The organism is Mycobacterium sp. NGS27 (assembly GCF_059813005.1).
In genome coordinates this window covers 224920-276876 of record NZ_JCALDT010000005.1, presented here as the reverse complement: position 1 = coordinate 276876, position 51957 = coordinate 224920, and the positions used below count along the sequence as shown (strand labels likewise).

General features: G+C 66.3%; 69 protein-coding genes and 4 tRNA genes (2 of these 73 cut by a window edge). 36 read left to right on the top strand and 37 right to left on the bottom strand.

The annotated features are described in order from the left end of the window. The 5 genes from AC5Y30_RS15830 to fdxA form a co-directional block, all read right to left on the bottom strand. Nucleotides 1-523, bottom strand: partial view of an NAD(P)H-dependent flavin oxidoreductase gene (locus AC5Y30_RS15830; protein WP_499919557.1) — the 5' portion only. Its footprint begins 434 nt before the window's first position; 523 of the gene's 957 nt are visible here — the first part of the coding sequence; its start codon is at nt 521-523; its stop codon lies beyond the left edge, outside the window. A gap of 6 nt (nt 524-529) precedes the next feature. Beyond that, a complete protein-coding gene (locus AC5Y30_RS15825) occupies nt 530-874 on the bottom strand; it encodes a cupin domain-containing protein (protein WP_499919556.1) in 345 nt (114 codons plus the stop codon). A gap of 41 nt (nt 875-915) precedes the next feature. Further along, a complete protein-coding gene (locus AC5Y30_RS15820; RefSeq protein ID WP_499919555.1) occupies nt 916-1341 on the bottom strand; it encodes a hypothetical protein in 426 nt (141 codons plus the stop codon). After that, nucleotides 1338-1958, bottom strand: coding sequence for a helix-turn-helix transcriptional regulator (locus tag AC5Y30_RS15815; protein ID WP_499919832.1), 621 nt, complete (start codon nt 1956-1958; stop codon nt 1338-1340). Before AC5Y30_RS15815 ends, AC5Y30_RS15820 begins: the two co-directional genes overlap by 4 nt. A gap of 96 nt (nt 1959-2054) precedes the next feature. Next, on the bottom strand, nt 2055-2411 hold the full coding sequence (gene fdxA, locus AC5Y30_RS15810) for a ferredoxin (protein ID WP_499919554.1): 357 nt from the start codon (nt 2409-2411) through the stop codon (nt 2055-2057). 136 nt (nt 2412-2547) lie between these two features. On the opposite strand from fdxA, the gene AC5Y30_RS15805 reads away from it, so the two are divergent. The 4 genes from AC5Y30_RS15805 to AC5Y30_RS15790 all read left to right on the top strand — a co-directional run bounded on the left by AC5Y30_RS15805 (nt 2548) and on the right by AC5Y30_RS15790 (nt 4941). Then, nucleotides 2548-3387 (top strand): class I SAM-dependent methyltransferase, encoded by an 840-nt coding sequence (locus AC5Y30_RS15805; RefSeq protein ID WP_499919553.1) that lies wholly within the window; start codon nt 2548-2550, stop codon nt 3385-3387. 155 nt (nt 3388-3542) lie between these two features. Continuing rightward, entirely contained in the window at nt 3543-3767 is a 225-nt protein-coding gene (locus AC5Y30_RS15800; RefSeq protein WP_499919831.1) for a hypothetical protein, read from the top strand. A gap of 158 nt (nt 3768-3925) precedes the next feature. Continuing rightward, on the top strand, nt 3926-4192 hold the full coding sequence (locus tag AC5Y30_RS15795; protein WP_499919552.1) for an Rv2628 protein family: 267 nt from the start codon (nt 3926-3928) through the stop codon (nt 4190-4192). 101 nt (nt 4193-4293) lie between these two features. Beyond that, on the top strand, nt 4294-4941 hold the full coding sequence (locus AC5Y30_RS15790) for a TetR/AcrR family transcriptional regulator (RefSeq protein WP_499919551.1): 648 nt from the start codon (nt 4294-4296) through the stop codon (nt 4939-4941). Here the strand turns inward: AC5Y30_RS15790 and AC5Y30_RS15785 are convergent. From AC5Y30_RS15785 to AC5Y30_RS15765, 5 genes are read right to left on the bottom strand one after another with little or no spacing between them, the layout of a single operon-like run. Next, nucleotides 4932-6158, bottom strand: coding sequence for a lyase family protein (locus tag AC5Y30_RS15785; protein ID WP_499919550.1), 1227 nt, complete (start codon nt 6156-6158; stop codon nt 4932-4934). The two genes, AC5Y30_RS15790 and AC5Y30_RS15785, sit on opposite strands and share 10 nt — an antisense overlap. Next, a complete protein-coding gene (gene pcaG / locus AC5Y30_RS15780) occupies nt 6155-6718 on the bottom strand; it encodes a protocatechuate 3,4-dioxygenase subunit alpha (protein WP_499919549.1) in 564 nt (187 codons plus the stop codon). The genes AC5Y30_RS15785 and pcaG overlap by 4 nt, the downstream gene beginning before the upstream one ends. Beyond that, entirely contained in the window at nt 6711-7478 is a 768-nt protein-coding gene (pcaH, locus tag AC5Y30_RS15775) for a protocatechuate 3,4-dioxygenase subunit beta (RefSeq protein ID WP_499919548.1), read from the bottom strand. The genes pcaG and pcaH overlap by 8 nt, the downstream gene beginning before the upstream one ends. Before the next feature lie 59 nt (nt 7479-7537). Next, nucleotides 7538-8023: a hemerythrin domain-containing protein gene (locus AC5Y30_RS15770; protein WP_499919547.1), complete on the bottom strand. Its 486-nt coding sequence runs from the start codon at nt 8021-8023 to the stop codon at nt 7538-7540. Further along, complete coding sequence (locus tag AC5Y30_RS15765) at nt 8020-8991, bottom strand: Rieske (2Fe-2S) protein (protein WP_499919546.1); 972 nt, start codon at nt 8989-8991, stop codon at nt 8020-8022. The genes AC5Y30_RS15770 and AC5Y30_RS15765 overlap by 4 nt, the downstream gene beginning before the upstream one ends. Before the next feature lie 281 nt (nt 8992-9272). Here AC5Y30_RS15765 and AC5Y30_RS15760 point away from each other — a divergent pair, with 281 nt between their 5' ends. The 5 genes from AC5Y30_RS15760 to phtC are packed head-to-tail and all read left to right on the top strand — an operon-like array spanning nt 9273 to nt 12919. After that, nucleotides 9273-10622: an aromatic ring-hydroxylating dioxygenase subunit alpha gene (locus AC5Y30_RS15760; RefSeq protein ID WP_499919545.1), complete on the top strand. Its 1350-nt coding sequence runs from the start codon at nt 9273-9275 to the stop codon at nt 10620-10622. Next, nucleotides 10619-11146, top strand: coding sequence for a 3-phenylpropionate/cinnamic acid dioxygenase subunit beta (locus AC5Y30_RS15755; protein WP_499919544.1), 528 nt, complete (start codon nt 10619-10621; stop codon nt 11144-11146). The genes AC5Y30_RS15760 and AC5Y30_RS15755 overlap by 4 nt, the downstream gene beginning before the upstream one ends. Continuing rightward, nucleotides 11143-11409 carry a dihydrodiol dehydrogenase gene (locus tag AC5Y30_RS15750; protein WP_499919543.1) on the top strand — a complete coding sequence of 89 codons (267 nt, stop codon included), beginning with the start codon at nt 11143-11145 and terminating at the stop codon, nt 11407-11409. Before AC5Y30_RS15755 ends, AC5Y30_RS15750 begins: the two co-directional genes overlap by 4 nt. After that, a complete protein-coding gene (gene hcaB / locus AC5Y30_RS15745; protein ID WP_499919542.1) occupies nt 11406-12200 on the top strand; it encodes a 3-(cis-5,6-dihydroxycyclohexa-1,3-dien-1-yl)propanoate dehydrogenase in 795 nt (264 codons plus the stop codon). Before AC5Y30_RS15750 ends, hcaB begins: the two co-directional genes overlap by 4 nt. After that, nucleotides 12197-12919 (top strand): 3,4-dihydroxyphthalate decarboxylase, encoded by a 723-nt coding sequence (gene phtC, locus AC5Y30_RS15740; RefSeq protein ID WP_499919541.1) that lies wholly within the window; start codon nt 12197-12199, stop codon nt 12917-12919. The genes hcaB and phtC overlap by 4 nt, the downstream gene beginning before the upstream one ends. Here phtC and AC5Y30_RS15735 read toward each other — a convergent pair. Continuing rightward, nucleotides 12916-13731 carry an IclR family transcriptional regulator gene (locus AC5Y30_RS15735; RefSeq protein ID WP_499919540.1) on the bottom strand — a complete coding sequence of 272 codons (816 nt, stop codon included), beginning with the start codon at nt 13729-13731 and terminating at the stop codon, nt 12916-12918. The two genes, phtC and AC5Y30_RS15735, sit on opposite strands and share 4 nt — an antisense overlap. A 49-nt stretch (nt 13732-13780) precedes the next feature. On the opposite strand from AC5Y30_RS15735, the gene AC5Y30_RS15730 reads away from it, so the two are divergent. Further along, nucleotides 13781-14590 (top strand): SGNH/GDSL hydrolase family protein, encoded by an 810-nt coding sequence (locus AC5Y30_RS15730; RefSeq protein ID WP_499919830.1) that lies wholly within the window; start codon nt 13781-13783, stop codon nt 14588-14590. 36 nt (nt 14591-14626) lie between these two features. Continuing rightward, nucleotides 14627-15292 carry a DedA family protein gene (locus AC5Y30_RS15725; RefSeq protein ID WP_499919539.1) on the top strand — a complete coding sequence of 222 codons (666 nt, stop codon included), beginning with the start codon at nt 14627-14629 and terminating at the stop codon, nt 15290-15292. Here AC5Y30_RS15725 and AC5Y30_RS15720 read toward each other — a convergent pair whose 3' ends face one another. Then, nucleotides 15293-15898, bottom strand: a complete 606-nt coding sequence (locus AC5Y30_RS15720; protein WP_499919538.1) for a TetR/AcrR family transcriptional regulator — start codon at nt 15896-15898, stop codon at nt 15293-15295. A 155-nt stretch (nt 15899-16053) separates the two neighbouring features. Between AC5Y30_RS15720 and AC5Y30_RS15715 the strand changes: the two genes are divergently transcribed. Continuing rightward, nucleotides 16054-16488, top strand: a complete 435-nt coding sequence (locus AC5Y30_RS15715; protein WP_499919537.1) for an anti-sigma factor antagonist — start codon at nt 16054-16056, stop codon at nt 16486-16488. 22 nt (nt 16489-16510) lie between these two features. Next, nucleotides 16511-17596, top strand: coding sequence for a glutamate--cysteine ligase 2 (locus tag AC5Y30_RS15710; protein ID WP_499919536.1), 1086 nt, complete (start codon nt 16511-16513; stop codon nt 17594-17596). Between the two features lie 46 nt (nt 17597-17642). Here the strand turns inward: AC5Y30_RS15710 and AC5Y30_RS15705 are convergent, their stop codons facing one another. The 3 genes from AC5Y30_RS15705 to AC5Y30_RS15695 all read right to left on the bottom strand — a co-directional run bounded on the left by AC5Y30_RS15705 (nt 17643) and on the right by AC5Y30_RS15695 (nt 20270). Beyond that, on the bottom strand, nt 17643-18437 hold the full coding sequence (locus AC5Y30_RS15705) for a sulfite exporter TauE/SafE family protein (protein WP_499919829.1): 795 nt from the start codon (nt 18435-18437) through the stop codon (nt 17643-17645). Between the two features lie 81 nt (nt 18438-18518). Beyond that, nucleotides 18519-19460: a catalase family peroxidase gene (locus AC5Y30_RS15700; protein ID WP_499919535.1), complete on the bottom strand. Its 942-nt coding sequence runs from the start codon at nt 19458-19460 to the stop codon at nt 18519-18521. An 18-nt stretch (nt 19461-19478) separates the two neighbouring features. After that, a complete protein-coding gene (locus AC5Y30_RS15695; RefSeq protein ID WP_499919534.1) occupies nt 19479-20270 on the bottom strand; it encodes an SDR family NAD(P)-dependent oxidoreductase in 792 nt (263 codons plus the stop codon). A gap of 299 nt (nt 20271-20569) precedes the next feature. Here AC5Y30_RS15695 and AC5Y30_RS15690 point away from each other — a divergent pair, with 299 nt between their 5' ends. From AC5Y30_RS15690 to AC5Y30_RS15680, 3 genes are all read left to right on the top strand, one after another. Then, on the top strand, nt 20570-21043 hold the full coding sequence (locus AC5Y30_RS15690) for a hypothetical protein (RefSeq protein ID WP_499919828.1): 474 nt from the start codon (nt 20570-20572) through the stop codon (nt 21041-21043). Between the two features lie 93 nt (nt 21044-21136). Further along, on the top strand, nt 21137-22696 hold the full coding sequence (locus AC5Y30_RS15685; RefSeq protein WP_499919533.1) for a long-chain-fatty-acid--CoA ligase: 1560 nt from the start codon (nt 21137-21139) through the stop codon (nt 22694-22696). Then, nucleotides 22693-23484, top strand: a complete 792-nt coding sequence (locus tag AC5Y30_RS15680; protein WP_499919532.1) for an MBL fold metallo-hydrolase — start codon at nt 22693-22695, stop codon at nt 23482-23484. Before AC5Y30_RS15685 ends, AC5Y30_RS15680 begins: the two co-directional genes overlap by 4 nt. Here the strand turns inward: AC5Y30_RS15680 and AC5Y30_RS15675 are convergent. The 3 genes from AC5Y30_RS15675 to AC5Y30_RS15665 all read right to left on the bottom strand — a co-directional run bounded on the left by AC5Y30_RS15675 (nt 23479) and on the right by AC5Y30_RS15665 (nt 25079). Next, entirely contained in the window at nt 23479-24309 is an 831-nt protein-coding gene (locus AC5Y30_RS15675) for an enoyl-CoA hydratase/isomerase family protein (RefSeq protein ID WP_499919531.1), read from the bottom strand. The two genes, AC5Y30_RS15680 and AC5Y30_RS15675, sit on opposite strands and share 6 nt — an antisense overlap. A 127-nt stretch (nt 24310-24436) precedes the next feature. Next, on the bottom strand, nt 24437-24874 hold the full coding sequence (locus AC5Y30_RS15670) for an Rv1443c family protein (protein ID WP_499919529.1): 438 nt from the start codon (nt 24872-24874) through the stop codon (nt 24437-24439). Between the two features lie 133 nt (nt 24875-25007). Then, nucleotides 25008-25079: transfer RNA gene (locus AC5Y30_RS15665), tRNA-Val, on the bottom strand. A gap of 181 nt (nt 25080-25260) precedes the next feature. Here AC5Y30_RS15665 and AC5Y30_RS15660 point away from each other — a divergent pair. From AC5Y30_RS15660 to AC5Y30_RS15645, 4 genes are all read left to right on the top strand, one after another. After that, nucleotides 25261-25333 (top strand) — tRNA-Gly (locus tag AC5Y30_RS15660). Nucleotides 25334-25361: 28 nt separating this feature from the next. Continuing rightward, a tRNA-Cys gene (locus AC5Y30_RS15655) sits at nt 25362-25435 on the top strand. Between the two features lie 12 nt (nt 25436-25447). After that, nucleotides 25448-25519, top strand: a tRNA-Val gene (locus AC5Y30_RS15650). Between the two features lie 137 nt (nt 25520-25656). Further along, the gene (locus tag AC5Y30_RS15645) at nt 25657-26517 is read left to right on the top strand and encodes a hypothetical protein (RefSeq protein ID WP_499919527.1); all 861 of its coding nucleotides are present in this window, start codon (nt 25657-25659) and stop codon (nt 26515-26517) included. Nucleotides 26518-26553: 36 nt separating this feature from the next. On the opposite strand, the gene AC5Y30_RS15640 is transcribed toward AC5Y30_RS15645, so the two are convergent. Next, entirely contained in the window at nt 26554-26796 is a 243-nt protein-coding gene (locus AC5Y30_RS15640; protein WP_499919526.1) for a hypothetical protein, read from the bottom strand. Nucleotides 26797-27789: 993 nt separating this feature from the next. Then, on the bottom strand, nt 27790-28323 hold the full coding sequence (locus tag AC5Y30_RS15635) for a hypothetical protein (protein WP_499919525.1): 534 nt from the start codon (nt 28321-28323) through the stop codon (nt 27790-27792). Between the two features lie 175 nt (nt 28324-28498). Between AC5Y30_RS15635 and AC5Y30_RS15630 the strand changes: the two genes are divergently transcribed. Both AC5Y30_RS15630 and AC5Y30_RS15625 read left to right on the top strand, forming a co-directional pair. After that, nucleotides 28499-28798 (top strand): DUF732 domain-containing protein, encoded by a 300-nt coding sequence (locus AC5Y30_RS15630; RefSeq protein WP_499919827.1) that lies wholly within the window; start codon nt 28499-28501, stop codon nt 28796-28798. Next, nucleotides 28723-29130 (top strand): excalibur calcium-binding domain-containing protein, encoded by a 408-nt coding sequence (locus AC5Y30_RS15625; protein WP_499919524.1) that lies wholly within the window; start codon nt 28723-28725, stop codon nt 29128-29130. The genes AC5Y30_RS15630 and AC5Y30_RS15625 overlap by 76 nt, the downstream gene beginning before the upstream one ends. Nucleotides 29131-31209: 2079 nt before the next feature. Here the strand turns inward: AC5Y30_RS15625 and AC5Y30_RS15620 are convergent. The 4 genes from AC5Y30_RS15620 to AC5Y30_RS15605 form a co-directional block, all read right to left on the bottom strand. After that, complete coding sequence (locus AC5Y30_RS15620) at nt 31210-31668, bottom strand: hypothetical protein (protein ID WP_499919521.1); 459 nt, start codon at nt 31666-31668, stop codon at nt 31210-31212. Between the two features lie 683 nt (nt 31669-32351). After that, nucleotides 32352-32735 carry a hypothetical protein gene (locus AC5Y30_RS15615; protein ID WP_499919520.1) on the bottom strand — a complete coding sequence of 128 codons (384 nt, stop codon included), beginning with the start codon at nt 32733-32735 and terminating at the stop codon, nt 32352-32354. Continuing rightward, nucleotides 32732-33073, bottom strand: coding sequence for a DUF732 domain-containing protein (locus AC5Y30_RS15610; RefSeq protein WP_499919519.1), 342 nt, complete (start codon nt 33071-33073; stop codon nt 32732-32734). Before AC5Y30_RS15610 ends, AC5Y30_RS15615 begins: the two co-directional genes overlap by 4 nt. Nucleotides 33074-33078: 5 nt before the next feature. After that, entirely contained in the window at nt 33079-33420 is a 342-nt protein-coding gene (locus tag AC5Y30_RS15605; protein WP_499919517.1) for a hypothetical protein, read from the bottom strand. Nucleotides 33421-34057: 637 nt separating this feature from the next. Here AC5Y30_RS15605 and AC5Y30_RS15600 point away from each other — a divergent pair. Continuing rightward, the gene (locus AC5Y30_RS15600) at nt 34058-34252 is read left to right on the top strand and encodes a hypothetical protein (RefSeq protein ID WP_499919515.1); all 195 of its coding nucleotides are present in this window, start codon (nt 34058-34060) and stop codon (nt 34250-34252) included. A gap of 245 nt (nt 34253-34497) precedes the next feature. Further along, nucleotides 34498-34791 (top strand): DUF732 domain-containing protein, encoded by a 294-nt coding sequence (locus AC5Y30_RS15595; RefSeq protein ID WP_499919513.1) that lies wholly within the window; start codon nt 34498-34500, stop codon nt 34789-34791. A gap of 258 nt (nt 34792-35049) precedes the next feature. Here the strand turns inward: AC5Y30_RS15595 and AC5Y30_RS15590 are convergent, their stop codons facing one another. The 3 genes from AC5Y30_RS15590 to AC5Y30_RS15580 form a co-directional block, all read right to left on the bottom strand. Next, a complete protein-coding gene (locus AC5Y30_RS15590; RefSeq protein ID WP_499919510.1) occupies nt 35050-35721 on the bottom strand; it encodes a hypothetical protein in 672 nt (223 codons plus the stop codon). 506 nt (nt 35722-36227) lie between these two features. Beyond that, nucleotides 36228-37013 (bottom strand): SDR family NAD(P)-dependent oxidoreductase, encoded by a 786-nt coding sequence (locus AC5Y30_RS15585; RefSeq protein ID WP_499919507.1) that lies wholly within the window; start codon nt 37011-37013, stop codon nt 36228-36230. 175 nt (nt 37014-37188) lie between these two features. Beyond that, complete coding sequence (locus AC5Y30_RS15580; RefSeq protein ID WP_499919503.1) at nt 37189-37524, bottom strand: hypothetical protein; 336 nt, start codon at nt 37522-37524, stop codon at nt 37189-37191. A gap of 299 nt (nt 37525-37823) precedes the next feature. Between AC5Y30_RS15580 and AC5Y30_RS15575 the strand changes: the two genes are divergently transcribed. Then, complete coding sequence (locus tag AC5Y30_RS15575) at nt 37824-37952, top strand: hypothetical protein (RefSeq protein ID WP_499919499.1); 129 nt, start codon at nt 37824-37826, stop codon at nt 37950-37952. Between the two features lie 40 nt (nt 37953-37992). Here the strand turns inward: AC5Y30_RS15575 and AC5Y30_RS15570 are convergent, their stop codons facing one another. The 3 genes from AC5Y30_RS15570 to AC5Y30_RS15560 form a co-directional block, all read right to left on the bottom strand. Then, on the bottom strand, nt 37993-38358 hold the full coding sequence (locus AC5Y30_RS15570) for a CsbD family protein (RefSeq protein WP_499919496.1): 366 nt from the start codon (nt 38356-38358) through the stop codon (nt 37993-37995). A gap of 35 nt (nt 38359-38393) precedes the next feature. Continuing rightward, a complete protein-coding gene (locus AC5Y30_RS15565) occupies nt 38394-39200 on the bottom strand; it encodes a hypothetical protein (RefSeq protein WP_499919494.1) in 807 nt (268 codons plus the stop codon). A gap of 142 nt (nt 39201-39342) precedes the next feature. Next, on the bottom strand, nt 39343-39801 hold the full coding sequence (locus tag AC5Y30_RS15560; RefSeq protein ID WP_499919491.1) for a universal stress protein: 459 nt from the start codon (nt 39799-39801) through the stop codon (nt 39343-39345). Nucleotides 39802-39945: 144 nt separating this feature from the next. Here AC5Y30_RS15560 and AC5Y30_RS15555 point away from each other — a divergent pair, with 144 nt between their 5' ends. Further along, the gene (locus tag AC5Y30_RS15555; protein ID WP_499919826.1) at nt 39946-40464 is read left to right on the top strand and encodes a hypothetical protein; all 519 of its coding nucleotides are present in this window, start codon (nt 39946-39948) and stop codon (nt 40462-40464) included. 111 nt (nt 40465-40575) lie between these two features. Here AC5Y30_RS15555 and AC5Y30_RS15550 read toward each other — a convergent pair whose 3' ends face one another. Together AC5Y30_RS15550 and AC5Y30_RS15545 are read right to left on the bottom strand one after the other, a co-directional pair. Then, nucleotides 40576-41076, bottom strand: coding sequence for an Rv2253 family sensor-like surface protein (locus AC5Y30_RS15550; protein ID WP_499919488.1), 501 nt, complete (start codon nt 41074-41076; stop codon nt 40576-40578). 92 nt (nt 41077-41168) lie between these two features. Then, entirely contained in the window at nt 41169-41360 is a 192-nt protein-coding gene (locus AC5Y30_RS15545; protein WP_499919484.1) for a hypothetical protein, read from the bottom strand. A 380-nt stretch (nt 41361-41740) separates the two neighbouring features. Here AC5Y30_RS15545 and AC5Y30_RS15540 point away from each other — a divergent pair, with 380 nt between their 5' ends. Both AC5Y30_RS15540 and AC5Y30_RS15535 read left to right on the top strand, forming a co-directional pair. After that, nucleotides 41741-41947, top strand: coding sequence for a hypothetical protein (locus AC5Y30_RS15540; RefSeq protein ID WP_499919481.1), 207 nt, complete (start codon nt 41741-41743; stop codon nt 41945-41947). Nucleotides 41948-42113: 166 nt separating this feature from the next. Then, entirely contained in the window at nt 42114-42479 is a 366-nt protein-coding gene (locus AC5Y30_RS15535) for a DUF732 domain-containing protein (RefSeq protein WP_499919478.1), read from the top strand. A gap of 36 nt (nt 42480-42515) precedes the next feature. Here the strand turns inward: AC5Y30_RS15535 and AC5Y30_RS15530 are convergent, their stop codons facing one another. Next, nucleotides 42516-43109 (bottom strand): TetR/AcrR family transcriptional regulator, encoded by a 594-nt coding sequence (locus tag AC5Y30_RS15530; protein ID WP_499919825.1) that lies wholly within the window; start codon nt 43107-43109, stop codon nt 42516-42518. A gap of 116 nt (nt 43110-43225) precedes the next feature. On the opposite strand from AC5Y30_RS15530, the gene AC5Y30_RS15525 reads away from it, so the two are divergent. From AC5Y30_RS15525 to AC5Y30_RS15510, 4 genes are read left to right on the top strand one after another with little or no spacing between them, the layout of a single operon-like run. Further along, on the top strand, nt 43226-44056 hold the full coding sequence (locus tag AC5Y30_RS15525) for a mycofactocin-coupled SDR family oxidoreductase (RefSeq protein ID WP_499919474.1): 831 nt from the start codon (nt 43226-43228) through the stop codon (nt 44054-44056). A gap of 7 nt (nt 44057-44063) precedes the next feature. Continuing rightward, entirely contained in the window at nt 44064-44885 is an 822-nt protein-coding gene (locus AC5Y30_RS15520) for a mycofactocin-coupled SDR family oxidoreductase (RefSeq protein WP_499919470.1), read from the top strand. After that, nucleotides 44869-45687 (top strand): carboxymuconolactone decarboxylase family protein, encoded by an 819-nt coding sequence (locus AC5Y30_RS15515; RefSeq protein ID WP_499919467.1) that lies wholly within the window; start codon nt 44869-44871, stop codon nt 45685-45687. Before AC5Y30_RS15520 ends, AC5Y30_RS15515 begins: the two co-directional genes overlap by 17 nt. Before the next feature lie 25 nt (nt 45688-45712). Further along, nucleotides 45713-46633 (top strand): cation diffusion facilitator family transporter, encoded by a 921-nt coding sequence (locus tag AC5Y30_RS15510; RefSeq protein WP_499919466.1) that lies wholly within the window; start codon nt 45713-45715, stop codon nt 46631-46633. Between the two features lie 11 nt (nt 46634-46644). On the opposite strand, the gene AC5Y30_RS15505 is transcribed toward AC5Y30_RS15510, so the two are convergent. The 3 genes from AC5Y30_RS15505 to AC5Y30_RS15495 are packed head-to-tail and all read right to left on the bottom strand — an operon-like array spanning nt 46645 to nt 48346. Next, nucleotides 46645-47604: a cytochrome c oxidase assembly protein gene (locus AC5Y30_RS15505; protein ID WP_499919464.1), complete on the bottom strand. Its 960-nt coding sequence runs from the start codon at nt 47602-47604 to the stop codon at nt 46645-46647. Nucleotides 47605-47634: 30 nt separating this feature from the next. Then, nucleotides 47635-47979 carry a DUF732 domain-containing protein gene (locus tag AC5Y30_RS15500; protein ID WP_499919463.1) on the bottom strand — a complete coding sequence of 115 codons (345 nt, stop codon included), beginning with the start codon at nt 47977-47979 and terminating at the stop codon, nt 47635-47637. A 46-nt stretch (nt 47980-48025) separates the two neighbouring features. Beyond that, the gene (locus tag AC5Y30_RS15495) at nt 48026-48346 is read right to left on the bottom strand and encodes a DUF732 domain-containing protein (protein ID WP_499919462.1); all 321 of its coding nucleotides are present in this window, start codon (nt 48344-48346) and stop codon (nt 48026-48028) included. Between the two features lie 117 nt (nt 48347-48463). Between AC5Y30_RS15495 and AC5Y30_RS15490 the strand changes: the two genes are divergently transcribed. The 3 genes from AC5Y30_RS15490 to AC5Y30_RS15480 all read left to right on the top strand — a co-directional run bounded on the left by AC5Y30_RS15490 (nt 48464) and on the right by AC5Y30_RS15480 (nt 50352). Continuing rightward, nucleotides 48464-49213: a Clp protease N-terminal domain-containing protein gene (locus tag AC5Y30_RS15490; protein WP_499919459.1), complete on the top strand. Its 750-nt coding sequence runs from the start codon at nt 48464-48466 to the stop codon at nt 49211-49213. A gap of 93 nt (nt 49214-49306) precedes the next feature. Then, entirely contained in the window at nt 49307-49837 is a 531-nt protein-coding gene (locus AC5Y30_RS15485) for a hypothetical protein (protein ID WP_499919824.1), read from the top strand. After that, nucleotides 49825-50352, top strand: a complete 528-nt coding sequence (locus AC5Y30_RS15480; RefSeq protein ID WP_499919456.1) for a GNAT family N-acetyltransferase — start codon at nt 49825-49827, stop codon at nt 50350-50352. The genes AC5Y30_RS15485 and AC5Y30_RS15480 overlap by 13 nt, the downstream gene beginning before the upstream one ends. Here AC5Y30_RS15480 and zapE read toward each other — a convergent pair. Next, nucleotides 50318-51439, bottom strand: coding sequence for a cell division protein ZapE (gene zapE, locus AC5Y30_RS15475; protein WP_499919453.1), 1122 nt, complete (start codon nt 51437-51439; stop codon nt 50318-50320). The two genes, AC5Y30_RS15480 and zapE, sit on opposite strands and share 35 nt — an antisense overlap. Here zapE and AC5Y30_RS15470 point away from each other — a divergent pair. Next, nucleotides 51438-51957, top strand: the 5' portion of a protein-coding gene (locus AC5Y30_RS15470) for a pyrimidine reductase family protein (RefSeq protein ID WP_499919451.1). 242 nt of this gene lie beyond the right edge of the window; the window shows 520 of its 762 coding nt (coding positions 1-520); its start codon is at nt 51438-51440; its stop codon lies beyond the right edge, outside the window. The two genes, zapE and AC5Y30_RS15470, sit on opposite strands and share 2 nt — an antisense overlap.

Genomic DNA, 51957 nt, shown 5'->3' with positions numbered 1-51957 from the left:
GCGCCGAGGCGACCCCGCCGCCGGCCAGCACCGGCACCGAGACGGCATCCAAAACGGCGTCCAGCAGCGGCAGCAGCCCGAGCTTGTCCTCGCCGTGGCCGCCGCCCTCGGACCCGCGCGCGACCAGGATGTCGACGCCGGCGTCGACGGCCCGCCGGGCCCCGGCGCTGTCGTAAACCTGTGTGACCGTGGGGATTCCGGCGTCATGCGCCTTGGCGACCCACGAAAACTCGGTGCCGAAACTGACCGACAACAGGGCGGGCCTCGCGGCCAGCGCATCCTCGAGCAGTCCGGACTCGTTGCGCATCACCCAGTCGACCATGCCGATGCCGAACCGCCCGTCGACGTGCTGCAGCTGCTCGGCGAGCAGCTGCCTGGTCGCGACGCTGCCCATGCCGACCATGCCGAGCCCGCCGGCCGCCGTCACGGCCGCGGCCAGCCGGCCGCCGGCGACCCCGCCCATCGGCGCGTTGACGACGGGGACCCGCAGACCGAAACTCTTGGACCAGGGCGTCGACAACATCGGCGGCTAGTGCGCCGAGGGGATGGTCTTCAGCACGGTCAGCAAAACCACGGAATCCTCGACCGCGTGCAGGGCGTGCCGTTCGGCGGGGATCGCGACGTACTCCCCGGCCTTGCCGTCCCAGGCGTCGCCGCTGGTGGTCAGGCGGACGCGACCCTGCAGCACCTGCAGCGTCGCCTCACCGGGGCTGTCGTGTTCGGACAGGTCGTGACCGGCCAGCAGAGCCAGCACGGTCTGGCGAAGCTCGTGGGTGTGGCCGCCGTGGATGGTGTGGGCGGCACGTCCGCTGTGCGATTGCTTGGCCTCGGCGATCTTTTCGGACGAGAGGTCGGTCAGCGAGATGGAATCCATAGTGGTCCTTCGAAGTTGCAAGGCCGCACGGCCTTGAGGATTTAACCGCTCAGTAGCAGTATCCCCGCCGCGATGAGTCCGATGACCTTGACCGCCTCCAGCGCGACGTAGGCGTAGTGGGCGCGGGAGCGCGGGCCCTCCGACCCCGCGAGCACCCGGTCGGCGCGACGGGTCAGCGCCGGGCGCACCGCGACCAGCTGGATCGCCAGTGCGGCCACGGCGACGGCGATCGCCACCGCGATGCCGGCCCGGGTCGGACCGGCGACCACGATAGCGCCGATGACGAGGGCGAACGCCACTTCGACGGTGTTGAGCGCGCGAAAGACCAGCCGGCCGATGCCGAGCCCGATCTGCAACGTCACGTCGGGAGCCCGGAATTTCAGTGGGGTTTCCAGGAAGGAGATGGCCAGCACCATGCCGAGCCAGACGAAGGTCAGCGCAATGGCAATAGCTGTGCCGGTGCTCATTTGACCGCCAGCGTCAGGTGAGCCAGGCACAGGTCCGGCTCGACGAACGGGTCGAGCCGGTCCACCGAGACCGGCGCACCCCAGGTTTCCATCGCTCCCTGCATGAGGCCCAGATGCACCGGACAGACGACACTCGAGGAGTTTTCGGCCAACTCCAGGAAGGGGCAGTGCCGCAAGCCGACCTGGTGCTCTCCGTTGCTGATCCGACGCTCGGGGGCGAAGCCGAGCTCATCGAGCACATCGAGCAGGCGGGCGATCGCCTCTTCGGCGCCGTCGGGGTTCTCAGACACCGGGTGCAAATCGGCATCCATCTTCTGCCCCCAGGCGCGGCCCGCGGCCAGGGCTTTGGGGCCGGGATCGCGCTCCGCGGCGAAACCCATGGCCAGGATCTCGGCCAGCAGCCGATAGTGCCGCGTTCCGCCGCGATCCATCTGCCGGACCGCGCGGAACATCAGCGGTGGACGCCCAGGACCCTTCCTATCCAGCTCGACATGTTCCACCTGGCCGTCGGCAACCAGGCTGTCGAGGTGGAAGCGGACGGTGTTGGGGTGCACACCCAGTGCGTCGGCGATCCCGGCGATGCTCATCGGATCCGGCGCGGCCCGCAGCAGCCGCATCACAGCGCGCCGCCGGCCGGCCGATTCCCCGGTCGACGAGTCGCGAGACTTCTGCGAATTCTCGGATTTCACAGGGGCCCTCCCGGTCCTTGTCCTTCACGCCCCGTCTGCCTGGGCGGCACTTGGCTGGCCCGCCACCAAAGGTGTGTCGACACCGAGCGGACCGACCTTTCCCGCGCCGCCCGGGGAACCCAGCGGGGCATCGCGACCCGGGAGCGTTTCAGCGAAGAATGCCTCATTGTCGGCCAGGTGGGGTTTGAACTCCTCGGGCAGGTCATCTTCGTAGTAAATCGCTTCCACCGGACAAACCGGTTCACACGCGCCGCAATCGACGCATTCGTCGGGATGAATGTAGAGCGCCCGGCCGCCTTCGTAGATGCAATCCACCGGGCATTCATCGACACAAGCGCGGTCCATCACATCGACGCACGGCTTCCCGATCACATAGGTCATGCGCTAGAGTTTACACAACACCACTTGTGAAAACCAGAGCGGAGGCCGGAGAACCCATGCCCGCCAACGAACTTGACGTCAGCCAACGGCGCAAGCCGGACAAGCACCCGAAAACCGCTGTGCGGCAGGAGATCTGATGCAGGGACATCGAGCAGGATCCGAACTTCCGCTACCGTCCTCCAGCCGCGCCGACGACGCGGTCGCCGGCCATTGGCTGCTGGCCCGGCTGGGCAAGCGCGTGCTGCGCCCCGGCGGTGTCGAGATGACCCGCACCCTGCTGTCCCACGCGAAGCTGAGCGGAGCCGACGTCGTCGAGCTGGCCCCGGGCCTGGGCCGCACCGCCGCCGAGATCGTGGCCCAGGGGCCGCGGTCGTACGTCGGCGCCGAGGGCGACCCCGACGCGGCCAACGTGGTGCGCGGCGTGCTCACCGATCTCGGTGCGCAAAACGCGGCCGTCCGGGTCGCCGACGCGGCCGCCACCGGATTGCCCGACGCCAGCAGCGACGTCGTCATCGGAGAGGCGATGCTGAGCATGCAGGGCGACGCGGGCAAGGGGGCCATCGTCGCCGAGGCGGCGCGGGTGCTGCGGCCGGGCGGACGCTACGCGATCCACGAACTGGCCCTCACGCCGGACGACGTGCCGGAAGAGATCAGCACCGACATCCGGCAGGCGCTCGCCCGGGCGATCAAGGTGAACGCGCGTCCATTAACGGTTGCGGAGTGGTCGAAACTGCTCGCCGAGCACGGACTGCTGGTCGATCACGTCGCGACAGCGCCCATGGCCCTGCTGCAGCCGCGCCGGCTCGTGTCCGACGAAGGGTTCGCCGGTGCGCTGCGCTTCGCCGGCAACGTGCTCGTGCACCGCGACGCCCGCAAGCGGGTGCTGACCATGCGCCGCACGTTCCGCAGGCATCGCAAGCGGCTGGCCGCCGTCGCCATCGTCGCCCACAAACCGGCGGCATCCGGCACCGCCTGACAGCGCTTTGACCTTTGCCTTCGCCCCGTCGCCGACTTTGGGCCCGTTCCGCAATCTGGGTGTGACGGTTTAGTGATGCCCCCTGGCAACACTTGGCTGCGGCAGTCGCGGGAGAACAAAGGAGCTTGCCGGTTATGGGTGCAATGCCACCGTCGTTGACGGAGTCCGACCTCGATGCGTTGGCGTCGGATTTCCTGCAGTCGCACTACCTCGGTTCCCGCTACGCCGACTGGTCACCGGATCGACGGCTCGACACGTTCCTGCGGCGGCGCGGTCTCGTCCGGGTGGCCAACGACGGCGACCTGTCCCACAACGTCCTGGAACGCATCATGTCCCGCGGCCGCGCCGGCGCGGCGCTGATCGGGCCGTTTGTTCCATAGCACCAGGTGAGCGATCGGATGACCAAAGATCTCGAAAAACCGGCATTTCACACAGCGGAAATACCGGCCATGGCATTGGTACGGACGTACGATTGTGCCTTGAAGTTGTACGCGCCGCCGGGGCCGGATGAGTCGTTGAGGCTAGCGGGGAGGGGACGATGAATTCACCGAAATGGACGGTTCATTGGCCGCAGCGCAGACCGACGGCCACGATCTATCAGTTGACCGACAGGCTCCACAAAGGGCACATGGCCCGCGTTCCCGCGCACCAGATCACGGCGACGGTAGCGTCCTGGCTGGCCGACCTGGGCGCCGCCGACAGCCCGCTGGTCGACGAACTCGAGCGCGCCGTCTGTGGCGGCGACTGGGCCGCCGCGCACGCGCTGGGCGAGTGCTTGTCCATCGAGATCGCGGTGGCCGACTGACGAAGTCGCCGTCCAGCAAAGCGTCGTTCTTCATCGGCATTCTTGCTGGTTTTCATCAACAGTTTTGTTGACGTATATCGACGTGCCCAACAGTAACGGGCGTGTCCGACCTCCCGACACAAACCAAATACCTGCAGGCCTCGCGCGGCCGGCGCGCGTCGCACTACTCCGGTGACGACCGGGAGAAGGCCATCCTCGCCACGGCCGAGCGGCTGTTGCAGGAAAGGCCGCTGGGCGACTTTTCCGTCGACGACCTAGCAAAAGGCGCCGGGATCTCGCGGCCCACCTTCTACTTCTATTTCCGGTCGAAGAACGCGGTCGTGCTGTCGCTGCTCGACCAGATGAACAGCACGGCGCAGGCGGCGCTGGGGGCGCTCGACGTCCTGTCCGCCGGTGACCCCGAGGCGATCTGGCGGGCGCGTATCGAGTCGTTCTTCGCGGTGTCCGGGTCGCACCCGGCGGTCGCCGTCGCGGGTGCGGCGGCCAAAGCGACCAACCCGGAGGTGCGGCAGCTGTGGTCCGCGCTGATGAGCAAGTGGATCTCCTACACCACCATCGCGATCAAGGCCGAGCGCGGTCGTGGCGCCGCCCCCGACACGATCCCGGCCGCGGAGTTATCGGTGGCGCTGAACATGCTGAGCGAGCGGATGATGACCGCGACGTTCACCGCCGACGATCATGCGATGCCGGAAGACCGGGCGATCGACACCCTGCTGCACATCTGGCTGGCGAGCATTTATCAGCGCTGAGCGAGCGCCCGCGCCCCGCGGCTCAGGCTCGCGTCGATCAGCTTGTCGGCTGCACCGAGGTAGGCGGATGACGGCTGTTTGCCGACCAGCTCGGCGATCGCGCGCTGCTCTCCGGAAACCTCTGCGGCGGACAGGTTTTCGGCCATCCGCTGCGCGTGCACTCTCAACCCGGCCAGCAGCTCGCCACTTTCCGATCCCGCGACGACGGTGCGGCGGGCCAGCGTGCGCAGCGTGTCCCATTCGGCGTGCCAGGCCCCGTCGGGCCGCTCGTCGTTGGCCAGCGCCGCCGCCGTGTGCAGCGTCGCGGCCAATGGCGGCGCCGCGATGGCGGCCCGGCGGATCAAGATGGACAACACCGGGTTTCGCTTGTGCGGCATCGACGACGAGCCGCCGCGGTCGGCGGTTACCGGCTCGCCGAGCTCGGCGATCTCCGGGCGCGCCAGGGTGACGACGTCGGAGGCGATGCGGCCCCATGCGTCGGTGCAGCCGACGAAGGCGTCGGCGGCCGCGGTGATGGTCGCGCGGGCGGTATGCCACGCGGGCCGGTCATGCAGGCCCAATGCGGTTGCGGCGTTGTGCACAAGCCGCAGCGCGACGCCGGCCGCGTCGGTCGTGTCGGTGAGCAACGTCGCCAGCTCCGCGGTAGCGGCCAATGTGCCGGCGGCGCCGCCGATTTGGACCGGTATGCTCAGCGCCGCCACCCGCTCGAACGCGTCGACGACGCCGGTGAGCCAGCCGGCGGCCTTGACGCCGAAGGTGCTGGGCGCGGCGTGCTGGGTGAGGGTGCGGGCCACCATCGGCGTGGCCCGGTGTTCGGTCGCGAGTGCGGACAGGATGGAGATCTGTTGCCTCAGCTCGGTTGTCAGGTCGTCGGCGACCGCGCGCACCGCCAGCATCAGGCTCGTGTCCAGGACGTCCTGGCTGGTGAGCCCCCGGTGGATCCAGGGCGCGAGGCGCGACTCGGCCCGCTGCCGCAGCAGCTGCACCAGGGGAATCACCGGGCTACCGCCGCCCTCGGCGGCGACCGCGATCAACTCGCAGTCGTTGTGCGTGACCAGATTCCACAGCCCCGCTTCGGCGCAGTCGGCGGGTGCCAGACCGGCGGCCGCCAGCGCGTCCAGCCACGCGCACTCCACCGCGATCATCGATCCCAGCAGCGCCTCGTCGGTCATGTGCTCGCCGGCCCGATGGTCTCCGGGCCACAACATGTTGCTCATCGCGGGCCTTCTGAGTACGCCAGGAACACGGTTTCGTCCGGGCCCTGCAGACGGATGTCGAAACGGTAAGCGGCGCCGTCGTTTTCGGCGGAGCACAGCAAGGCGGCTCGGCGCTCGGAGGCGACCGCCGCCAGCAGCGGATCGGAGTGCGGCTCGGCGCCGGGCAGGTACGCCCGGGTGAACAGCCGGTCCAGCAGTCCCCGGGCGAACACCGTCAACGCGAAAAACGGTGGCCGCCCCGCGGTCGCCGATCCGGGCGCCAGGGTGGTGAACGAGTAGCGTCCGGCGGCGTCGGTCGCGCAGCGCCCCCAGCCGGTGAACACAGTGGGGTCGCGGCGCAGCGAACCGGCTTGGCGCGCAACGTCACCCGCGCTGTCGGGTTGCCAGAGTTCCACCAGCGCGTCCTCGACCGCGACCCCGGCGCCGTCGAACACCGTGCCGTGCAGCCGGATCGCCTGCGGATGCCGCGGGTCGACAATCACGCTGTCACCGGCAAACGGCAGCCCCAGGTCGAGGAATGGCCCGACGGTTTGCCCTGGCGTGCAAGCCGATTCAGTCATGTTCACACTCGGTCGGAGTTCGCGCGCCGCCGGCCAGCACGATGTCCCACCGGTACCCGGTCGCGTAGTCCGGCTCGGTCAGGTCGTGGTCGTAGCGAGCGATCAGCCGGCTGCGCGCGGCGGGATCGAGGATCGACTGAACGATCGGGTCCAGCTCGAACATCGGATCACCCGGAAAGTACATCTGGGTGACCAGGCGCTGCGGGAAAGCGGTTCCGAAGACGGAGAAGTGGATGTGCGCCGGCCGCCACGCATTGTGGTGGTTGCGCCACGGGTAGGGGCCGGGCTTGACGGTCAGGAAGCGGTAGCCGCCGTCCGGCCCGGTCAGGCAGCGGCCCGCGCCGGTGAAGTTCGGGTCGAGCGGCGCGCGATGCTGGTCACGCTGGTGACGGTAGCGCCCGGCGGCGTTGGCTTGCCAGATCTCCACCAGCTGGCCCGCGACCGGGCGGCCGGATTCGTCGACCACCCGCCCTGCCACGACGACGCGCTCCCCGATCGGCTCGCCGGGATGACCGGCCGTCAGGTCGGCATCGAGTGGGTCGACGTCCCGGTGGCCGAAGCACGGCGCCCAGCGTTCGACGCCCTCGGGGTCGACGACGACCAGCGGCCGCTGTGGATGGCGCAGGACCGAGCTGCGGTACGGCGGATAGTCGAGCCGCGGCCGCTCGCGTTGCGCGACTCCCCCAGCCTGGTATTGCGCTGCGATGCGGGCGATCTCCGCCGTGATGTCACCCTGAGTGGCGACACGCTCGGGGTTCATGTGCCGTGAGGCTACTCCCGGTGGCCCACCGAATCCCGTAAGCGGACCATGTTTTCGGGCTAGAGGGAGCGCACCAGCGCCGCGCGCCCCTTGGTGCGCATCTTGTAGGTTGCCGAGCCGCGGTATTGCTCCATCCTCGCGGCCATCTTGTTGCCCAGCGCTTCGAGCTCCTCGTCGGTGATCTGCACCTCCGGCGGGGCCGGAATCATGTCGCGTTCCTCTTCGTCGGCGTGGGCTTCCAGCACCGTCTTGAAGGAGTTCCACTCGTCCTCATAGCCGGGCGAGCTCTGCGGGGTCCGCAACAGCACCGAAAGCTGGTCGACCACCTGGCGATGCTCGGCATGGGCGATCGCGATCAGCTTGCTGGCATCTTTGAGCGCCGGGTAGTACAGGTCGTCCTCGATGCGAAAGTGGATGTCGAGCTCGATCAGCAGCTCGTCGAAAAGCTCGTGGCGCTCTTCGGAATTCACCGGTGCATCGCTGATCTTGCGGCCCAGGCCCTTGATCACGATGTGGTGTTCCTTGAGCACGTCGTAGGCGTTCACTTGGCTCCTCCTTTTGCGATTCCTGCCGCGCCGCCGGGAGCGTGCTGCCGCTCGCCACGAACTTCGACCACTCCGTCGACCAACCGGGCCTCGTAGCACGGCAGCGGCGCCGCTGCCGGGCCGCGCACGACTTCGCCGGAGTCGGCGGCGAACCAGGAACCGTGCCATGGGCACACCAGCCGGCCCCGGTCCAGCCAGCCGTCGGCCATCGGCGCGGCCAGGTGCGGGCAGAATTCCCCGTACGCCGCGACCTCACCGGGGTTGGTCTGACAGACCACCAGGCCCACTCCGTCGACCTCCACGCGTACCGGCTTGCCGTTCAACGAACTCGCGGGCAGCACCGGCGTCCAGCTGGAGGTGCGCAGGCGCGGCCCCGATTGGTCGATGCCGATGCCCGACTCGAACACCAGCGCACCACCGAGGTAGCTGCCGGCGACCGTGATCCCGTAGCCGAGAGCGGTCAGCAGGATGCCCCGCCCGTGGCGACCCTTGCGCCGGTCCCACCAGGACTGCAGGTACAGCCCGGTGGCGGCCACGTTCACCAGGCCGTGCACCGCGCCGATTCGGCGGTCCTCCTCGTGGGTGTGCTGCCAGTCGGTGACACCGGTGACGGCCGAGCCGAGGCTCGCCAGGATGCCCACCCCGAGGGAGCGGGAAGCGAATCGTGAGGCGTCGACGACCTCGGATGCGGGCTGACCGGGCAGCAGGCTGAGCGCGTCGAGCGCCACCGTCGTCCCCAGCGCGCCGCTGGTCAGGGACGCCAGGGGCGGGTGCACCGGGTGACCCAGCCAGACACCGTTGAGCGCGTTCGCGACGGTGTTCCGCGCGCCGCCGAGCCCGTTGTAGGCGAAGCTGAGCAGGTGTTCGAACCGATAGCTCGGCCGATCAAGCCATTCCTGGCGCCCGATGACGGCCAGAACCTTCGATCCGACCTGCTGCAATCGACCCCCTCGTGGCCGACCCACCATGGCACCAGTCCCTTCCTCAGATCAGCGGAAAACTACGATTAATTACCGTAAAACCGGATGTTTACCCCTCGTTTACTCCGCTCTCACGGTACCAGGGCGGCCGCCCCGACCCACCGTAACCGCGGGCCTGCGCCATTCGATTGCGTGGAACCTGTGAATCAGCACCAAGCATCCTTTGAGACACCTGCGGACGCGCCTGCCAGGTGATTGACCGGCGCCCCAGAGTGCGGGATTCTACTGAGCGGAGAGTTTTTCTGTAGAACAGAGAGATCGCATAGGCCATGGCAGACCATCGCGGCGAATTGGTCGAGGTCTTCGAGAACGTGCGACGGGGGATGATCCCCGCGCACATCTACAACGACCGAGAGCTGTTCGCATTGGAGAAGCAGCGCCTGTTCAGCCGGGCCTGGACCTTCGTGGGGCACGAGTCCGAGATTCCGCAGGACGGCGACTATGTGGTGCGTCGCGTGCTCGACGACTCGTTCATCATCACCCGCGACTCGCAGGGCGCCGTGCGGGCCCTATTCAATATGTGCCTGCATCGCGGCATGCAGGTGTGTCGCGCGGAGATGGGAAACGCCTCGAATTTCCGCTGCCCCTACCACGGCTGGACCTACCGCAACGACGGCCGGCTCACCGGGTTGCCGTTTCACCGCGAGGCCTACGGCGGCGACGACGGGTTCGCCAAGGACCAAACCCTTTTGCCGGCGCCGAATTTCGCGAGCTACAACGGCATGCTGTTCATCAGTTTGGATCGAGATGCCGAACCGCTGGAAGACTTCCTCGGTGACTTCACGTTCTACCTGGACTACTACACCAAGCAGAGCGCCGGCGGTGTCGAGGTGCGGGGGCCGCAGCGCTGGCGGATCAAGGCGAACTGGAAGATCGGCGCGGAGAATTTCGCCGGGGACATGTATCACACGCCGCACACCCATGCGTCGATCGTCGACATCGGGCTGTTCCGCGAGCCGAAGGCCCAGAAGCGCAAGGACGGCGCCACCTATTGGGCGCACCGCGGCGGTGGAACGACCTACAAACTCCCGCCCGGCGACTTCGAGGAGCGGATGCGCTACGTCGGCTACCCCGACGAGATGATCGGCCGGATCAAAGACTCCTGGACGCCGCAACAGCAGCGGGTGGTCGGCGAGGACGGATTCATGATCTCGGCCGCGACGTGTTTTCCGAACCTGAGTTTCGTGCACAACTGGCCCAAGGTGCGCGACGGTCGCGACGACGAAGTGCTGCCGTTCATCTCCATTCGGCTGTGGCAGCCGATCAGCGAGAACGAAACCGAGGTGTGCTCGTGGTTCGCGGTGGACTCCGCCGCTCCCGCGCAGTACAAACAAGATTCGTACAAGGCGTATCTGATGTGCTTCGGTTCGACCGGCATGTTCGAACAAGACGACGTGGAGAATTGGGTGTCGCTGACCACCACCGCGGGCGGTTCGATGGCGCGACGGCTGCTGCTGAACAGCCGGATGGGCCTGCTTTCCGACGACCGCCCCGTCATCGATGCGTTGCCGCCCAGCGCTTTCCACGGGCCGGGGCGCGCCCAGGTCGGCTACAACGAGCACAACCAGCGAGCGCTGCTGACCATGTGGGCCGACTACCTGCAGCGGGTGCCCGCATGAGCAAGCCTTTGCCGTTCAGCGACACTCGACACCTCGAGGCACACCAGTTCCTGGTGGACGAGGCGTACCTGCTGGACGCCCAGCAGTACGAGGCGTGGCTGGACACGCTGACCGACGACGTCCGCTACGCCATGCCGGTGCGCGTCACGACCGCGCGTGGCGCCGGATTCGACACCTCGCCGGGCATGGACCATTTCGACGAAGACAAATACTCGCTGTCCCAGCGGGTCGCGCGAATGGGCACCGAGCACGCGTGGGCCGAAGACCCGCCGTCGCGGCTGCGCCATTTCATCACCAATGTGCGCACGTTTCCCGGCGACGACCCCGAGGACCCGGCCCACCTGCGGGTCGAATCGGCCGAACTGCTGTTCCGCAGCCGCGGCGACGTCAACGACAGCGCCCTGATGTCGTGCGGACGCGAAGACGTGTTGCGCTGGTGCGACGATCGGTGGAAGCTGGCCCGCCGCACCATCATTGCCGACGAATCGGTGCTACGGATGCAGAACCTGGCGGTGTTCCTGTGAACGACGAACTGCGGCTGCTGCTCGACGGCGCGGTCGGCGAACCGATCAGCGTCGCAAACGAATTCACCGAGGTCGTGGTGCGCCGGGTCGACACCCGCAACGGATCGCGCCTGCTGATCAGCGCGCCCAGATCCGGGCAGTGGATCACCCTGGACGCGCTCGAGGTCGAGGCGTTGACCTGGCAGAACCCCCGTACGCTGGCCGCCATGGTCGGCAACTCCCACGCGCCTCTGCTGCCCGACGAGAACGACCCTCCACCATGACCGGCTGGCTGGAGGGCAAGCGCGCGCTGGTGGTCGGCGCCGGTTCCGGGATCGGCCGGGCCGTGGTGGCGGCCTTCGGCGCAGAAGGTGCGAACGTTGCTGTGCTGGAACGTGATCCATCCAAATGCGATGCGCTGCGACAACAGCTTCCTGACGTGCCGGTGGTCGAGGGCGACGCCACCACCCGCGAGGCCAACGACCGCGCCGTCGCCGCGGCGGTGGATGCCTTCGGCGGATTGGACACCCTGGTCAACTGCGTCGGGGTCTTCGACTTCTACCGGGGTGTGGGCGACATCGACGCCGACGCCCTGCCGCGCGCGTTCGACGAGATGTTTCGCACCAACGTGCTCAGCCACCTGCAGTCGGTGAAGGCCGCGCTGCCGGCGTTGCGGAGCGCGAACGGTTCCTCGATCGTGCTGACCGGGTCCGCGTCGTCGTTCTATCCCGGACGCGGTGGCGTGCTCTACGTGTCGTCGAAATTCGCGGTGCGCGGGCTGGTGTCGGCGCTGGCGCACGAACTGGCGCCGGACATCCGGGTCAACGCCGTGGCGCCCGGCGGCACGCTCAACACCGACCTGCGCGGCTTGTCCAGCCTGGGGCTCGACGGGACCCGCCTGGACGACAGCCCCGACCGGGCGCGCGACGTTGCCGCGCGCACTCCCCTGCACGTCGCGCTCACCGGCGAGGACCACGCCTGGAGTTACGTGTTCCTGGCCTCCCAGCGGTCCCACGGGATCACCGGCGAAACCGTCCGGCCCGACGGCGGATTCGGGTTGGGCGCACCGCGATGACGGACCTGGATCAGCAGCGCGCTCTGGTGGCGCAGGGTTGCCGCGTCGCGGCGGCCCGCGGCCTGGTCGACGGCGTCCTCGGCCACCTGAGCCTGCGCGTCGACGACGAGCGCCTGCTGGTCCGCTGCCGAAGCGACGACGACACCGGGGTGGCGTTCACCCGGCCCAGCGACATCCGGCTGATCGCCTTCGACGGATCCGCCGGTGCCCCAGGGGAACTCGACGGGTATCGGGTGCCCAACGAGCTGCCGATCCATGTCGAGACGATGCGGGCCGATCCCGGCCATGTCGCCGTCGCGCACCTGCATCCCCCGGACGTGGTCGCCGCCGACCTGGCCGGCATCACGATCCGGCCGATCTACGGCGCCCACGACATTCCCGGCGCCTGGCTGGCGCGCGGCGGTGTGCCCGTCTACGAACGTGCTGTGCTGATCCGGAATTCGCGCCTGGGCAAGCAAATGGTGGCGGCGATGCGCGGGCGGCCGGTGGTGATCTGCCGCGGCCACGGCATCACCAGCGCCGCCACCACCGTGCCGCAGGCGGTGCTGCAGGCGATCAGCCTCGACGCGCTGGCGCGAATGTCGTTGCGGGTGGCCGCGGCCGGTGGCACGCTGCGTGACATCGACGACACCGACTGGGATGACCTGCCGGACTTGGGATCTGCGTTCACCGCCGAGGCGGCCTGGCGCCACGAGGTGGCACGGCTTGGTGGCGGCTAGCCGAGCTGATCGCCAATCTCCTTGGCGGCCGCGACAAGTGCGGCGGCCACCGCGGGATACCGGGATGGTTCCAGCCGGCTTTGCGGCGCGGCGGCGTTGAGCGCGAGCCGCAGCCCGGGCGCGCGCGTCGGGATCGGCACGGCGACCGAGGCGACGCCTTCCTCACTCTCTTCGGCGTTGGTGGCGTAGCCGCGCTCGCGGATGCCGGCGAGCTCGGCTTCCAACTCGGTGCGAGTGCCGATCGAATGCGAGGTGATGCGCTTGAGCTGCTCGCGCGGCAGCAGCGCACGCAGTTCCAATTGCGGCAACTGGGCCAGCATGACCTTGCCCGTCGAGGTGCAATGGGCAGGCATGGCGCGGCCCAGCCGCGACGCCACCCGCACGGCGGCCGGCCCCTCGACGGCGGCGACGAAGCGGACGCTGGCCCCGTCCAGCATGCCGACGTGCACCGTTTCGCGCAGTTGCTCGCTGAGGCCGCGCATGACGGGCGCGGCGGCCCGCGCGATGTCGATGCGGCCGAAGATCGCGAACGCCACCCCGGTCAGCGAGGGGCCGGGTAGGTACGCCTTGGACACCGGGTCCTGCCGGACGAACCCGCGATAGGCCAGCATCGCCAGCAGCCGATGCGCGGTCGACGACGCCACACCCAGAAAGCGGGTCGCCTCGCTCAACCGGATCTGTGGCCGCTCACCCAGCAGCAGCAACAGCTTGAGCGCGTTGTCGACCGACTCGATCGGATACTGCGGCGCAAGCGAATCGGCGCCGGGCGCCGCGGCGGCGCCCTCGTCGTCCGGCTCACGCTTGTGCGGCATGGGTCCACGGTAACCAGTAATGGGCGCGGCTTCGGTTATTCTCGGCATCGTGAGCGGGGCTACTCACGCTGGATACCACCGTTTCGTCGCCATCGGTGACAGCCAGACCGAAGGCCTGTGGGACGGCGACGACACCGTCGGCCTGCTGGGCTTCGCCGACCGGCTCGCGATGATGATCGATTCGCTCTATCCCGGCCTGCAATACGCCAACCTCGCGATCCGCGGAAAGCGGATCAGCCACGTGCTCACCGAGCAGGTTCCGCAGGCTCTGGCGATGCAGCCCGATCTGATCACCGTCTGCGCAGGGATGAACGACGTCATCCAGCCCGGACGCTCCTTCGCTCCCGCGCTGGCCGACCTGGAGCAAATCTACGCCGCACTGGCCGAATCGGGCGCGACGGTGGTGACGACGACCTTTCCGAACGTCGCCCAGTTCCTCCCGCTCGGACGGCTGGTGGCGGGGCGGCTGACCCGCATCAACGGGGCCATCACCGCCGCCGCCCAGCGCTACGGCTTCCGGCTCGTCGACCTGTACAACGCGCCCTCGATGCGCGAGCTGGACACCTGGGCCATCGACCGGGTGCACGCATCGACCAAGGGGCACATACTTTTTGCCGCCGCGGCCGCCGAGGCGCTGGATTTGCCTGACACCAACCATGATTGGGCACTCGGCGGCCTCAATCCCACTCAGCGTTCCTTCGCGGCCGGCACGTACGAGCAGTTGCGCTGGACGCGGGAAAGCTTCGTCCCGTGGATCTGGCGGCGCCTGCGCGGCATGTCGTCGTACGACGGGCTCGAACCCAAACGCCCGCGGCTGGAGGGGTTGCGCACCCCGAGCGAACTCAAGCGCACACCTTAAGCCACGGATCCGCGACCGGTCAGGCATCCTTGACGCATGAATCTGGAGCCCCTGCTGCACTCGATTCCGCCGATCACGGTCTACCTGGTGGTCGGCGGTGTGGTCGGGATCGAGAGCCTGGGCATCCCCCTGCCGGGCGAGATCGTGCTGGTCACCGCCGCGCTGATGTCGTCGCACCATGACCTGGCCGTCAACCCACTCGGGGTCGGCGTCGCCGCGGTGATCGGCGCGGTGATCGGCGATTCGATCGGCTACGCGATCGGACGCCGATTCGGCATGCCGCTTTTCGACCGGCTCGGCCGACGGTTTCCGAAACATTTCGGTCCCGGGCACGTCGCGCTTGCCGAAAAGCTGTTCAACCGCTGGGGTGTTCGCGCCGTCTTCCTCGGCCGGTTCATCGCGCTGCTACGGATTTTGGCCGGCCCGCTGGCGGGGGCGCTGAAGATGCACTATCCCCGGTTCCTGGCGGCCAACGTGTCGGGCGCGATCTGCTGGGCGGGCGGCACGACCGCGCTGGTGTACTACGCCGGAATCGCGGCCGAACGCTGGCTGGAACGATTCTCCTGGATCGGCCTGGTGATCGCCGTCGTGGCGGGGCTGACTGCCGCGATCCTGTTGCGGGAACGCACATCCCGGATGATCGCGGAATTGGAGGCCGAACATCACCGCAAGGCCGGCACAACCGCGTCCGACCCCGTCTGACTAGACGGCCGCCCCCGAGGGCGGCCGGTGTTCGTCGATCAAAGCGAGAGCCATCTTGCGGGCGCGCAGCGCGGCGTCCAAATCTCCGACGGCGGCCAGAATGATCGCGCCCTTCATCAGGATGTGCCAGGACGAGGCGAAGTCCTCGACGTGGGTCAAACCGGCCGCCACGGCGCGGCGCCGCACGATGTCGCGGACGTGGTCGATGTGGACGATGCAGGCCTGACCGGCCGGGTGATCGGGTCCGAGTTCGAGCAGCACGTTGATGAACGAGCAGCCCTCGTAGCCGTCGCGGAGCTGAAACCAGTCGTGCATGACGTCGAAGATCGCCAGCAACTGCTGCTCGGGGGTGTCGCCGCGCCGTCGCGACTGTTCCTCGATCAAACCGCGGGTCCAGACCTCCTCTCGGCGCTCCAGCACGGCCAGCACCAGGGCATTCTTGGTCGCGAAATGGCGATACAGCGTCGCCCTGGCGACACCGGCCCGTGCGATCACCTCATCGGTGCCCACCGCGCGGATGCCACGCCGGCTGAACAGCTCATATGCGGCAGTCAGAACGCGTTCGCGAGGCGACGCGGTGGGAGTTTCGACATCGGGTGTTGTCATACCGGACTTAACGTACTCTTAGGCCCCCGCCGGTAGACAGACCGTCCTGTCTCGTTATAGAAAAGAGATTCACGTAGGCAACAGTCTGTCTTCAGACATTAGGACGGGCATCCATCGAGGCGTCTCTGCGCCTGTCGATCAGGGGGTCCACCACCATGAATTCTGTCATTGAAGCGATGCCCACCAGTCATTTGACGCTGAGCACAAAACTCGTCTACGAGCTGGGCGACCCTAACTCCACGCTGCGGGCGACCGCGGATCGCAGGGGCCCGTCGGTCGTGATCTATGCCGGCGGCGAGATCGATGCCTGCAACGAGGACACCTGGCGCCACCTGGTGTCCGAGGCGGCCAGCGGCGTCACCGCGCCCGGTCCCTTCGTCGTCGACGTCACCGGACTCGACTTCATGGGCTGCTGCGCGTTCGAGGTGCTGGCCGAAGCGGCGAAGAGCTGCCAGAAACGCGGCATCGACCTGCGCGTGGTGAGCTGCGCGCCGACCGTCGCGCGCATCGTCGACGCCTGCGGTCTCAGCGGCGTGCTGCCGATCTACCCGACCGTCGACTCCGCCCTGTCGGCGGCCGCCCGCTGGTAGCGCCCCGAGCCGTAATCGGCTCATGGGCGAGCATCCCACTTTTGGTGCCGAGGAAGAATTCCTCCTCGTCGACCCACAAACCGGCGAGCCCGCCGCGCGCAACGCCGCGGTCGCCGCGGAAGCCGAGCGGCGGGGCATCAAGCTTCAGCTCGAACTGAGCGGTTGCCAGGTGGAGACCACCTCGCAGGTGGCGTCGACCAGCGCCGAACTCGGTGCGGAGCTGACCCGGCTGCGGCGCACCGCGGCGCAGGCCGCCGCAGACGCCGGCGTCCGACTGCTGGCGTGCGGGCTCCCGCCGACCACGCCGCACGAGTTCCCCGTCACCGACACCCCGCGCTACCGCAAGATGGGTGAAGAGTTCGGAATGGTCGCGCACGAGCAGGGCATCTGCGGATGCCACGTGCACGTGCAGGTGCCCGACCGTGCCGCAGCAATTCACGTCAGCAATTGGCTGCGGCCGTGGCTGCCGTCTTTGCTTGCGCTGTCGGCGAATTCGCGGGTGTACCGCAACGCGGACAGCGGCTACGCCAGCTGGCGCAGCGTGTTGTGGCGGCGCTGGCCCGCGGCTGGAGCGCCGCCGTTCTTCGCCTCGCCCGACGAGTACGACGAAGCGGTGCGCATGTTGGTCGACACCGGGGTGATCTTGGACAAGGACATGATCTATTGGGACGTACGCCCTTCGGCGGATTTCCCGACGGTGGAGGTCCGGGTGGCCGACGTGCCGGCCACCGCCGCCGAGACCGTGCTGCTTGCCACCCTGATCAGGGCGGCGGTGATGACCGCGCTCGACTCACCCGATGACGCCCGGCGACTCCCGCCCGGTGCGCTACGCGCGGCGTACTGGAAGGCAGCACACGACGGATTGTCCGGCCGCACCTTGGATTTGATTGACGGCCGCGGTGCGGTGCCGGCGAGTGAGCAATTGCGTGTGCTGGTGCGGCGAGTGCGGCCCGCGCTGGAGGCGCTGGGCGAATATGACCGCGTCATCAAGGAACTCGATCGCGTGATCTCCGGCGGTAACGGGGCGATGCGTCAGCTGCGGGCGTGGCGCAAACGCGGCGAGGTGCGCGACGTCGTCGCCGAGGCCGCCACGGCCACGCTCAGTTGAGGCGCACCTTCAGCGGGTCAATCCCGTTGCCGCACCGGGCCTCTCGTCAGGCCACGGCGAGCAGGCGATACAGGCCGATCAGGCCCACGACCACGATGACGGCACGCAGCGCGTTGCCCGACAGCCGGCGTCCATAACGCGCCCCGAGCAGGCCGCCGACCAGTGAGCCCGCCGCGATCAGGCCGGCGGCCGGCCAGCTGATCCGGTCGAATGCCGCCAACGTATACGCAACGGCGGCAACCACATTCACCACCAGGGCCAACAGGTTCTTGGCCGCGTTCAGGCGCTGCACCGACTCCGGCAGCAGGGCGCCCATCAGGCCGACCAGCAGGATCCCTTGCGCGGCGGTGAAGTAGCCGCCGTAAACGCCGACGGCGAAGGTGCCGAACACCAGTGTCGCCATCCGGCGGGCGCTGACGTGCTCGGGCGAGCGTTCCGACTCTCCCCCGCAAGCGGCGGGTGCCCCCACGGCGCGGCGGGCCGTCCACGCCTGGATCCGCGGCCCGATCACCACCAGCACCAGCGCCAGTACCAGCAACACCGGCACAATCTCGGCGAACACCTTCTCGGGCAGATGCAGCAACAGGTAGGCGCCCACTATCGCGCCCGCCAGCGACGCCGGAAGCTGCCATCGCAGCCGATCCCACTGGCCACGCAGCTCGGCGCGATATCCCCAGGTGCCCGACGCGCTGCCGGCGACTAGACCCGTCGCGTTCGACATCGTGGCCGTCACCGGCGGAAAGCCGAGCGCGACCAGAGTGGGGAAGGTGATCAGGGTGCCGGACCCGACCAGGGCGTTGATCGCGCCAGCACCCAGCCCGGCCAGGCATATGAGGAACATCTGAAATGGCGACACCGAAGAAAAACCTTAACGCGCCGCCGATTTCGGCGCGAGGCGACCATCGCCCCGAGCGCACTCCGGTCAGGCCGGCGGAGCTTCTGCACCGCGTTCGACACCGGTGCGCAGCTTGACCGAGGCCGAATACGCCAGAGTCCGAAAGTGCAGCACCGGATCGTCGGAGGGTTCGATGCCATCGGTCACGCGCATCGGGTCGAACACCACGATGTCGCCGCCGTGCTCACGCTCGGTGTCCAGCCCGGTGATCGTCAGCGTGCCGACGGTGACGATCTGCGTGCTCTGCCAGGCCGCCGACGGGTCCACCGTCGAGTCGGTGGGCCCGGCGATCTGCACCCGGAAGTCGAACCGCACGGGCCCGCCGTCCAGCCGCTCCTTCAGCTCGTCGGTCAGGAAGTCTCGATCCTTGTCATGGGCATCGGACCCGGACAGGTATTCCTCGGATGCACTCGGAACCAGGTGGTAGCGAACGAATCTGGCGCTTCCGTCGGCGGCGATCCAGCGGAAGGCGTGCAACCCGTGGTATTCGGTGGTGGCGTAGCTGGCCGGGACCCGGCTCGCCTCGCGCAGGATGGGCAGCGCGCCGAGCAGTTTCGGATGGTAAAGCAGGTGTTTGGCCATGCGCAGCGGCGTCGTGAGGCCGGGCCGCATCGCTTTGAGCAGATCGATGAAGCCGTCGGGAGTGCTGGAGACGAACAGCCGGGCGGTCTGGGTCGAGACATCGGTGGTGGAGCCGTCGGGCAGGGTGAACTTCACCGCCATCCCGCGCACGCCGGACGCGCCGTCGCGCTGCTCGGGATTGCCCGACCCATTGGAGAAGCGAATCAGCGCCGGGACGGTCGAACCATCGAGATGTTGTGCGCGCGAGAGCATCAGCGCGTCGGGGGTGGCGGTGAACGTGCCGCGATACAGGGTCCCTTTGGCGTGCAATGCGCGACAGCCGGGCTGGGCTCCCCCGGCGCCCCGGATCGCCTCGATCGCCTTGTCAGGAGTAAGTCCACCGCTCATGGACGAATCTTAGTTGGATCAGTCGGGAAAGCCGAAGAGTTCGACGACACCGTGATCGCGACCGGCGGTGTAGCCGCCGTCGACGGCAAGGGCCTGGCCGCTGACGAACGAGGCATCGGGAGAAAGCAGGAAGGCGGCCATGGCGGCGATCTCCTCCGGCCGCCCCAGCCGCTGCAGGGCGTGCTCCTTGGTGATGGAGGCCAGCGGGCCCTCCATCCCGGGGATGCTGAAAACGCTGTGCGCCATGGGCGTTTCGATGAAACCGGGACAGATGGTGTTGGCCCGGATGCCGCTGGGCCCGTAGTCGAGCGCGATGTTCTTGGTGAGCAGCACGACGCCGCCCTTGGCCGCGTTGTACGAACTGCCACCGGCGGTGCCCTCCAGACCTTCGACGCTGGCGACGGTCACGATCGAGCCGCGTTCGCCGTCGGCCCGGGGTTGGTCGATCATCCTGGCCAGGGCGGCCTTGGCCACCAGGAAGGTGCCGGTGAGGTTGATGCCGATCACGCGGTCCCATTCGGCGCGGTCCAGCAGGTGCACCGGACCTCCCCCGGCGACACCGGCGGCGTGGAAGAGGCCGTCGAGGCGGCCCGGCACCGCGGCCAGCACCGCGGCGATGGCGGCTTCGTCGGTCACGTCGGCGGACACGAAGGTGAACCGCGGGCCCAGGTCGTCGGGTGGGGCGGCCAGGTCGGCCCCGACCACGGTGCCGCCCTCGGCCAAGAGTCGCCGCGCGGTGGCCAGCCCGATTCCCGACGCGGCGCCGGTCACGACGAAGGTGCGGGAACGGGCGCGCTCGGGGTTCACCATGTCGAATCCTTGTCTGGGTCGTCGGGCCGGTCGGCCCCGTCATGGTGACACACGTTCGCGCCGTTGGCTTTACAAATTGGCTCGATCGGCATGCCCGCCTTGGACATTGCCGGGGCCGCTGGAGGACGATGTTTCCACCGGCGAATTTCGCAGCGACGACGGCGTTAGGAACAACGATGTCAATCACTCAGCCTCGGGCGCTCGCCCGTCGGTCCCGATGGCGACTGAGAACGGCGAGCGCGGTCGCGGTGATCGCGGCCCTTAACTTCACCCCCGACCGGGCCGAACGCACCGTCGCGATAACGCTGACGTCCGACGACGCGATCGCCATCGCCCAGGGCGTCTCCGTCACCCCCGCGCCCGGCTGGACGCTGGGGCATCGCGGCCCGAACTGGGTGGCGCTGAACAACGCCGACACCAGCGCGCAACTGCGGATCACCGTCAAGCCCGCCGGCGGAACCGATGCCGCAGGGCTCCTGCAGGCCGACATCGACCAATTCACCGGCAACGCCTCGGCCATCCTGACCGATGTGAACCGACTGGCGCCGCCCGACGTCAAGGCGCTGCCCGGCCCCAACTTTCAGCAGGAAGCCTCCGTCAACTACACCGCGACGGTGGTGAACCCGCAGGGCACGATTCCGGTGATCGGCACGTTCACCGAGCTGTTGAACACCTCGAACGGCCGATCGGCGTTCATCGACTTCCGGCAGGACAGCAGCGCCACCACCCAGGCCGCCGGCGACGGTGGAATGATGATCGGCTCCATGGATTGAGGCGCTGACCATCCGCGCGGGCGAGGGTCGGCGTCGCGGCCGCGGGACCGACCACGTATTACAGACGGAAACACATCGAACGCGGAGGGGTTCATGCCACCAGGCGACACGAGGACCGGCGCGGCGGAGACGCTCGCCGGCATCGTCGAAAGCCACGCACAGCACAGTCCCGACGCGATCGCCATTCGCTTCGGCGAACGCCAGTGGTCCTGGGCCGAGTGGAGTTCGCGGATTCGCCGCACGGCCGGGGCGCTGCGCGCCGCGGGTCTCGAGCGGGGCCACTGCGTGGCCTTCCTGGACAAGAACCACCCCGCCTGCCTCGAAGTGCTCATTGCCGACGCCTCCATCGGCGTCGTCACCACCGTCGTCAACTGGCGGGTGATCGGCGACGAACTCGTCCACGTGCTGGCCGACAGCGGCGCCCGCGTGCTGCTGGTCGGCGCCGAGTTGCGCGGCGCGGCCGAGGCGGCCGCCGGGCGGGTACCGGGCGTCAACCGCATCATCGAGATCGGCGACGAGTACGAATCGCTGCTCGCCGCGGCGGCACCGACGCGCCCCGACCCGACCGTCGACGAGAACGAGACGGCGTTGGTGATATACAGCTCCGGCACCACCGGCCGCCCCAAGGGCGTGCTGCTCAGTCAGCGTGCGCTGGTCAATCACGCGTCGAACCTGGCCCCGGCGTTTCCGTTCGCCGAGGGCGACGCGAACCTGGTGGCCATGCCGCTGTTCCACGTCGGCGGAATCGGCTATGCGCTGTTTGGAATCCGTTCCGGTGCACCGACATTCATGACTCGCGAACCCGATGCCGCCACGCTGATCGGCGCGGTGCGGGCCGGAGCAACCCACGCGTTCTTCGTCCCGCCGGTGATCGCCCGGTTCCTGGACGCCGGTGAGGCGGCAACCGCGGCCATCGCCGGCCTGCGTTACATCGTGTACGGCGCCGCGCCGATGCCGCTGCCGTTGCTGCATCGAGCGTTGTCCACCTGGCCCGAGACGAAGTTCGTGCAGGTGTACGGGCAGACGGAACTGTGCGGCGCGGTCACCGCGCTGTCCGACGACGATCACCGCGACGCCGCGAGACCGGAGCTGCAGCTGGCGGCCGGAAAGGCGGTGTTGGGCTGCGAGATTCGCGTCGTCGATCCCGAATCCGGAGAGCCGTTGCCGACCGGAGAATCCGGCGAGGTGTGGGTGCGCAGCAACCAGAACATGACCGGTTACCTCAACCGGCCGGAGGCGACGGCCGAAACCATCACCGCCGACCACTGGGTTCGCACGGGCGACATCGGGCGCCTGGACAGCGACGGCTACGTCTACATCGAAGACCGCATCAAGGACATGATCATCACCGGCGGCGAGAACGTGTACGGCCCCGAGGTGGAAAGCGTGCTCATCGAACATCCCGCCGTCTTGGACGCCGCGGTGATCGGGGTGCCCGACGACTTCTGGGGCGAATCCGTCAAAGCGATCGTGGTAAGCGACGGCGCAACGGACGCGAAGCACATCATCGAATTCTGCCGACAGCATCTGGCCGGCTTCAAATGTCCGCGCACCGTGGACTTCGTGCCGGAGCTGCCCCGCAACGCGAGCGGAAAGATCTTGAAAACTCAGCTGCGGGAGCCGTTCTGGCGCGACCGGGCACGCGGCATATGAGCACTCGCGTGGGTGCGGCACGCCGCGACTGTGCGATCAGCGTGCTGGGCGGACCGACCACGGTGATCGACATCGCGGGCCGCAGGATCGTCATGGACCCGACGTTCGATCCGCCTGGGGTGCACGACTACCTGACCAAGCTCACCGGTCCCGCGGTGAGCGCCGCGGCGCTGGGGCCGGTGGACGCGGTGCTGGTCAGCCACGACCAGCATCCCGACAATTTCGATGACGACGGCCGCCGGATGGCGCTGGCCGCGCCGCTGCTGCTCACCCATCCCGGTGCCGCGGGGCGTCTCGGAACGCCGGCAATCGGATTGGCGCCGTGGCAGTCCTACGAATTCGACGGCGGATCGCTTGCCGTGCAAGCGGTTCCGGCAGTGCACGGTCCGGCCGACGGGCAGCGCGACGCCGGCGGCCACGTCAACTGCGAGGTGACGGGTTTCGTGCTGTCCGGGCCCGGGCTGCCGACGGTGTACCTCAGTGGGGACAACGCCTCGATGGCCGCGGTCCAAGACGTCGCCGATCGCGTCGGCCGGGTCGACGTCGCCGTGCTGTTCGCCGGCGCCGCGAGCGTGCCCACCAAGGAACGCGGACGGCCGCTGACGCTGACCGCGGCGCGTGCGGCCGCCGCGGCCGAACTGCTGGACGCCGACACGGTGATTCCCGCCCACGTCGACGGCTGGGCCCATTTCACCGAGGGCGTCGACGAATTCGTCGCGGCGTTCGATCAGGCCGGCATCAGCAACGTGCTGAAGGTTGCGTCCCACGGCGAGTGGATCGACTTATAGGCGCCCCTCGACGCGCAATTCGGGGTGCACCCAGTCGGGTGAGCGACGTTCCTTGAACGAGCGGAACCCCTCGATGGCCTCGGCGTCGGACAGGCTGGCCGCCATGCCGATCCGGTCATAGAGGCCCAGATAGCTGTCGATGCTGGACTTGATGACGCCGCGGGCGCGGGGGGCGGTCCGACAGCATTGTGCGAGTAGGTCTTTCGCCGCATCCAGCAGACCCTCATGTGGAACCACCCGGGTGACCAGGCCCCAGTCGAGGGCTTCGACCGCGGTGAGCACCCGTCCGGTGAACATGAGGTCGCGGGTGCGCACCGGTCCGATCACCCGGGCGAGCATCTGGCTGTAGTAGGTGTCGGCGTAGCCGCGGAATAGCTCGGGCACCCGGAAGGTCGCCCGATCGCTCACCACCGACAGGTCGCTGCACAGCGCGATCTGGAATCCGCCGCCCTGGCATAGCCCGTTGACCGCCGAGACGATGGGCTTGCCCGAGGTGCGGACCGCGTCGAACGGGGTCACGTCCATGCCCAGCGCGGAACCGAAGGTGATCCAGTTGTCCTCGCCTCCCCCGCCGCCCATGTCACCGCCGGGCGCGAAGACGTCGCCGGTTCCGGTGAGCACCAGCCCGGCCAAGTCCGGGTCTTCGTTGAGACGTCCTACCGCATAACGGATTCCGAAATACATCGCCGGGCTCAACGCGTTGCGTGCGTCTGGTCGGTCGATGGTGCAGACCGCAATCGGGCCCTGGCGTTCGAAGCGCAAGTACGGCGTACCCAGCCAATCGCCTTCGGGTGGACGGGGGCTGCTCTGCGGTGTCTGCGCCACGGGGCTCCTTTCAGGTCGGCGTCGCCGCAAATGCGCCGCGCCGCGACGCGGCTACTGTAGCTCGTACGGTATCGGCGGGGCTGAGCGACTCGAACCGCACCGTCTGATGCGGGGCGTCCGTGCGCCGTCAGTGCAGGATCTGCGCGAGCTTGCGCCATCGTCGGTGCCGGTGGCGAAACATGACCCGGACGAAGGCGCGGGTCAGGAGCCCGTGCACGCCGTCGTCCGTCTCAATCTCGTCGGTGTAGCGGCAGCTGCGGTCGTCAATGGGTTCGAACGTCAACCGGTGGTTCCAGGTGCGGACCGGGCCACCGTGCTCGTTGGTGTAGATCTCGGTCGGCTCGAGCCGCTTGATGGTGAGGTGGTGGGTCCAGCCCGGGATCACGCCGAACCACCAGAGCCGCGCCGATCCCTGGGTGCCGACCTCGATGCGCTCGGGGACGTCGAGGCGGTAAGCCCGCAACACCGGGCTGAGGACATGCCGCATCAGCTCGGGCTTGCGCGCCAAAGCGGAGGCGGTCTCGACCGGGATCGGCAGCTCCGTAGTTAGGGTTACCTTACTCACGCAGCTCATGGTCGCTGAAGGGACGCGATTAGGCAAGGGCAGCGTGGTCAGTGGGGCGGTTCTCGGCCGTTGGCGCGGGCGGCCTGGGCCGGCCAGGACGGTGAAGTGGCCTATGTGGGCTGGCCAACCTTTGTGGTCCCGGCTGGGATCGAACCAGCGACCTTCCGCGTGTGAAGCGGACGCTCTCCCACTGAGCCACGGGACCGGCGCCGAGACGGCGAACGACGTCGAAGACTAGCACGCGCCAGCCCCCGACAATACCGGCCGCATCGTGTGGCAGGTCGGCGCGATAGCCTGGACACGGCTTGTACCAAGAAATTTGTATGTGCCCGCTCACGTGGACTATCGTCGTGCTTCGCACCGGGCGACGATCTCGTCCGAGGCGCGCGGATGTAGCGCAGTTGGTAGCGCATCACCTTGCCAAGGTGAGGGTCGCGGGTTCGAATCCCGTCATCCGCTCGAAGGTGCAAGTGGCGTGGACCCCAACGGTGGAGTGGCCGAGTGGTGAGGCAACGGCCTGCAAAGCCGTGCACACGGGTTCGATTCCCGTCTCCACCTCCAGTTGATTTCCCGGCGCGATTAGCTCAGCGGGAGAGCGCTTCCCTGACACGGAAGAGGTCACTGGTTCAATCCCAGTATCGCGCACCGGCATTATTGCAGTTCAGGCCGCATTGTTAGCTGCCCTTACTGCGGGTCATGCAATAGCCATGCAATAGTAATTCGGCCAGCGCGCGCGGCGCGGCGCCACACAACTGCCCGCTATGGCTTTTAGTGTGCGTCGTGTGAGCGAAGCGCCCGAGAACGCATCGGCCACGCAGCCCAAGCCATCGCTCAACCGGTATCAGACGGCAGTGTCGTGGTGCGCGACGAACGCGACTTGGTTAGTCCCCACATGCGCGGTCCTGGCCCTGATCTTGGTCCTCATCGTGGTGAAGCAGACCGTCGAACTCCACGGGCATTACACAGAAACCAACTGGGGCAACGTAGCCGAAGCGTTTGGCGCAGCGGGCACGCTGCTCGCGGTCGTCGTTGCCTTATGGCAGTCGCTGGTCATCCGCCGCCAAGCCGAGCAGGCAAGGATCGATGCGGCCGAGCAATTCGAGGGAGAGCTGAAGTCGGCACGCGATTTGCACGCCGCAGAGATGAAAGCCGCCGACGATCGACACAAGGCCGAGCTAGACGCCCAGCGCGAAATCGCCCGAGTCCAGCGCCTCAGTCTGCGTGAGCAGGAGTTCAAGCTTGCCCTGATCAGGGTCTCGCGAGCCGCCAACGCCTACGCGCACGAACTTGCAACCCTGGTCGCGGAGACGCCGCGCATCCTAAGTGGAACCAGTCGACAGGACCGCGACGATGCGCTCAAACCGATCAGCAAGCAGCTCGCCGTGCTCGCAAGTGATCTCACCGCGGAGATCTCAGGTGCACACTTGCTGACCAATAACAACCAGCTACACAACGCCCTGGACCGAGTTACCGCGGCCGCGCTGAACGGCCCAAAAGCTGAGAGCGACTTCCGGAACACCACGGTCATGGCGGGCCAACAGCCTAACGAAACTCCCATTTTCATGGTGATGGCAGAGTTGCAACGAGTTATCGGAGACACACGCCGTCTCGCCGGGGCACTGCTTGTCACTGGAATGGACTGACATTCGCGCCATTTGAAGCCCGCTGCGCTTGGTTCCTTATGACGTGTCGCAGCCGTACCGTCCTTCGTCGTCTGGTTGCCGCAAGATGGTGACTTGGCCTGTCTCGTTGATATGGACTTGGGTGATGTTCTTGTCGTCCATCCAATTCCATTCGGTGAAGCCGATCTTGCCGTTGACCTCCTGGTTGCACCACCGCACACCCTGGTAGTCGTGGAAGATCGGCAGCTGCTGACGAAGGCTTTGGACTGTGTACTGGTAGGGCGTCGTAACAAGCCACATTTCTTGGCCCGCATACTTCCCGCAGCACGCCGGCACTGTTCCGGGCGGCAGTGTGACATTGATCAGCTCGGAGTGAACGCCGTCCGTTGGGGCTGCTGCTGTAGTTAAGGCCGGGGCTGGCGTAACAGGCGGCTGTGCCGCCGTCGTGATGGCGGCGACACGGTGATCGTCTCCGTAGATGTCGCCGCAGGCGTGGAGCTACCACAGGCGGCGATGAAAGTGGCCGCAATCAACAACACTACGATCGTCGGCAGCTCACCCATACAACAGCAGTTTGCCCGAAAACCGTACGGCTGTCTCGGCTTTGACGCTGTTTAGGCCAGAAGGAGTCGAGGCTGCGCTAGTTGTGCCGCCGGCCCGGGTCCGGCTCTGGTGGCGCGTCGGAACAGTCGCGAAGCCGCCGCTCCCATCGCTGCAATCGAATCCGCCAAAGGCGGCATTCGCCGCAATCGCAATCGTCGGGCGGCTGGCGTCGCCGCCTCACGGGTATCTCCTCAATTCGGCGTCGGTGTCACCGCTTGGCACCGCCAGCGTGCGAGCCAGGCGGTCCGCCAGCTCGCGGTGTCGGCGAAGTTCGCCATACAGCGATTGGGCCGCGGCTGTCCTGTCGAGCCGGTGACGACAGGCTCAGATCGCGCTAAAACGGCCCTTAAAACGTCGATTTCGTCATAATTCGTGGAAAATCGCCAACTCGGCTGGATTCGGTTCGCATATTTCGATTATACTGCGCCACAGTGCTTTTGAGCGTTTTCGGAGTCCTCTCGGCGGCGCTGGCCGCAATAGCGTTGTATCCATGAAATCCTATCTGACCTGTGCGTTTGCGCGTTGGCGCAGTACGTCCAAAAAAAGTCGCAGCCCGCACGGAGGGGGAAATCCGCGACCAAGGTCACCAAGCGAGCCGCCACGCAGACTTTCGAGCGGGCCTAGGGGCGGGGTGATCACCCTTGAATCTATCGCAATTATGTTGCTGTGCAACGGAATTCAGTAAAATATTTAGGAGTTAGGACAGAAGTTCACAAGCACCGCGTTACTCATATCCTCGACTACCTCGGCACGGCTGATCATGTCGCTCCGTTGGGGCTGAAAAAACGCAGCAGCGACCAACTTATCCTTTATCCGGTCGGCCACTTTGTTGCGAAAGTCCAGCTCCACATCGCGCGGAATGTTGCTCAGTCCGTGGTCGCTTGTTAGGTAGGTGCATACATTCTGGTTCTGCTGGGCAAGTTGTTGACCGATCGCCACCAGCGCGTCGTCAGTCATGTCATTGCAGAAAACCGGAGTGCGAACACCGATAGAGTGAAGATACGTTTGCGGGACGTACGCGCCGGTGTACTTAACCGAATCGACCGTTCGGGTTCCCGATGGGCAACTCGGCGGCGAGTTGGGCAGACCGTAAAGTGATACTTGGCCCGGCGCTTGCGGGGCCGCATGATTGTCATTGTCGCCCTTGCTAGCCTGCCGGTGGCCGCTGTCGCAACCGACCAGCAGGGCAAGGCAGGCTGCCGCCAGTAGAGCGGTCTTCATCATGTCCATAATCTGCCCCCACACCCCGTAGCGATTCGGAGGCACACTATCCCGACCTGCATCTCGCCGCGGGGGTTTTCCACAATTTGGGGTGTGAATACGCGGCCAAGCGCATAGGCTCACATCGACGAATCGGGCACGTCGCGAAACACGAACGTCCAATGGGGATTTGGAGCGCATGTTGACTCGTCCATCTTTTATCGCCACAACTACGTTGGCGGTTGCGGCGACAATCACTATCGGGCTCGCGGCGCCTGCCCGCGCAGATGACCAAGCGTTCCTAAACGATCTCAACACGAACCACATCGGGACTGGGCCGGTTACAGACCCACTCGGCATGGGTCACTTCGTGTGCACGCAAATCCGGGGCGGGATGTCACCGGAAGAAGCTGGACGCATGTCATGGGGACCGGGACTGGACCTGCCGGGCATCGTCGCCACAGCTCAGCGGGACCTCTGTCCGGACACTTTGCACTGATGCCCAGCCTGTGTCAGCTAAAGCGGCGGCTGGCCCTGAGTGAGAAGGCGCGTGATCGGCTGGCGCGTGTGATCGCCTGGATACTGATCGCCATCATCTTGGCGTGTGTGGTAATCGTCATCGTGGCCCTGGCTAGGCGAGGCGTGTCCCTTCCCCGATCCCGATCCACCCACCCGACCACCATTCCGAGCCGGCCAGCGGTCTACTACAAAAACTGCGCCGAAGCCCATAAGGATGGCCGCTGGAACATACCAGCGGATGACCCAGCCTACCGGCCTGCACTCGATAAGGACCACGACGGCATCGCGTGCGCGTCCCGCGCCCGGCGATGAGTACACCCCGCAGGCACAGCCCGGTTGCGGCGGGGTCTCATGGCGCTACGGGCATGAGGCGTGCAGGATGCCGTCGGCGCTGGAAGTCGCAGGCGGGCAGGCAATCTAGGGTTGCCATACTGCCATTGCGGCGCCGTGACAAAGGGCTGCAGAGCTTTGGACCGCCCGCGCTTCGTCCGACCACCCACAGTCGCAAACCGAGCTTCAATTGGGTTTTCCTGTCGATGTTGGAGGCCGCCGCGGCCCCGCCGACAACGGGAGCACTTCCCACAGGGAAGCTGCTCAACCGCTGGCACTCTCGGCGAGGCGCGCCCGGGTCAATGGCCCCGGCACTCCGCGGCGGCTGTGGCCCGAGGCTCGGCTAGAGGATCCGGTTCGGTCATCGCGCGCCACCTTCCAGGCTGTCGGCCAGCTCTCGCGCGCGATTGATTGCCTCTACCAGGCTGTCGCGCATCCACTGGCCAACCTCTGGCGGCGTCCATGCGTCACCGGAGCGGACCTGCTCTCGGGCCAGCGTCCAGGAGACGGCCGGTGGATTTCGTAGCTCACCGTCATCTACGCGGACCTCGGCACCGCCACCGTCGAGTAGGTAGACAGCGCAAGTGCGGTGCCCGTCAGTGAAGCCGTCGACAAGGATGGGGTTACGTGGTGCTGGCGGGGGTCGCCGAAACAGTCGGTCAAAGAACTTCACCGCGCCATCGCCCACAGCTCGTCGCGTCGGCGGCACTGGTCGCAGCGAATCACGTTGGCGCTCATCGGTCCTGGGTCCGCGCGGCATCCCAGTCAACAACGACTGCCGTCGGTGACCTCTCGCATTGCGTCGAGGTTGTTGAGCAGGGCTTCGACGTAGCGCCGGTTGGCCACATAGTTTGTCTGACGCGTCAGGCCGTAATCGTTGCCGTACGGCGTGATCGCCGCACTGATCCATAGCTTGCGGTCTGGCCGGCGGGGGCTGCCGCTTCGATGATGTCTTCAACGGTGTGCATCGGGTCCTCCGTGAGGGTCGTTGACGGGGCGGTCGCCCCGCGCTGCCTGGTGACACTACCCGGCGACCGAGCTCACAGCAACAACCATTTCTCCCACTCCGGCATCGCCTCTATCGGCTTATGTGTTGACACATACAGGTTTTGCGTATGTGTCAACACATACGCCTACGATTCCAGCAAACACATCGGCATGTGTTGACACTTGCGCGCTCAACGCGCGCTACCAACCGGGCGACCCATGCTGAGCACCGAGTCCCGATCGAGGCGGATCAGTCGCGGCCCGAGGCGGTAACCTTCGATGAGTCCGTCTCGAAGCCAACGCCTAACGGTTCTGGGATCGACCCCGTGCCACAGGGCTACCTCGTTGATGGATGGATGTAGTGACAGTTCCGGCATCGCCGGACTTTGCGGTGTTTGCATGGTCAAGATTGTCTAGGTGGGGCGGGGACATTCCGCAGGGTGGAACCCGGCTCAGATGAGTCTCGGCTAATGCGTGAAACGCCACACTACGGCCATGACGTGCGGTTATCGTGTGCCAGCGCGAATTTTGCAGGGGTTGGCAGGTCAACGCCCGTTTATGGGCTAGAAACCCCGCCTGACCTGCCATTCAATCTAGAGGCGCCAATTCGGCCCCTGACTTTATGGCGAGCGTCGCGCGGCACCGTCCACTAGAAGCGCCCATCAGTTCCACTGAACGCCAATCGATTCGGCGGATTAAATGAATGGGAGTCGCGACGGGTCGACTTGAAGCTTGCGCTGGCGCCGGTAGCGTTCACGCTGATAGTCGCGCTCGGCAGCCTTGCAATCCGCACAGCGGCACCGCAGGTGTACCTAGTTCGGCCATGCTCCACCGTCAAGTGTGCTCTCTATTTTGTTGGGGGTGGTTACATCTCGGGAGGGAGGGTGCTACGGAGAGTCGAGGACTCCCGGCCATTTTCGCCGAGCGATTTTTGGTTCAAATGTGTGCGCGGATTTCGTGGGCGAAAACGCGCCGCAGCCTCTGGCTCGTCCGGATGGTCGTTGCTGAGATTTTGCGTCCCCCGGCCCCCAGCTATGAAGTGAACGACGCCAGAAATTACAGCGCAAGAGGGTCCTAGTCGTAGTCGTTAGGTGGTTCCATGGCTGGCGGGTGTCCGAGCAGCACTTGGGTTAGATCTGCCCACGGCACGCGATGAAAGTAGGCCTGTTCGACGGGATGGGGCTTCTTCGAATGACCCCAACCCGACTTCTCCGCTGGGCGCCCTTCGTACAGAACGCCGTCGACGCCGATAGCGTATTTTGCTTTGCCGCTACGTGTTACGTAGACAACCCATCCGAGTTGTGATGATTTCTTCTCGTGAAATCTGAAGCCCGGAGTGGCGTAGTAGAGCGGAATCCGAGTTGGCCGTATGCCGCGCGCCTGCGCTTCTCTCACGAAGTCACTCAAAAACCGTTTCTTCTCGGACGCCTCATCTTGCAGTTGACGACTTCGCGCCTGCTCAGCAGCAACACGTTGCTTAGCCTTCGCATTTAGTGCTGCTTGCTGACGTTGCATGTCCTCGTATAACCCCATACCCGCATTCCTAGCAGACCAAGTCGGGCTAGGGAGCCGTGATTGCCGCGACACGCGTCCTCACTGCCGACACCCAGACTGCGTCAGGTCTTGCCGGTGACTCGCTCGACCCAGCTAGACCGTTCCCATTCGGCCGCAACTTTAATGGAAGCTTGAAAGCATGGCGTCTCGTAAAAGTAGCTTCGGCACAGCCACTTTGGCTCTTCTGTCTATGGTCGCAGGGATTGGGGTCGCGACGCCCGCCCGCGCAGGCGACCAATCGCTCCTAAACGACCACAATTAAAATCACATCGGGACTGGACCGGTACCGACCCAGCCGGGATGGGTCACTTCATATGCACACAGATCTGCGGCGGCATGACACGTGCGCAGGCGGCGCGGATAACGTGGGGGCCGGGCTTGGACATGCCGGGCATCGTCGACACGGTCTAACATGATCTCTCCCGTTACACGGAACCCGGCCGCGAATTCGCGTCTAACTAGTTGTTCGGGCCGCCCCTACTGTCCAAGGGCGGTCCGAACCTTTCGCTAACTTCCCAGTTGTCGCGGGGGCGCAGCCAGTTGCCTGGCTATCAGTAGTGGGAACTACTCGGGGTGGCGACCGATGAGAACCGTGACGCCGGGCCGGAACGGGGCGAGATGGCAATTTCGCCGAGTGAGTCGCTGATTATCTCGGACAACCCTCAGCAGATGTCGAAGGTTGTCCCTGAACTACTGCCGGGGGCGCGTTCCTCGATCTGCCGGTACACCAGTTGCCCGACGCACGTGCCGAGATCCTTGGCCACCAGATCGATCCGTTCGGGTGCCGGCATCGCCGCGGCTTGACGACTGCCGTGGCCGGTGGCCTGCGGTCCGCCCCACGAGTCCCACGTGATGTGCTGGATGGTGCTCATGGCGGTGCCTCCCAGGTCGAACCCTGCTGGCCGTGGGCTGCCGAGCCCCTCCGCGTACGGCAAGCCCGCTGGCTTGGCGATGCCCAGCGTGGGGGTTTGGTCGGCGTGAGCCAGTGGTGCCAGACCCAGTCCGGCGGTAGCGACGGCGACCGCCGCTATTGGGTGTCGCATCATGCTTTGACTCCTGGGCAGTAGTACTTGATCGCGGCGTTGATCACGATGTCGGTCTGCCGGTCGGACCCGTCACCGGCGGTGGACCGGACCTGGTCGCGGGTGGCTCCCGCGTTCAGTCGGGAGCAGATGGCCTTAGCTCTGGTCACCGCGTATTGGACATTGCCGGGATCGACACCGCCGGCCCGTAGGTCGTTCATCATGTACTGCGCTTGGCCTTCTCCGCAGTCTTCAGTGCACGGCGAGGCATGGGCCGGGGCGATGGCGATTGCGGCGGCGACGGCGAGGCCGGTCACTGCGTTGGCGGCGAGGATCGCGAAAAGGCTGCTGCGGCTGGTCATGTCGGTCACCACATACCGTGGTGTGACTGACCGTTGGTGTACCAGTCGGCCCAGTACCCGCTTGCGTTCGGGTGGGCGTGGTATTCCGCCTGTACGCCACCGACCAGGTTGTCGCACGCGATGAACTGGTTCTCGCCGGCGCCGGCGTTGGCTCCGACTGCCGACAAGCATTGCCGCTGTGGGTAGCCCGCGGCCTGCTTCATCTCGGCGTTGCCGATCTTGATCCATGCGTGCGCTGGGTGGCTGTTGTGGTCCCAGCCGCCTTGGGCGGCGTTGGCGGGGGCTGCGATACCGATTGCGAAGGCGATAAGTGCGCCGGCGGCGAGGGCGGTGAGGGTGGTTTTCAATGCGGTTTCTCTTTCCTCAATGGGTTGGGGCTAGCACCAGTTGCCTCGGCGGTAGCTGCCGTTCCAGTGGCAGCCGTTGTGCCAACCCGGCGGGTATCCGTTGCCGTAGACCCAGCCGCCACCGTGGGGGCTTGGGGTTGATGTAGCCGCAGGTGCCGTCGTTGGGCATCCAGGCGTGGGCTGTCGCTGCGGAAGCACCGACAGTTACCCCCTGAGCTACGGTCCCGACCCGTAGTTCACGTGGACGCTAACAGATGGTCAGGTATGCAACCGGAGATTCAGCAAACCCCGTTGTAGCTGCGATGCGGCGCCTGCGCGGGATTTGGCGTTGTTCCGGGAATTCGCCACGGGCAGGCAGGTATACCGGCTATATCACCGGCCCAAAACGACGCAAGCTTATCGGCATGAACCATTTCATCGACCTGTACGACAGGTCGGCCTAGGGCCGGACAGAGTCAGCATTGGCCGAGAGAATGCCGACTGGTTCCAGCCTGAGCGTGGCGACCAAGTCTCAGTTGGACGTGCGGTCATGTGGCGGCGGCGCGGATAGACCATGGTCCGGTCCTTGAAACATCCCGACTTAAAGAACTGCCGAGAACGCTCCGGCGCGGGCGCTCAGGTGCGTACTGTGCGGCTTATGACCGGCCCGCTGATCTACTACAAGCCCTGTTCCATCGGGGGCATGTACTTCCGTGAATGCCTGACATGCGGCGCCATCGTCAAGAACGAAGGCCTCCACACCCTCTATCACGAGCAACAGACCAGCCCCCAACGATGCCCTAAATGCGGGCTACTCGACATCGGTCGCCATATCTGTCCCGAACAGGGCTGACCGTCATGTCGCCGGAACACAACTGCCCGTGGCCACCGGTGTCAGCGGCCGAATCACATTGCTCCGGCACGATTTACCTGGTGCGCAATTGCGAGGCACTGCAACCGCGGAAACATCGAGGCTACGCTTCAGCGCATCTCCCTCGGGCGCGTGCGGGGCGTAGACACGCACGCGGGAAAGCAGATTCGGTTGCGCGGAAAGACCACCGCTGGTGACCATTGGTGCAGAGACGAAGGGAACCGCCCATGAGGAAGTACGTAACCGCCCCCATCGCCTGCTGTGTGGTCGCCGTCGGCATACCTGGCCACGCAAGCGCGTCACCGAACGATGACAGCTTCCTCGTCGCCCTGCGTGACAACAACGTCGTGGTGCCGCTGTCCGTAGACCCGATTCAGACTGCCCAGACCGTCTGCACGGACCGGAAGAATGGGCAGCCAACCGACGCGATTGCCCGGACAGACCGCGTCGCGCTCTTTACCAATGCCGCCGCGTTCGTGGACCTGGCAATCGAGTACTACTGCCCGCAGTACCCGTCGTGACCGTGGCGCGATGATCATTCACGCTCAAATCCGCTGAGGGTGAATCAATCTCGCGGCGCGAGCGTCCGGAGACGAGAAATCTCTGCGGGGATGTTTCCGCAAAGCTGCGCGATGGGTAGGCAGTGTTCAAGCAACGCGGCGGGGCTAGCACTGTGGCGATGCTAGCTCTCGGTGGTCAATAAAGCGGCCGCCGAGGGCGCTCCACCTTCAGCGCCGGTCAGGCGGCAGTCCTGCGGGCAACGAGATGCTTTCCGTGCATCAGTACTCGAGGCCGAAGCCGCCGCGCAAGTCCTTATGCGCGGCCTCTAGGGTGCGGTCGCATAGGCCCACGAGTGCGTCGAGGTCCAGATCCGATTCCCTGCCCAACCGGTCCAGCCACACCGTCTCCACTTTTCTCAGCTCGGACCACTTCAGTTCGCCCTCGTAGTACACGGTGACGTCTTCCTGTGGGGCGGGGCACGCGGTGGTCTGCGCCAATTGTCGCTTGCACGAATCCAATTGGGTCAGCGAATAGCCGTGTTCGCGGAACTGACGGTCCCACTCGTCGAGCAGGAGACTCACCATGTCGCGCACCGGCGGAGCGGCATAGACCATCAGCTCGGCTACGCCGTCGTCGAGGCCCAGCCGCATGCGGAAGTCATAGAGCTCCCGGATGGCCTCGGCGCGCCGCTGGCTGGCGATCTCCTCGGCGGTGCCGGCACCCTCGTACTGGGCTGCTCGCTTGACGTAAATGGTCGCCGAGATCAGCGACTTCAACACGGCCTTCTTGTCATCGGCCGCCCGCTTCTCGAAGTCGAGGACACGTTCGTGGCGGCGGTCCTCCGCCTTGTTCCTGGCGTCGATGCGCTTGGTCCAGATCGCGACGGCGGCGCTCGAAATCACCGAGGCGAGAGGTACGAGCGCATTGGCCACTAACGTCGTCCAGTTCATTTGTCGACCCTTACCCGCAGTACCCAGGGGGCGGCGCCGGGGCGCCACGCGGTGCGCTGTCCTGATTACACAGCCCTGACTCCGAGTGTGGATGTTGGGCCGCGGTGGGGTTTGGTCCCGTGGGATTTGGCGGGGCGGGGTCTGCGTTGGCGGTGACCGCGGCCAGCACCATGACAGCCATTCCCAACCCAGATGCGAGAACGGTTCTGGCGGCCAATTTCATCAGTTTGGACTCGGTGTTGCGGTCGAGGTGCTCGGTCGGGCTCATGATGTTCCTTTTTGTGGAGGCAGCCCCCGGTGGGCCGCCCGGCAGGTAGGACCGTCTCGCCGATCGGACAGTTCTCCGGCAACGCTTTCCGCGCATCGCACAGGGCGGAGCCGGAATTCCGTGTGGCAGTGGGGTGGGCCCAAACCTAGATCGAGGCTATTCGGCAGGCCACGAGGTATGTCGCGTTTTGTCGAAATGATCGGCCAGCGCATGACGGCTCCGTCATGTGCCTCCGTAATCAAATGGTGGCGACGTAGCCGCCGTCGATCCGGTAGTCGGATCCGGTGATATTTCCGGCGCGGCCGCTCGCCAGGAACAACACGAGGTCTGCGACTTCTTCGGGAGTGGTGAACCGTCCCGTCGGTGCGCTGCTGGCGAGTTCCGCCCTGACCTCGTCGGCCGTCTGACCTTTCATCGCACCGAACTCATCGGCCATCCCGCCCCGCTGCGTCCACTTGCCGGTCGACACTGCACCCGGACTGACCGAATTGACGCGAATGTTCTTTGGCGCCAGATCTTTTGACAATGCCTTAGCGAAATTGGCGACGGCCGCCTTGGCGGCACAGTAGTCGTAGGTGTTGGGGCCGGGGGCATAGGCGCTGATCGAGCTGACGATGACGATGGAACCTCCGCCGCGCCGCTCGATCTCAGGCAGCGCCGCGCGCGTCGGGCGCACCACGCCCATCAGGTTCAGCTCCCAGGACTTCCGCCATTCGTCGTCGGAAATGCCGACGAGTCCGCCGGCGCGAACCGTGGCGCCGCCGACGTTGTTGATCAACACGTCGATCCCGCCGCGGCAGGCCGCGGCGGCGATCAATTCTTCGGCGGCACCGGGCCGGGTAAGGTCCACCGACACGTACGACACCTGCCCGCTCTCCTCGAGCAGGGGCAGCTGCTTGCCTGGGGTGCGTGACCCGGCTACCACATGCGCGCCAGCGTCGACGAGGGCTTTGGTGACCGCGAATCCGATCCCCTTGCTGGCCCCGGTGACGACGGCGATCTTGCCCGACAGATGCAGCTCCATGTGCGCTCCTTCATCCGCCGTGCCGCGCAAGACGCTACTCCGCAGTTACCGCTGGTGGCGGCGCTTTGCCGCGCGCATGCTGGCAGCGGTTCGACGAGCCGAGTCCAGAAACGGCTTTGTTCGACACAGGCCGGCCGACGATCTTCCGTCGTGAGCCCTTCGACGGCGGGCACCCTTATCGCCGGGTGCGAACGGCGGGGCAGTCGCCGCGCCAACAGGCTTGGTTGCGTCTGATTTCCTCGTTGCGGACCAACACCACTAAGGCCACCCCGAAGAGCACCAGCAGGGGCACGAACACCAGTGGGTACGCGGAGACCACGGCTAAGCCGACGAGCGTGGCCGGCACCACCGACAACATCACGGTCGTCGGACCCTGATCGCGCCGATCGACGCTCCGCGCGATCCGCACGAGGGCCGCGAAGGTCGCAGCGGCCCATGGATGCTGGTCCGACCACCTACCGTACGAGCGATGGGTCTTCAGGCCGCAACCCGTGCAGATTTGCCCGTTCACGCGCTCATGGTGCCACCGGGCCGGTAGATCTGCACCCCCACAGCGAGACTCCTCGGGGACGGTGACAGTTTCGATGACACCTGGCCTCACGGAGGCGAGTCAAAGCCTTTGTGTCACTGGCGATAGGCGATGCAACCCCACGTCATAAACGGCGGCCGAATTCAGGCTTTCGAGCCGCCGGCAAAAGCCCTTTTCGGCGGTTTGGTCAATATTGCACACGTGTCCAAAGACCGCGATAGCATCAGCTGGCCGGCGGTATTTATTGCCACGGTTGTTCCTACCCGCAGAAAGGCGAACCGATGAGCGCAAGCAAGAAGAAGATGCTGAAAGCTGCCGCAGCCGTCGCGGTGCTAACGGGTGTGATGCTGGGGGCGTCAGGCTGCATAACGATCGACCTCGGAGCACCAACCTCGGCCATGGAGAAATAGCCCGGCCGACCAACGCGGCTGCGGCTCGCGAGTTAACGAGCTATATCCGACGACGCCGTCGAGGCATTTGTCGTCGCGGTCGCGGGCGGAACGCGTCCTTGACCTTTTCACCCGCGTCTCTGAGGTGAGCGGCCCGCTGATCGGCTCTCCCCTCGGCCTCCAGCCTCGGGTCGTTGATCGCCCGGCCGAACGCCGCCTTCAGCTTTCCCGCGACCTGGTTTACCTTGTTCCGGGCCTTATTCGCACCGCTCACCAGCGTTACCTTCTCTTCCGGTTCCGAATTTTGCGCCAAGAAAGCGGCTACCCCTTTTCGTCCTGGTCCACTCCGCCAGGCAACTGTGGACGAGACCGGAAGCCCAGCGTCGAGCTGGCCGCTGCCGTCGCACAAAAAGCGCGCGCGCTGCATGCACTGGCTTGATCGCAGAAAGGCGTCTAAGCCAATCAGCCTGATTGGTCTATGACGGCAAATTTCAACCACAGGTGCTTCTTCACCGCGCGTATGTGAGCTAATGCAACGACGACCAAACTACTCGATGCACCGCCCAAAACCCCCATGAACAGTGCCATCAACACTTTATGATGGGGGGCGAATTCCCATCGTTGGAGAATCGGCGCTGCCAATCCTTCGTAAATCCCGACTAATATTGCGAACGATACGACCGGCATTTTGAACAACAGCAACCGTTGCTGCGCGGTCATCAGTTGGATGCCTAGCTTCGGCAAAGCTTTCATCGACGATGAATAAGCAGCACCCGTCAGCAGGATGCTGCCCGCCGCCGAAACGAACCCAAAAAGTATCAGATTCACGACCATCGGGAAGGTCAGAAACCCAGCGATGCACAGCTGTATCCAGAAGATGATCGCTAGTAGAACGCCACCCCAGATCCCAACAATGAACGGGTGGAGCACGCGCACTACAACCGCGTCATCGAGCCGGATCCTCACTCGGGGAAAGACGATCCAGTTCAATAACAAACAAACTACCGAGGCTCCGACGAACCCTATGACCAACCCGTAGATGCCGATAATAAGCATTTTGTTGGCGAAGGCCACGAACTGCTCGGCAACCGTCGCAGTCCGAGAAGCTCGGCCCACCCTGGGCCCGCCCTGCGAGAACACAGATAACAGCGGAACCGTGATGCCTTCGAGAATTGCGAATAGCCAAACTAAATGCCAGGACAAGTTCACGTCGGCTTTTATGTAGTCCCCCGCGCCTAATGCGCGCCGCTTGGCGCCAGTCGCGTTCATCGGCCATGCCCTTCACTTGCAGGTGTCGGCACTTATAGCTATGGCCCAGATATTATCGCTTTAACCCGGCGGACGGACTACTTCAGCCGTGTTTGTCCCTAGCCGCGAAACGCGGATTCACTGAGAAATCCGGGCCAAGGTTTCAGTCGGTGGTGTGGACGATCAACACGTCGGTCTTGACCTTGCGGGAGACTTCGGAAGGAACCGAGCCAAGCAGTCGCCCGGCGACGCTACTGAGTCCGACATTGCCGATGACCAGCAGGTCGGCATCGACCTCTTTGACCAGCTGCACCAGCGCGTGGACGGGGGCACCGACGACCGACTTCTCCTCGACGTCCTTGGCCCCGGCTTGGTGTGCCCGCTCCCTGGCGTTCTGCAGGATCGCGTAGAAGGGCGCCTCGCCCACCGTCCGGTAGTCCTGGCCGTGGTCGCTTCCCGGCGGGATGGCGTAGCGGCCCTTCTCCTCGGGGACGGGGAGATGCGCGGTGACAACGATCAATTTCGCGCCGTGATCCGCCGCGATAGCGCCTGCGCGGTCCACCGCGCGCAGCGACGAGTCCGAGCCATCGGTGCCGACCACCACGGTCTGATAGGCGCTCATTTCCCGCCCAGTGTAAAGCCGACAACCGCACCTGAGAGGCAAAACCGAATTGTTCGCGGCCGTCGCATGAACCGAAACAGCCCGCGCCCGATCCGCCCGCCTTCCCAGATGCGCTATCTTCGCGCAGTGACCAGGCCTGCGCACATGGGCGCCCTCGCAGCAACGCTGGCGGTGACAGCGTGTTTGACCGCGCCCCACGGAACCGCCGACCCGACGCCTCAACAGTCGCCTTTCCCCACCGGAAAAGCCGGTACCACCATCCACGTCACGGAGTACAGCACCGCGACCGCCGACGTCACGCTCAACAACGCGACGTGGGTCTCGTCCGGCTGTTACGGCGGGGGTTGCAACGTCATCGAACTCACCATCGCCGGCAAGTCCGACACTCCGTTCCGCTACGCCCAGACCACCGTGACCGCTGCCTCCTCTCCGTGGCGGCAGGACCCGAACCGGGATACCGAGGGCGGCTCGTCCCTGATCGATTACCAGCAGATCAACAAGATGCCGCCGCTGCGCGCCGGCAGCGTCACCAACGGCCAAACCGCCCACGGGTTCATCGCCTACGCAGGCAGCATCAACCAGGGCGACGTTTACATCGAGTTCAACGATCCCGATGCACCGGCGGCACCCACCCCATTAGCGGGCTGGAAAGTCCACACCTGAGCGCAGCCACGATCGCGAGCGCGATTCCCTGACATCAGACACGTTGCGCTGCAAGGGAACACGTCGAGACTGGTTGCCAACCCCGTGGGCCGCGTTCCCGAAGGGGCCGACTCACACGCGCTCGGCCCTCATCTCCATGTCAATCGTCCCTTGGCACGCGCCGCTGAGGATGTCGGTGTGCATGATGCCGGCGAGCGACCCGTCGGGTTGGGGCGTGTAGCGCACCGCGGCCCGGGCGGGATTCCATTGGATCGTGGTATCGGGCATCATGCAGTCCCATTGAAAATCGTTGACCTGCGACCAAGACTTTCCGTCCCAGGTGAACTGAACGGGCTGCGGAACCGTCGGGTTGGTGGGCGGAGGGCCACTGACGATGGTGGCGACGCACTTCCCGTCGCTGCAGGTCGAGCGGAAACCGTAGGTCTCGGTGTGCTGGGTTTCCGGGTCGCCGACCGCCATGCTGGTCCCGGCCTTGGGGCCGACCATGAACGTGATTGCGTACTGCCCGTTCCAGGACGGATTGTCGGCGAAGGCAGCCGGGGGAGGCGACAGGGCAATCGCGAGCGCCGCGGCGGATGAACCTGCGAAGCCCTTCAGGCGGTGTGGGGTCATGATTCCTCCTCCGGGGCCGATCCGATTGTCGTATGCGGGACCGTCGCCGACAAGGTCTTTGCCGATTGCGGCCGAGAGATCGAAAGGCCGCCTTACCAGCCCCACTCGTCGTCTTCGAGGACATCCACGGTCAAAGCGTTGTCGGCGGGGCCCTTCGTCCCGTAGGTGAAGGTGAGCAGGGTGCGGTCGTCGTCAAGGGCTTCGGTCGCGATGACGGTAGCGTGCCCGACCTTCATGCGGATCCGGTCTCCCGGCTTCAACTCGTCAACACGTTTGAGGGCCACGCTCAATCCATCAGTGCGTTGCGGCGGCGCGGTCCCCCGCAAAAACGTTGGAGGGCAGTGCCTCTCACGGCGCCTTGCGCGGTGTCGTTGGTGGTTTTCGGCGGTTCGCCGAGCAAAGTCTGGGATCTCACGGTCGAGTAGTCAGCGGCATCGGGCTGAGGTGGCCGCCAGTGCCGGAATGATCGCAGATGACTCTCTTCAATCGCCAGGTCATTATCTTTCACCGCGACCCCCTCGGGGTAAAAACGCCGAGGCGCCGTCAGATGTGGCGCGCCCGGGGAAGGTTACCAATCGGCCCCGACGGGCGCGCTGGGCCGCCGCGCCCAGGCACGTGGACCGGCCGTGTCGCGTGGCGCGGCGGCCGGAGCAAGATGTGAGACGTGAGTTGGACGAGGTATACGGGCAGAGCGCTCGCCGATGACACCCTGGACGGCGACGCGCTGCATGCCGAGCTCGAAGACGGCATCCGCGTGGGCAATCCGCATCTGACGGATGTTCGGCTCGAGCGGGCCACCGCGACCGAAGCTTTCGACGCGCGCCGGCGCTGGTATGAAGTCACCTACCTGGCCGAAGACCCGGAAGGGTAGCCCGCAGGAGCAGCGGTGCGGTCAACCATTGGCGTTGTCGTCGGGCTGACCCCTCAGGCCGGCACTCAGCGTCCGACAAGAGGACAGGCGATTCGACTATTGTCGATTCACGTCGTCCTTGACCGAACGCCGATCGGCCGCGCAGAGAACGGAGGCCCCGAGTCCGATGAAGGTTGGTTCCGGGAAGTGGCCGACCGTCTGCGCGATCGTCCTGTCCACCGCCGCGCTGGCCTCTGCGGCGCCGGCGGCAGCGGATGATACCGACGACGCGTTCATCGCGGGCCTGTCGAGGGGCGGAATCACCATGCCCGACAACGATGATGCTATTGCGATAGCCCACACGGTGTGCACCAGCATCGCCAACAACCCGAACGCATCGGTGCCGGCGATTCAGCTGGCCAGGCAAACGGACCTTTCCGTCAAGCAGTCCGCCTACTTCGTCGGCCTGTCGATAGCGACCTATTGCCCGGAATACAAGGACGATATCGACCCCTCCGTGACCTGGCTGCTGCCGTTGCCGCCGCTCATGTGATCGAGGGCCGTTGCAGCACAATGGGTTTCGCGGTGCTCAGCGCTGCACCGCCCGTGCGGGACCGTCCTCATACGCGCTGGTCAACCAGAACACCGCGCGTTCGATACCCGGCACGATTTCGGTGACGTCGATCTCCCCCTGCGTGAATCGGGTAAGGAACCCGTAGACCACGCCGGTGAGGATGAGCTCGAGATCCTTGGCGAAGCCCGGCTCCGCTTGCGCCAGTACGGCTTTGACGACCGGAACGACCGCGTCGACGCCACGCTGAATGAGGCGCCTTCCGCCAGGGCCGGATCGTGCCTGGAAATAGGAGCGCAGCATCAACGGATGTTGCTCCCACGGCTCGAAGATGGTCCGCATCACGTGCATCAGGTCCACGTAGATCGACTCGCCGGGCAAATCGTCAATCAGCGCCGGCAGGCGCGCATAGCGTTTGGCATCCATCCACCCGTCCAGGGCGGCGACTATGAGCTCGTCACGAGTGGGGTATCGCTTGTAGATGGTCGCCAGAGAGACCCGGGCCCGTCGGGCAACCTCGCGCAGCTGCACCGCCTCATAGCCCTCGCTGTCGAGCATCTCGACCACGATCTCCAGGATCGGGTCGGCTCGCCGCCCGGAAGCGCCGCCCAGCGCAACCACGCGTGCCCCTGTTGCCGTCACGGTAACCATGTTACTGTGCGGTGGCGAGTAACGGCGTTACTCGGGCGCGATCTGCGCGGACGAAACAAAGGAACGAGGACCGCTCCGTGGGTTCACTAGACGGCAAAGTCGCCTTCATCACCGGAGTGGCGCGCGGCCAGGGCCGCAGCCATGCGGTGCGACTCGCGCGGGAAGGCGCCAACATCATCGGCATCGACATCTGCGCGGACATCCCCGCCAACGGCTATCCGATGGCCTCGCATCAGGAGTTGGACGAGACCGTTGCGCTGGTCGAAGAGGCGGGCGGCAAGATGCTGGGCACGGTGGCCGACGTCCGCGACTTCGAGCAAGTCAAAGCCGCAGTGGATGCCGGCGTGGAGCACTTCGGGCGCCTCGACATCGTGCTGGCCAACGCGGGAATCGCACCGCTGGCGTTTCGGCAGTTGAGCATCGAGGAGGAACTCGCCCAGTGGCGGGCGGTCACCGGCGTCAATCTCGACGGGGCGTATCACACGGCGTGGGCGGTGGTCCCGCATCTGCTGTCCGGTAACCGCGGCGGGGTCATCATCTTCACCAGCTCGACCGCCGGCATCAAGGGCTTCGGAGGCCTGCAGGGCGGCGGCCTGGGCTACGCGGCATCGAAACACGGGATCGTCGGGTTGATGCGCACCCTGGCCAATGCCCTTGCACCGCTGAGCATTCGGGTGAATACGGTGCATCCGACCGCCGTCAACACGATGATGGCGACCAACGACGACATGACCGAATTCCTGGAACACAACCCCGGTGCGGGTCCCCACCTGCAAAACCCGATGCCCGTCGGCATGCTGGAACCCGAAGACGTCAGCGCCGCCATCGCCTACCTGGTCTCCGACGAGGCGAAGTACGTCACCGGCGTGACCTTCCCCGTCGACGCCGGCTTCTGCAACAAGGTCTGACACAGCGATGACGACCAACAACGCAGCGGGCCGCGTCGCGGGCAAGCGGGTCTTGATCACCGGGGCCGCACGCGGCATGGGACGTTCGCACGCGGTGCGCCTCGCTGAGGAAGGCGCCGACTGCGTCCTGATCGATATCTGCTCCACGCCAGAGGGTTTGGAGTATCCACTGGCCACCGAAGGCGACCTGCACGAGACCGCGCAACTGGTCGAGAAACACGGCCGCCGCGCGTTCACCCGCATCGTCGACGTGCGTGACGAGGCCGCCATGAAGGCGGCGGTCGACGCGGCCGCCGCCGAACTCGGCGGACTCGACGGAGCGGTCGCCAACGCCGGCGTGCTCACCGTCGGCACGTGGGACACCACCACCGCCGAGCAGTGGCGGCTGGTCCTCGACGTCAACCTCATCGGCGCCTGGAACACCTGCGCGGCCGCGCTGCCCCACCTGGTCGCGCAGGGCGGCGGGAGCCTGGTCAACATCAGCTCCTCGGCCGGCATCAAGGGCACACCGCTGCATGTGCCCTATACGGCGTCCAAGCACGGTATCGTCGGGATGACGCTGGCCCTGGCCAATGAGCTTGCCGCGCAGAACATTCGCGTCAACACCGTGCACCCCACCGGGGTGGCCACCGGAATGGCTCCGCCGAACATGCACACGCTGATCGCCGAGCAGCGACCCGACCTGGTGCCCATCTTCCTCAACGCCCTGCCCGCACCGTTGATCGAAGCGTCCGACGTCAGCAACGCGGTGCTGTACCTGATCTCCGATGAATCTCGTTACGTCACGGGACTCGAACTGAAGGTCGACGCCGGTGTCACCATCAGATGAGGCCCCAACGCGCGACAGCGCGCGACGTGAACGCGGGCTGCGCACCTTCGCCGAGGTGATGACGATCGACCCGCCGGATGGCGACACTCCGTGCGCGGGCGGGCTGATCGATTTTGTCTTCGGCGAGGTGTGGCCGCGCCCGGGGCTCAGCCGCCGCGACCGACGGTTCGTGACCCTGGCCTGCGTCGCGGCCGCCGACGCGCAGGCGCCCCTCGAGCAGCACGTCTACGCCGCACTCAACAGCGGTGACCTCACGATCACCGAAATGCGAGAAACCGTATTGCATTTCGCCGTCTACGCGGGCTGGCCGAAGGCGTCGAGGTTCAATATCGCGGTGGATCTGGAATGGGCCAAGATCGCCGAGGCGCGCGGCGAGCCGCCCCCTCCCCCGGAGCCGTTGCTACCGCTGCTCACCGCCAGCGATCCCGAGCAACGGCTCAAAGGCGGCGAGGAGTCATTCAAGGAGATCAACTGCCTACCGTTCGCGCCGACGCGCGACAACCCGTATTCGGGAGCGGGCATTTTGAACTTCGTCTTCGGCGAGATGTGGCTGCGACCCGGCTTGGGAATGAAGGAACGCCGTCTCATCACCGTGGCCTGCGTCGCCTTCCAGGATGCCGAAATCCCGATCGTGTCCCATGTTTACGCGGCACTCAAGAGTGGCGACGTCTCGTTCGAGGAGGTGGACGAACTCGCGCTGCAGTTCGCCGCGTACTACGGCTGCGCCAAGGCCGACTACCTCAACCAGGTGATCGCCGAACAGAAACAACGGGTAACGGCCGAGCTGATCAAGGGCGCCTGAACCGCGAGTGCGGCATGCTGGCGGTATGCATGTCATCAATGGAGTCCGTGACCCGGCTGCAAGCTTTCCCCTGGACACCGCAGCCGACGACGCCGGCGAGCGCCGGCAGGCCAACCGCGCCGTCGCCGTCAGCGCCGTCGGGCTGGCGCTGACCGGACTGGTCGAGTTGGTCATCGCGCTGCTGTCCGGCTCGGTGGCGCTGCTGGGCGATGCGCTGCACAATCTGTCGGACGTCTCCACCAGCGCCCTGGTGTTCATCGGCTTCCGCACCTCGCGCAAGCTGCCCACCGAGCGGTACCCCTACGGCTACGAACGCGCCGAAGACCTCGCCGGAATCGGTGTGGCCCTGGTGATCTGGGGCAGCGCCGTCGTCGCCGGCTTCGAGAGCGTCACCAAGCTGCTTCGACACGGTGGCACCGGTTACGTGGGCTGGGGCATCGGCGCGGCGGTCGTGGGCGTGGTCGGCAACCAGCTGGTGGCCCGCTACAAACTGGTGGTGGGCAGGCGAATTCGCTCGGCGACCATGGTGGCCGACGCCAAGCATTCCTGGCTGGACGCGTTGTCGTCGGCAGGCGCGGTGCTCGGACTGGTGGGCGTGGCGCTGGGCTGGGGCTGGGCCGACGCGGTCGCCGGGATCGTCGTCACCGGGTTCATCTGCCATGTCGGCTGGGAGGTGACCGCCGATATCGCGCATCGCCTGCTCGACGGCGTGGACGCCGACGTCATCACCACCGCCGAGGCCGTCGCCGCCTCAGTCCCCGGTGTCACGCACGCGCACGCGCGGGCCAGGTGGACCGGGCGGACCCTGCGCGTCGAGGTGGAAGGCTTTTTGAACGCCGACACTCCGCTGGCGGCCGCCGACCAGATCGGCCGCAGCGTCGCCGCGGCGCTGGCGCCTCGGATTCCGGAGATGCAGAGCTTCACCTGGACGGCGCGGGCCGCCTAGGTGGCCGAACGTCAGCCGCGACGGAACCGCTCCCGCAGCTGCGGGTCGTTCTCCCACCAGAGCGCCGAGGGCGCAGCGCCTTCGCTCTCGGCGTTTTGGGCGCTGTGCGCCTTCGCCTCGGCCTCGTCCAACTCGGCGTCGACGGCGACCGCGTGTGCCCTCTCGTCGCGGGACATCGCGCGCATCAGTAGCAGCACAAACGGCCACCCCACCAGATCCCCGAGGATCCACAGGACGCCGGCGCCGATCGTCTGGTCGAGTCGCGGGTCGGGACCCCAAGACCGTTGTAGCCCTGCATAATACGCCGCACCGATCAACGAGCCCTGCCAGACGACCAGTCCCAGAACGCCGTCACCGAGCGCCTCGGCCACGGTGATCAGCAGCGAGATCGACTGGGGATACCTGCGCGGCACGGGGTCTTCCTGCAGCCGGGCATAGAAGTAGCCAAAGCCTATAGCCACCAACAGGTTTCGCGTGGGCGCACCGACCCATTCGTCCCGCAGGGCCGCGGTGTACCACGGCGTCAGGTACAGCAACCAGGGCGTGGCGAGCATCGCCATCGACGTGGTGGCGGGATGCGCGAGCGCGCGCGCGAACCGGGTGGCCAACAGCCGATCGATGCGGTCGCGGCCCGCCGGCCCAAGGGCGTCGCGAAAAACGGTGACCGGCTTGGCCTGTGCGATGAAGAACGGCACGACGTAGAGCAGTAACAACACCTGCAGCGCGCGCACCCAGAACAGGACGTAGGCATAGGCACCGATGGCGCTGATCGTGGCCAGCAGCCAGACCAGCATGCCGACACCGAAGCACGCGGGGTTCGCGGCACGCACCGCACTTTCGGTGTCGCGACCGCGCCGGTAGCACCAGGCGTATCCCGCGGTGAGCACCGCGACAAAAGCCGCGGAGACGAGGTCGAAGTGCCAGGTCTGAACGGCCGCGTCCCATGTCAGCGGTCCGGGATCGACGCGCACGGCCACCAGCCTATTGCGGCCCGGATTGATTCAGTTGCCTGCGGGCCCGTCCGGCTTCGGACCGCGGTCCTCGCCGGTGATGTACTTCGGGCAGTAATGGGCGGCCGAGAGGTAGGTGAACTTGGCCGCGGCGGCGCCCTGGAAGGCCGGATTCTGGTTGCGCAGGTCCGTCACGATCTTCGCGTCGGACTGGCCGTCGTCGAGCAGTTCGCACACCGACTTGCCGATGGTGATCGCGTTGCCGCCGTCCTGATAAGTGATACCGGCGTCGCGGAGGTCTTTGAGGAAGTCCTGATCGTTGTCGACGTCCGCGTGCGCGGGCACGGCCAAGACGATCATGGTTGCGAGGCCGGTCAGCCCGAAGAGAAATCGCATAACGCAGTGATTGTCGCAAAGCCGCCCGGAATCGGCATCTCGGGCGCTACGAGCCGTTCGGCGCGCTCGGCGTGATGACGCTCGGGCAGTACGTGGTGGCGGCGATCGCCGCGAACTGGTTGGCCTTGTCCTGGCTCAGTGCGGTGTTCTTGGACAACAGCGTCTTGACCACGTCGGGCATCGGCGTGCCCTGACCGACGGTGTCGCACACCCATCTGCCCGCACCCACGGCCTTGCCCGGGTCGGCGAACGTGATGCCTGCCGCCTTCAGCGAAGCGATGAACGAGTCGTCGGTGCTGTCGGCATGCGCCGGTGCGGCCATGCCTATCGCGACGGCCAGACCACACAGCGTGAGCAGTGGCTTCATGACTGACGAATTCTCCCAGAGCGGTCCACTTGCCCGCACCGTTTTGAGCGGCGGATATGGGCAACGACGTCAACCCATGGTTGACTCCAACGGGTGCGTCAACTTAGGGTTGACGATATGTCCGAGCCTGTCCGCATCGCCTATCCGATCCGCCTCGACGAGTTGATCAACGCCATCAAGGCGACCCGCCCGGATGTACTGGATCAACTCGCCGACGCCGTCTTGGCCGGCGAGCATCTCGGCGAGATCGCCGACCATTTGATCGGCCACTTCGTCGACCAGGCCCGCCGCTCCGGAGCGTCCTGGACCGACATCGGCAAGAGCATGGGCGTCACCAAGCAGGCCGCCCAGAAGCGATTCGTGCCCCGCGCCGAGCCCGCCGCCCTTGATCTCGAACAGGGCTTCGCGCGCTTCACCCCGCGGGCTCGCGGCGCGGTCGTGGCCGCCCAGAACGCCGCGCACGAAGCGGGCAACAGCGAGATCACCCCCGACCATCTGCTGCTCGGCGTGCTCAGCGACGCGGCCGCCCTTGCGACGGTGCTACTGCGTCTGCAGAACGTCGACACCGAGGCGCTGCGCGCCGCCGCGACCGAGTCGATCGCCGCGCTACGCGTGAATGCCGAACCGCCACAGCTCATTCCATTCAGCGGGCCGGCGCGCAAGGCGCTAGAGCTGGCCGTGCGCGAGGCACTTCGGCTGGGCCACAACTACGTCGGCACCGAGCACCAACTGCTGGCGCTGCTGGAGCTCGAGGGCGGGGACGGCCCGCTGCACCTTGGCGGAGTCGACAAAGACCGGGTCGAGGCGGATCTGCTCACGGCGCTGCAATCCCTCGCCGGCGGCGAAAGCGCCGCCCGCGAGGGCTGATCAGTGCGGCCGACCGCTCCCTTCCGCATCAGCGCGTGTGCGATCATGCGAAGGTCCCCCACAACGGCGTCAAGGAGGCACGACATGGCGAAGATGCACCGCTGGCTGCTGGTGGTGTGCGCCTTTCTAGTTGCCGTCGCCGGCGTCACCGCTGCCGGCATCGCCGCGATTCCGATGCCGCGCGCATGGGCCGGTGACGCGCCGATCGGCCACATCGGTGACACGCTTCGGGTGGACAACGGCACGTTCATCGCCGACGTCACCGTGAGTGGTGTGGCGCCCTGCGACCCGCCGCCGGGATTCGGCTACACCCGCGAAGGCACCTTCAGAGGCTTCCCGGGGAGCACCGTCGACCGCGCGGACGTGACGGTCCGTGCGATCCGCGTGCCCAATCCGTACATCATGGCGACCGTCCTGAGTTTCAACGGAGTGACCCCGACCGCCGACGCCTATAAGCCGCGAGCCTCCGACGCACCCGACGCGCTGGACAACGTGCTCGTCAACGCCCCGAACGGGGCGATCGTGCGCGGCGGCGTGTACTGGGACGCCTACCGCGATCCCGTCTCCGCCGTCGTCCTGCTGGACAAGAAGACGGGTTACCACCTCGCGCAGTGGAACCTCTGACAGGAGCGTTTGAGGTTGCGTCGGCCGATTCCGGTGACGCCGTAGAGCTGGCCGCCGTTGCGGCACAGACCTTTCCGCTGGCATGTCCGCCCGCCGCGAGCCCGGACAACATCACGTCGTTCATCGAGGCCAACCTGTCGGCCGACCGATTCGACGAGTATCTCAAGGATCCGGATCGCGCCCTGCTCACCGCCCGCCACGACGGCCGAATCATCGGTTACGCCATGCTGGTTCGTGGCGCGGGCGCCGATGCCGCCGAGCTGTCCAAGATCTACGTGCTGCCCGAGTACCACGGCGTCGGGGCGTCGACCGCGCTGATGGGCCTCGCGCTGGCCACCGCCGGCGACTGGGGCGCGCGGCGCGTGTGGTTGGGCGTCAACCAGGAAAACCAACGCGCACAACGATTTTACCTCAAGAGCGGGTTCACCATCGCGGGCAACAGGACGTTTCAGCTGGGCACCGACGTCGAGAGCGACTACGTCATGATCCGCGAACTGGGTCCGCCGCGGCGGTGAGCGCCAGGAGCCGAGAAGTGGCCCGCAGATACTTCTTTCGGTATCCCCCGGCCAGCATCTCCTCGCTGAAGATGGTGTCCAGCTTGGCGCCCGAGGCCACCACCGGAATCCCCGCGTCATAAAGCCGATCGGTCAGCGACACCAGCCGCAGGGCGACGTTCTGATCGTCGATGCCGTGCACTCCGGTCAAAAACACCGCGCTGACCCCCTCGATCAGCGTCAGATACCGCGACGGGTGCATCGTGGCCAGGTGCGCACACAGTGCGTCGAAATCGTCGAGCGTCGCGCCGTCGACACGCGCGGCGCGCGCAACCACCTCGTCGTCGGACAGCGGCCGCGGCGCCGGTGGCAGGCCGCGGTGCCGATAGTCGGGCCCCTCGATCCGCACCGTCGTGAAAATGCTTGCCAGCGTGCTGATTTCGCGCAGAAAATCCTGCGCGGCGAAGCGTCCCTCGCCGAGCTGCTCGGGCAGCGTGTTGGAAGTGGCGGCCACCGACACGCCGCGCTCGACCAGCGACGAGAGCAGCCGCGAGATCAGCGTCGTGTTGCCCGGGTCGTCGAGTTCGAATTCGTCGATGCAGACCGCCGTGTAGTTGGCCAGCAGGTCGACGCACTCGACGAAGCCGAACACGCCGGCCAGCTGAGTCAGCTCGCCGAAGGTCGCAAACGCCTTGGGAGCCGGGCCATCCGGTGGCCCACCCGGCCCCTGGCCCGGCAGCTGGTAGTAGGCCGACGCCAGCAGGTGCGTCTTGCCCACGCCGAACCCTCCGTCGAGGTACAACCCGACCCCGGGCAGAATCTCCCGCCGGCCCAACAGCTTTCGCCGTCCGGCGCGCCGCTCGACGGCTTGCCGGCAGAAGTCCTCACACGCCAGCACCGCGGCGGCCTGCGTCGGCTCCGCCGGATCGGGCCGATAGGTCGCGAAGCTCACTTCGGCGAAGGTCGGCGGCGGCCGCAATTGGGCGATCAGCCGTTCCGGCGACACCGTCGGATGCCGATCCACCAGGTGAGCAGGCGTGGCCGAAGCGCCCGCAGAGGTGGACCCGTGCATGCAGGAACTGTAACGGCGTGCTGCAATCAGACCCATGCCCGACTCCGGCGCCGCACTGTCGCTGCTCGCTTCGGTACGCGGACTCGGCGACGACGACCTCGCCGCGCTCTACGGCTACCCCGAGCACGACGGGACGTGGGTGCGGGCGAACTTCATCACCAGCGTCGACGGTGGGGCCACCTCGGGCGGCAGCAGCGGCGCGATGGGCGGCGCGGGCGACCGGTTCGTCTTCAACCTCCTGCGTGAGCTTGCCGACGTCATCGTGGTGGGGGCGGGCACCGTGCGGATCGAGGGTTACTCCGGCGCGCAGGTCGGCGTCGCCCGGCGCCAGCGGCGGCAGGCCCGCGGTCAAAGCGAGGTCCCGCAGCTGGCGATCGTGACCGGATCGGGCCACCTCAACCGCGACATGGCGGTGTTCACCCGCACCGAGGTGCAGCCGCTGGTGCTCACCTGCGCGGCCGCCGCGGAGCAGACGCGCCGCGCGCTCAGCGGCCTGTGCGAGGTGCTCGACTGCTCCGGCCGCGATCCCGAGAAAATCGACCAGGCCGCCCTGC

Excerpts from the sequence above, each read along its gene's own strand:
- AC5Y30_RS15825 (WP_499919556.1), bottom strand. The coding sequence starts at position 874 with ATGGATTCCATCTCGCTGACCGACCTCTCGTCCGAAAAGATCGCCGAG.
- AC5Y30_RS15820 (WP_499919555.1), bottom strand. The coding sequence starts at position 1,341 with ATGAGCACCGGCACAGCTATTGCCATTGCGCTGACCTTCGTCTGGCTC.
- AC5Y30_RS15815 (WP_499919832.1), bottom strand. The coding sequence starts at position 1,958 with ATGCGGCTGCTGCGGGCCGCGCCGGATCCGATGAGCATCGCCGGGATC.
- fdxA (WP_499919554.1), bottom strand. The coding sequence starts at position 2,411 with ATGACCTATGTGATCGGGAAGCCGTGCGTCGATGTGATGGACCGCGCT.
- AC5Y30_RS15805 (WP_499919553.1), top strand. The coding sequence starts at position 2,548 with ATGCAGGGACATCGAGCAGGATCCGAACTTCCGCTACCGTCCTCCAGC.
- AC5Y30_RS15795 (WP_499919552.1), top strand. The coding sequence starts at position 3,926 with ATGAATTCACCGAAATGGACGGTTCATTGGCCGCAGCGCAGACCGACG.
- AC5Y30_RS15785 (WP_499919550.1), bottom strand. The coding sequence starts at position 6,158 with ATGAGCAACATGTTGTGGCCCGGAGACCATCGGGCCGGCGAGCACATG.
- pcaG (WP_499919549.1), bottom strand. The coding sequence starts at position 6,718 with ATGACTGAATCGGCTTGCACGCCAGGGCAAACCGTCGGGCCATTCCTC.
- pcaH (WP_499919548.1), bottom strand. The coding sequence starts at position 7,478 with ATGAACCCCGAGCGTGTCGCCACTCAGGGTGACATCACGGCGGAGATC.
- AC5Y30_RS15765 (WP_499919546.1), bottom strand. The coding sequence starts at position 8,991 with ATGGTGGGTCGGCCACGAGGGGGTCGATTGCAGCAGGTCGGATCGAAG.
- AC5Y30_RS15760 (WP_499919545.1), top strand. The coding sequence starts at position 9,273 with ATGGCAGACCATCGCGGCGAATTGGTCGAGGTCTTCGAGAACGTGCGA.
- AC5Y30_RS15755 (WP_499919544.1), top strand. The coding sequence starts at position 10,619 with ATGAGCAAGCCTTTGCCGTTCAGCGACACTCGACACCTCGAGGCACAC.
- hcaB (WP_499919542.1), top strand. The coding sequence starts at position 11,406 with ATGACCGGCTGGCTGGAGGGCAAGCGCGCGCTGGTGGTCGGCGCCGGT.
- phtC (WP_499919541.1), top strand. The coding sequence starts at position 12,197 with ATGACGGACCTGGATCAGCAGCGCGCTCTGGTGGCGCAGGGTTGCCGC.
- AC5Y30_RS15735 (WP_499919540.1), bottom strand. The coding sequence starts at position 13,731 with ATGCCGCACAAGCGTGAGCCGGACGACGAGGGCGCCGCCGCGGCGCCC.
- AC5Y30_RS15725 (WP_499919539.1), top strand. The coding sequence starts at position 14,627 with ATGAATCTGGAGCCCCTGCTGCACTCGATTCCGCCGATCACGGTCTAC.
- AC5Y30_RS15720 (WP_499919538.1), bottom strand. The coding sequence starts at position 15,898 with ATGACAACACCCGATGTCGAAACTCCCACCGCGTCGCCTCGCGAACGC.
- AC5Y30_RS15715 (WP_499919537.1), top strand. The coding sequence starts at position 16,054 with ATGAATTCTGTCATTGAAGCGATGCCCACCAGTCATTTGACGCTGAGC.
- AC5Y30_RS15710 (WP_499919536.1), top strand. The coding sequence starts at position 16,511 with ATGGGCGAGCATCCCACTTTTGGTGCCGAGGAAGAATTCCTCCTCGTC.
- AC5Y30_RS15705 (WP_499919829.1), bottom strand. The coding sequence starts at position 18,437 with ATGTTCCTCATATGCCTGGCCGGGCTGGGTGCTGGCGCGATCAACGCC.
- AC5Y30_RS15700 (WP_499919535.1), bottom strand. The coding sequence starts at position 19,460 with ATGAGCGGTGGACTTACTCCTGACAAGGCGATCGAGGCGATCCGGGGC.
- AC5Y30_RS15695 (WP_499919534.1), bottom strand. The coding sequence starts at position 20,270 with ATGGTGAACCCCGAGCGCGCCCGTTCCCGCACCTTCGTCGTGACCGGC.
- AC5Y30_RS15685 (WP_499919533.1), top strand. The coding sequence starts at position 21,137 with ATGCCACCAGGCGACACGAGGACCGGCGCGGCGGAGACGCTCGCCGGC.
- AC5Y30_RS15680 (WP_499919532.1), top strand. The coding sequence starts at position 22,693 with ATGAGCACTCGCGTGGGTGCGGCACGCCGCGACTGTGCGATCAGCGTG.
- AC5Y30_RS15640 (WP_499919526.1), bottom strand. The coding sequence starts at position 26,796 with ATGTGGCTTGTTACGACGCCCTACCAGTACACAGTCCAAAGCCTTCGT.
- AC5Y30_RS15635 (WP_499919525.1), bottom strand. The coding sequence starts at position 28,323 with ATGATGAAGACCGCTCTACTGGCGGCAGCCTGCCTTGCCCTGCTGGTC.
- AC5Y30_RS15630 (WP_499919827.1), top strand. The coding sequence starts at position 28,499 with ATGTTGACTCGTCCATCTTTTATCGCCACAACTACGTTGGCGGTTGCG.
- AC5Y30_RS15625 (WP_499919524.1), top strand. The coding sequence starts at position 28,723 with ATGGGGACCGGGACTGGACCTGCCGGGCATCGTCGCCACAGCTCAGCG.
- AC5Y30_RS15620 (WP_499919521.1), bottom strand. The coding sequence starts at position 31,668 with ATGGGGTTATACGAGGACATGCAACGTCAGCAAGCAGCACTAAATGCG.
- AC5Y30_RS15615 (WP_499919520.1), bottom strand. The coding sequence starts at position 32,735 with ATGATGCGACACCCAATAGCGGCGGTCGCCGTCGCTACCGCCGGACTG.
- AC5Y30_RS15610 (WP_499919519.1), bottom strand. The coding sequence starts at position 33,073 with ATGACCAGCCGCAGCAGCCTTTTCGCGATCCTCGCCGCCAACGCAGTG.
- AC5Y30_RS15600 (WP_499919515.1), top strand. The coding sequence starts at position 34,058 with ATGACCGGCCCGCTGATCTACTACAAGCCCTGTTCCATCGGGGGCATG.
- AC5Y30_RS15595 (WP_499919513.1), top strand. The coding sequence starts at position 34,498 with ATGAGGAAGTACGTAACCGCCCCCATCGCCTGCTGTGTGGTCGCCGTC.
- AC5Y30_RS15590 (WP_499919510.1), bottom strand. The coding sequence starts at position 35,721 with ATGAACTGGACGACGTTAGTGGCCAATGCGCTCGTACCTCTCGCCTCG.
- AC5Y30_RS15585 (WP_499919507.1), bottom strand. The coding sequence starts at position 37,013 with ATGGAGCTGCATCTGTCGGGCAAGATCGCCGTCGTCACCGGGGCCAGC.
- AC5Y30_RS15575 (WP_499919499.1), top strand. The coding sequence starts at position 37,824 with ATGAGCGCAAGCAAGAAGAAGATGCTGAAAGCTGCCGCAGCCGTCGCG.
- AC5Y30_RS15570 (WP_499919496.1), bottom strand. The coding sequence starts at position 38,358 with ATGCAGCGCGCGCGCTTTTTGTGCGACGGCAGCGGCCAGCTCGACGCT.
- AC5Y30_RS15565 (WP_499919494.1), bottom strand. The coding sequence starts at position 39,200 with ATGAACGCGACTGGCGCCAAGCGGCGCGCATTAGGCGCGGGGGACTAC.
- AC5Y30_RS15560 (WP_499919491.1), bottom strand. The coding sequence starts at position 39,801 with ATGAGCGCCTATCAGACCGTGGTGGTCGGCACCGATGGCTCGGACTCG.
- AC5Y30_RS15555 (WP_499919826.1), top strand. The coding sequence starts at position 39,946 with ATGGGCGCCCTCGCAGCAACGCTGGCGGTGACAGCGTGTTTGACCGCG.
- AC5Y30_RS15550 (WP_499919488.1), bottom strand. The coding sequence starts at position 41,076 with ATGACCCCACACCGCCTGAAGGGCTTCGCAGGTTCATCCGCCGCGGCG.
- AC5Y30_RS15535 (WP_499919478.1), top strand. The coding sequence starts at position 42,114 with ATGAAGGTTGGTTCCGGGAAGTGGCCGACCGTCTGCGCGATCGTCCTG.
- AC5Y30_RS15520 (WP_499919470.1), top strand. The coding sequence starts at position 44,064 with ATGACGACCAACAACGCAGCGGGCCGCGTCGCGGGCAAGCGGGTCTTG.
- AC5Y30_RS15510 (WP_499919466.1), top strand. The coding sequence starts at position 45,713 with ATGCATGTCATCAATGGAGTCCGTGACCCGGCTGCAAGCTTTCCCCTG.
- AC5Y30_RS15500 (WP_499919463.1), bottom strand. The coding sequence starts at position 47,979 with ATGCGATTTCTCTTCGGGCTGACCGGCCTCGCAACCATGATCGTCTTG.
- AC5Y30_RS15495 (WP_499919462.1), bottom strand. The coding sequence starts at position 48,346 with ATGAAGCCACTGCTCACGCTGTGTGGTCTGGCCGTCGCGATAGGCATG.
- AC5Y30_RS15490 (WP_499919459.1), top strand. The coding sequence starts at position 48,464 with ATGTCCGAGCCTGTCCGCATCGCCTATCCGATCCGCCTCGACGAGTTG.
- AC5Y30_RS15485 (WP_499919824.1), top strand. The coding sequence starts at position 49,307 with ATGCACCGCTGGCTGCTGGTGGTGTGCGCCTTTCTAGTTGCCGTCGCC.
- zapE (WP_499919453.1), bottom strand. The coding sequence starts at position 51,439 with ATGGGTCTGATTGCAGCACGCCGTTACAGTTCCTGCATGCACGGGTCC.